The sequence below is a fragment of the Hathewaya proteolytica DSM 3090 genome (genome assembly GCF_900142225.1).
In the GTDB taxonomy this organism is placed as follows: Bacteria; Bacillota; Clostridia; order Clostridiales; family Clostridiaceae; genus Hathewaya; species Hathewaya proteolytica.
In genome coordinates this window covers 1-57671 of record NZ_FRAD01000016.1, presented here as the reverse complement: position 1 = coordinate 57671, position 57671 = coordinate 1, and the positions used below count along the sequence as shown (strand labels likewise).

Sequence of the window (57671 nt, the reverse complement as noted above, 5' to 3'; positions counted from 1 at the left end):
GAATAGGCGATTATTATTTATAATTGGAGCACCTATGACCACAAACATATCTAAATCTTTGCAGTAAGTAGCTATTTTATGCAATGCTTCATTGGAGTCATTGATAAGTTTCCTGTTAAAAAATAGGTCAGCACAGGTATATGAGGTGGTACACAGTTCAGGGAAAACTAGAAGTTTTATTTCCTTTTTGTGGGCTTCATCTATGCAATGTATTATTTGTTCTAAATTATAATTTACGTTGGATACTTTTGATTTTGGACAGCCAGCTCCTGTACGTAAAAATGGGATGTTCATATAAAGGTCACACCTTTCAGATTAAACTAAATAATTTTGTAGATATTATAGCATAAAAGAAAATTATTGTACACGAGGGTTGTCCTATGATTTATATAGCTTATGTGGTATAATTATAAAAAAGTTTAAACATTATTAATATTGTAATATATATTAAATTAATGAGAAATGGTGAGAAACTAAGAGAAATATATATAATATCATTTAAAAATAGCTAAGAGGTATTAAATAACCTTTAAAGGGTTAAAACAAACCTTTAAAAATAGGATGAAATATAATATTATATATACATACTAATTATACAAAAATTCAATAACATCATGAATTATGTGTGATTAATTTAAATAATAATAAAGGGGGGAAACATTGTGGAACAGTACATTATGTATATTTGGATTGCCGTAATTGTCCTTGGCGTTGTAGCAGATATAATGTCCAGCCTTATGATCTTTATATGGTTTTCTTTAGGTGCACTAGTTGCTACTGTGGCCAACATTCTAGGAGCATCCATGGGAGTTCAAATAATCCTGTTTTTTGCAGTTAGTGTGTTGGGAATAGTGATAGGATATCCAATGGCGAGAAAGATGATAAAAAAATCTGTAAAACCAAAGGATACTATGGAGAATAGCTATATTGGAGAAGTTTTTGTAGCTGAAAATGACATTAAAGATAGTGGACAGCTGAAAGTCAATGGCATCTATTGGACAGTTATTAACACTGGAAACATTATAAGAAAGGATGAAAAGCTTAAGGTTACAGGTATTAAGGGAACAAAGTTAATGGTAACAAAATTTAATGAAAATATAAATAAGCAGGAGGGGTAAAAATGAACGGTTATATTATTGGAGCAATTGTTTTAGTTGTATGTATTATAGTTATTTCATCGGCAATAAAGGTGGTAAACACAGGGTATGTGTATATCATTGAGAGATTAGGACAGTATAAAAAGACCCTTGAACCAGGATGGCATTTGACTATACCTTTTGCTGACTTTGTAAGAAAAAAGATATCTACAAAGCAGCAAATATTAGACATAGAGCCACAGAATGTTATCACAAAAGATAACGTTAAGATATCTATTGACAACGTTATATTCTACAAAGTTTTAAATCCAGAAGATGCAGTTTACAATATTGAAAACTATAAATCAGGTATAGTGTATTCCACTATAACTAACATGAGAAATATTGTTGGTGAAATGACTCTTGATGAAGTTTTATCTGGAAGAGACAGGATCAACTCAAAACTTTTACAGATTATAGATGAAATCACAGATGCCTATGGGATCAAAATACTTTCTGTAGAAATTAAAAACATTATTCCACCAGCTGAAATTCAGCAGGCCATGGAAAAACAGATGAGGGCAGAAAGAGATAAAAGAGCATTTATTCTTCAAGCAGAAGGTCAAAGACAAAGTGAAATTGAAAAAGCTGAGGGTGCTAAAACAGCTAAAATTCTTCAGGCAGAGGCTGATAAGGAAGCCAATATAAGAAGAGCAGAAGGTCTTAAGGAATCTCAGCTCCTTGAAGCAGAAGGTAAAGCTAAGGCTATAGAAGCCATAGCGGTTGCACAGGCTAGTGCTATCGAGAAAGTAAACAGGGCAATCATTGAGTCCGGTACTAACGAAACTGTTATAGCATTAAAGCAGGTGGAGGCGTTAAAAGAATTAGCTACATGCCCAGCTAACAAGCTTATACTCCCAAATGAAACTTTATCTTCCCTTGGAAATATAGCTGCTATAGCTGATATTTTAAAGGGCAATAAAAATGAAAATGTTGAGGATAAACAGTAAGTAAATTTAAAGAAAAGTTATGTAGGTATAAACTCTTGCATAACTTTTCTTATAGGTAAATATTCATATTTATAGCTGCCTATGATATACTATAGGATATAATAATGGTTTTAAAGGGTGATATGTTTTATGAAAAAGGCTAATGAAGGTAAGTTGCATATAAATAGTAGAAACCTGGATTTAAGCGATAAGGTTTGGCAGGATTTAAAAACTGATGTACGAATAAGAAAGGGCTTTGCATTATCTTCATCTACGGTTACAGTACCAACTTATTTTTATAGATTTATAGGTATAAAAGAGAATAATGAAGAGTATTTCGACGATATACTTAGAATAGATAGAGAACTAAGAGTTTTAGGGACACTTTACCTTAAAGTAACCAAAGGTTTTTCAAGGGATGTATCTATAAAAATTCAAAGCTCTGTGCAAAACTTGACAAAATACAAAGGTGATATTTTATTTCTTATACAAAAATGCAAGGACAATGGACTTTTCTCAGAGAGTCTGGGGCCTATTATATTGGATCAAATAACCAATACTTTGAGGGTGGTGCTGGACTACTTTGTAAGGGTTAAAGGTGACCATGTAGACGTAATAAAAGCCTTATCATTAATGGTTCATTGGATAAACATCTATATACCTCAGTTATTTATTAATTATGATTTTGATGGAAAAAACCCTAAGGTGCTTTTCTATGGTGAAATTTCCGAAGAAGAGGCGCTGTTCTTATTCTTGCTTTGGATGCTAGGAGTGGATGTGGTGTTTTTTAACACTGAAGATGATAAGATTTTTGATGCTTTGGATCCTCAATGCAGTTTTTCAAGAGTGGTTACTTACTCCAACCGCTGTCTTTTGAAAGATTTACCTGCTAGCTTCAATGAGAGGGTTAATACCACTGCCTATGGTGCTAAAGAGGAAATGGATAAAATCCTCTTTAATGAAGACACTAATTTTTATAGACCATGGCAGTTTACAGAATACAGTGTTAAAAATGTTACATTAAAAACCACCTTTGAGGAAATTCAAATATGGATGAGAGAAAAAGCTAGCCTAAGAGAAGGATGGAAGATAAAGAACGGCACGGTATACATACCCAATGTATTTGCAAAGATAAGAGGTGTAACTGAAGATATAGAAGAGTATTTTCAGTATATAAAGAACATAAAAAAATATGAGAAGAACACATTTATAAATAAGTTGCCTATGGTGAACTTTGTAACCTTAGAATACCAAAAATTTAATGAGGTATATCCAACTAGGGGTAATTATTTTGATGTAGATAGAATGATAAATAGCAGTTGGTGGCCTTATAGTGAGCTTAGGACTGGACTTCAACGTGCTTTAGGTGAAAATATTCGGGAATTGTGTTTAAATCCCGTGGTATACAATAAGCAAAATGAGGAATTAAGAGATTTACAGGTGGAAATTTTTTCGGTGCTTATCAATAGCATGGACACAAAATTTATGCAATTACTCCAGAACTTCGATTATCCTGATGAGGTGCCGAGAATAATAATATATAACAATGAACAAAATGGAAATCTTTCTTTGGAGGATTGTATTTTGTTGACTCTTATGAATTATATGGGAGTAGACATTGTTATTTTTAATCCATCGGGATATAATGATATTGAAAATTATGTATATAATGAGCTATACGATGTACACACATTAGACAAGATGAGTTTTAATTTGAAGCTTAGAGAACCTAAGGAAAAGAAAGGTTTGTTTAAGAGGCTCTTTGGAGTATAGTCCTGTTCTTATTTTGTTAAAAGTATGAATCTAAAATTGAGAGGTGTAAAATATGGAAAATGAAAACATTCAAGATGCAATTGTAATACCAGAAAACAGTGAAAATGAGATAGTTGAGATCACCAATGCCTATGAGCAGGAGCTTAAGTCTTCACCAGAAGTGGTTGAACTTACTACGAAAATGGACATTAACAATAGCAATTCTATACTAGAATTTGGAAGTGAACCAGCACAGAAAATATCTCAGTATGCTGATAAAATTTTAAACAGCATTAAAAGTTCCAGTGTGGAAAGTTCTGGGGACATGATAAAGCAGCTAACTGTCATAATGAAGAAGTTTGATAGAAACGATTTTGTAAAGGAAGAAAAGCCGGGATTTTTCGATAAGCTATTCGGAAAAGCGTCAAAGAGTGTGGATAAAATCATGGGTAAATACCGCACCATAGGCGGAGAAATCGACAATATTTACACTGAATTAGTTGCATACAAAAAAGATATAAACCAGACCAACGCAATTTTAGATAATCTTTATGAAGAAAACATACATTACTACAAGGAACTTGAAAAGTATATCATGGCTGGAGAAATCATTGAAAATGAAGTAGTTACAAAAATCATCCCATCACTAGAGCAGACGGCCAATACCTCTGGAGATCAGATGGATGTTGTAAAACTTCAAAATGCAAAGGATTCTCTAGAGCTTTTAAGACAGAGGATATACGACCTTCAGATGGCTAGGATGGTGTCAGTACAGACAGCACCTCAGATTAGAATGATTCAAAAGGGGAATTATAAATTAATTTCAAAAATACACTCTGCTTTTGTTGTGACAATACCAGTATTTAAGAACGGTATTGTTCAAGCTGTAGCCCTTAAGAGACAAAGCAACGTGGTTCAATCTTTAAATGAATTAGATAGGACTACTAATGAGCTTCTTATAAAGAATGCTGAAAACTTGAGACAGCAGAGTACAGATATAGCAAGGCTATCAGGCTCTTCTACGGTAAAGATAGATACCATAGAGCGCACATGGAATACCATAATGCAAGGTATAGAGGAAACTAGAAATATTGAAGAAGAGAACAAGAACCAAAGACAAGAGAGTATGAAGAGACTTAAAGAAATACAAGATCAGATGAAACAAAAAAGGCTTGTATAACATAGAAAAAACACTGTACTAGGATAGTTACAGTGTTTTTTTGTATCAGAAATTTCAATAGTTAAATTATTAACCATATAACTATTCTATAATAATTGAAATAATTTTTAGATTTGATATACTAACAATGGTTATTAAATGCAAAAAAACATTTTATACAGGAAAAACCTAAAAAGCTTTAAACAAATCATTATGATAAATTATATACATAAATGAATATTCCCCAAGAAAGTTTATAGAATAATATAAAATGGAATAATGGTTGTTTAGTTGGAAAAGAGCTGATGATGTGATCATCGGCTCTTTTTGTATATCCATGGATAGTTCATGGATTTCTGCTGAGTTTAAGATTTATGTAATACAAGACTATAAGAGACTTAAATCGGATGAAAACTCAAGATTATCATTAAGTTGGAATTTGAATAGAGAAATCTCTAAGATTAACTATAAGATCCATACGGATGCAATCAAAGAATATCTATTAAAAGATCCTACCAAATAAATTCTATAAGTATAATTTAAAATTTAAAGCATATTTTATTTTTAAATTATGCACTGTAATTTTTATGGGATTATGGTGCATTTTTGCTAGATTTAAAATAATAAAAAATAGTGTATAATAGATAATGTGAAGTAAAGGATACATATTTTACGAAAGGAAACTAGCAATATGGAAGAATATTCACTTAGTAGAACAGAGCTACTTATTGGTAGCGAGAATATAGATAAACTAAAAAATGCTAGGGTAGTGGTACTTGGCATAGGAGGAGTAGGCGGCTTTGTGGTGGAAGCATTAGTGCGAAGTGGCATTGGACACATAGCTATTGTGGATAAGGACACCATATCCATAAGCAATTTAAATAGGCAGATCATAGCTACTCATGAGACCATAGGTAAAGATAAGGTGGAAGTTATGAAAGAAAGGGTGCTCAGTATAAATCCACAGTGCTTAATAGAATGCCATAAGTGTTTTATTGATAAAGATAATATAGGTGAAATAATTGGAGAAAAATGTGACTATGTGGTGGATGCCATCGATACGGTGACGTCAAAATTACAGGTCATAGAATACTGTAGCGCAAATAATATACCAGTTATAAGTTCCATGGGTACTGGAAATAAGCTAAATCCATTGGAATTTAAAATTACAACTATAGATAAGACCAAAGTATGTCCTTTGGCAAAGGTCATGAGGACAGAGTTAAAGAAAAGAGGAATCACCAAAACCAAGGTGTTGTATTCTGAAGAAATTCCTGTGAAAACTGGATTAAGAACTCCGGGAAGTATGTCCTTTGTTCCACCGGTGGCAGGCATGGCCATAGGGGGGCAGGTAATAAAGGACATTATAGAGTTACTAAAGGATTCGAGCAAATAATTAAGAAACTGCGGGGGAACTAGCTGAAAATGAAAAAGACCATAGGAATATTTGCCCATGTAGATGCGGGAAAAACTACCTTTTCAGAGCAAATTTTATATCATACAGAGAGCATACGAAAAAGGGGAAGGGTAGACAACAAAGAGGCCTTTCTCGATGACAATGAAATAGAAAGAAGAAGAGGGATTACTATTTTTTCCGGTGTGGGAAGTTTTAATTATAACAATGACCAATATTTTCTTCTGGACACTCCAGGTCATATAGATTTTTCTCCAGAAATGGAGAGGACCATAAGCATCTTAGATTACGCTATAATAATTATCAGTGCTGTAGAGGGTATTCAAGGACATACGGATACCATATGGAGATTGCTTTCAAAGCATAGTGTGCCTACCTTCCTGTTTATCAATAAAATAGATAGGACAGGGGCAGATGTGGGAAATGTCATAGAAGATATAAAGAAAAAATTCTCAAAGGATCTGTGTGTGTTTTCTACAAATGATACTTTGGGTAATCTTTCAGAAAGAAATGTGGAGATCATAGCAGAAAAAGACGATGAATTGCTAGAGCGCTATTTTAATGGAGATTATGATGAAACTTTGTGGATAGATACTTTGAAAAAACTCATAAGCAAGAGAAAAATTTTTATTATTGGCAGTGGCTCAGCTTTGCAGGATCAGGGCATAGAAGAATTTTTCAACATTTTTGCAGAACTTACTTTCACAAAATACAATGAGTCACTGGACAAGGAGCTTAAAGCCAGAGTACTGAAGATAAAGTACGATGACAAGGGAAGTAGGGTTACTTTTGCAAAGGTTCTTAGTGGAAGTATAGCTGTAAAGCAAGATATTGATTATGAAGTTATGGATGAGAATTTTACAGAAAAAATAAATGAGATAAGGCAGTACCATGGAAACGGCTATACTAGGATGAACAAGGCAGAAGCTGGTGATGTGGTTTCCATTGTTGGAATATCCTCTTTAAAAGCTGGTATGGGGATTAATATGGAAAATGAAGAGTACAAAGATATGGTACCTACCTTAAAAGCCAAAGTCATATTTGATGAAAAGTTAAATCCCAAAGATGTGTTGCAATATTTCAAGATCTTAGAGGCTGAAGAAGATAGTTTAAATGTGGCCTGGAGTGAGGAGTTACAGCAACTTAGTGTTAGTATCATGGGAAAGGTACAAATAGAAGTTTTAAAGGAGATTTTACATAGTAGGTTCAATCTTCCAGTGGAATTTGCAACTCCGGAGATTTTATATAAGGAAACCATAAAGGGTGTTACTTATGGTTATGGCCACTTTGAACCTTTAAGGCATTATTCGGAGGTAAATTTGAAAATAGAAGCAGCACCTGTGGGTTCTGGTATAATTTTCGAAAATCAGTGTACCAATGATATGCTGCCACCGGGATATCAAAATTTAGTGCGCACTCATATTTTTGAGAGAGAACATCATGGAATTCTAACGGGATCAGCACTTACTGATCTTAAAATTACATTGATTAACGCAAGGGCTCATATAAAGCACACTTGTGGAGGAGACTTTAGGCAGGCTACTAAAAGGGCTTTGAGACAGGGATTGGAAAGTGGAGATAATGTGCTTTTAGAACCTTTTTACAAGTTTAATATAGAGGTAAATTTGGATTACATGGGCAGAATCATCAGTGATATTCAAAGGCTATATGGAAGCTTTGAGGAGCCTGTTATAAATGGAGATAGAGTGTCCATAAGGGGTATAGGTCCAGTATCCACATTTATGGACTATGCCTTGGAGTTTCAAGACTTTACTAGAGGTACGGGAAGTCTGTCCTTTATATTCCATGGCTATGATGTTTGCCACAATAGTGAAGAGGTTATAGAGAAGATAGCTTACGATAAGGATGCTGATGCAGAGTATCCATCTTCCTCAGTATTTTGTACCAAGGGTGCAGGCTATTCCGTGCCATGGTATGAGGCAAAGGAACATATGCATTGTCTTAAGTAATGAATGAAGAAATGGAGGTATAAGAAGCTGTATGGAGAAATTATTTTATGAAGATCAGTATATAAAAGAGTTTGTGGCTGATATAAAAGATATTAAAGAAAAAGAAGGAAAATATCATGTGTCTTTAAATAGAACAGCCTTTTTCCCTGGTGGCGGTGGTCAACAATGTGATACTGGACTTATAGGAGACATAGAGGTAAGTGAAGTTTACGAAGAAAATGGAGTCATATATCATGTGTTAGATAAAATGCCAGTAAAAACTCATGAAGTCCATTGTAAGCTCAATTGGGAGAGGCGAAAGGATGGCATGGACCAACATTTTGCACAACACGTTTTGTCAGGCTGCTTTTTTAACACTTATAATGCTAACACCCTAGGGATACATATAGGAGACGATTATTCTACTGTGGATATACAGGGGGTTCTCACAGAGGAACAAATAAGTCATGTGGAGAAATTAGCAAATGAAGCTATTTATAGAGAGTTGAAAGTTGAATTTCTTTTTCCAGATGAAGATGAACTTCAAAATATAGATCTTCGCAGAGCTAAACCTAACACTGATGAAAAAATTAGAGTAGTTAAAATAGAGGACCTTGATATAAATGCTTGTTGTGGCATACATCCCTCCAATACAAGGGAACTTAGACTAATTAAAATATTGAAGTTTGAGAAATACAAGGGCAACACTAGAATTGAGTATATTGCTGGGGAACGTGCTGTGAAGGATTGTATTAAAAAGGACTTTATATTGTCTAACATTTGTAGAGAACTGAGCTGCAATGTGGATGAAGTTTATAGCAATATAATAAAGTTGGAAGAAAAGTATCAGCAAAGCTGCGAAGAAAATAAACAATTAAACAATACTTTAATGGAGTATGAAATAAAGGAATTCATTAAAGAGGCTGATATTATTGGAAACACAAAGCTCATTGTAAGGTCAATGGAGAATTATGATGTGAAAAAAGCTAATAAACTCATAGAAAAAATAGTAGAACATCATGGTGTTGTTGCTGTTTTGGGTATCAGTTCTTATGACACATGTAATCTTATTATGGCCTCTTCAAAAGATGTGAATAATATATCTATGAGCCATGTATTAAAGGAATCCATAAAGCTTATAGATGGAAGAGGCGGCGGAAAAGACCATTTGGCTCAAGGTGCAGGAAAAAATCCAGAGAACATAAAGGCAGCTTTGAATTTGGCGGAAAATATTATTAAAAAATCTTTTATTTAAAATAAGAAAGCTTGTATCCCATAATAAACTATGGGATACAAGCTTCTTTAAATTATGTTTTAATTTTTTCCCTTTGCATGATGCAAAGTAGGCTTATTATATCTTCTGTGATTTTCGGATTGTTGTTTTCCCATTGCAAGCGGTATTCAAATAAATTGGTAACTGGCGTTTTTACAGAGCTTAGAACTCTTCCGTCTAGACAATATATGGAGTTTTTATATTTAAATGAAATATTTATGGTGTAGTTTGGATTTACTTTGTGTTTTGAAGTAAAGGCACATCCTCCACCACTGATGTTAAACATGGTGCCGTCATGCAAAGTTATATCATTAACTGGCTTATTATTGAACTTCACTATGGAAAAGCATAATGGCAGACAAACAGGTTGCCTGAAAAATTCTCTCTTTTGAGTTTTAACAGGGGGAGCTATGGCCTTAAACTCACACCCTAGGATGTTGTCTATTTTTTTATTGCCAAGAAAAATAGATTTCCATGAAAAAATACCCTTTGGAGTTTTACACATTAACATATATTCCAAATTAGATTTGTCGCTAATCATGGAACTATTAAAGCCTGCAATGTATCCCGTGTAAAAAATATTGTCACTATTTTTTTCAATTATATTTGTCTTGTAATAAGTTCTTTTATCATTTATATTATCCAATACGCAAATATCAACATTGTCTAAAATATTCAGATCTTCAATCATAGCAATCCTCCAAAAATAACATAATTCACAATTATTATACTATAAATTTAAAAGATAATAAACATATCTATATGTAATTTAATAATAATTGTAATAATTTTTAGGTATTGAAATATATATATATGTATTATATAATAAGAATGATCGAGATCGAAATTAAAATTTAATATTGTTATAAGTTTTTCGAAAGAAAATTAAAAGAGAATTTGGTGAGAATCCAGAACGAACCCGTCACTGTATTAGGGAGTTATTTGTGAAATACCATTGGAGGTTTTTCCGAGAAGGTACAATTAACTATGAACTTAAGTCAGGAGAACTGCTTATAGCTACATTTTTAAACCGCTGCGGTGCTCAGTTAGTTTACATTATTAATTTTGCAACAAGGTGTCTTTATGTCACCTTTATTTTTTTTTATGGAGGTAACTTATGAAATATACTAAATTACAAAAATCGTTTATTTTAATTTCAGTATTTATGGCGACAATCATGGCTTTTCCGATTGTTGCAAATGCAATGCATATTATGGAAGGGTATCTTCCAGCCACTCATTGCGTGTTGTGGGGGGTACTATGTATACCATTTGTGGTTGTTGGCCTTATGAGAATAAACTGGATATCAAAAAACCACAGAAAGACCATCCTTCTACTTGCCATGGTGGGAGCATATGCTTTTGTATTGTCGGCTTTAAAGATGCCAAGTGTTACGGGATCTTCAAGCCATCCAACTGGTACAGGCCTTGGAGCTGTTTTGTTTGGACCTAATGTAATTGCCGTTGTTGGTGTTATTGTTCTTTTATTCCAAGCTATATTATTAGCTCATGGCGGACTTACTACCCTTGGTGCTAATACTTTTTCTATGGCTATTGCTGGACCATTTGTGTCCTATGGAATATTTAAGCTTTTAAGAAAGTTTAAAGTTAACGATATAGTTTCTGTAGGAATAGCTTGTGCACTAGGCGATTTGTTTACATATTGTATAACATCTGTGCAGCTTGGTATTTCACACCATGGAAGTGTTGGAGTTATGAAGTCTATAGGAGAATTCATGATGGTATTTGCTGTGACACAAATTCCACTTGCCATCGTAGAAGGTATTTTATCTGCAGTAGTAATGAGTCTTTTGAAAAATTTTGCAAGGCCAGAACTTGAAGAAATAGGATATATGTAGTATTCGAGTTTCTATTTTGTATTTGTGGAGGATGAATATGAGCAAAAAGAATGTAATTGGGATAATATTGGCACTGCTAATATGTGCAGTTATTCTTGTAGTGCCACTGATGACTATAAAGGATAGCGATTTTGGTGGTGCAGACGATAAAGCTGAGGATGTAATAGCTAAAGTTAATCCAGGCTACGAGCCATGGCAGGAAAGTGTAATTGAATTGCCAGGTGGAGAAACAGAGAGCCTTTTATTCTGTCTTCAGGCTGCCTTAGGTGCAGGTGTAGTTGGATACGGATTTGGATATTATGTATCAAGAAAAAAGTACTCTTCAAAAGGAAAGAATGAAAATAAAAATGAAAAATAAAATACACAAGAAGCACACTCATGGCATTATTTTTATGGATATGTATGCTCAAAAATCTAATATGAGAGATGTAAATTCTCAATTAAAGCTTGTAAGTTCCATGTTATTGTTGATATACTGCGTTTCAGTGGATATTACCTTAATTCATGTGATTATTGGAATAAGTATGGTATTTTTAACTGTGGGATTGGCGAAAATTCCTAGGGGCTATTATTTTAACTTAATTAAATTACCCATTGCCTTTATACTAATTAGCTGCATCACAATAATAATAGACTTTAGTAAAACTCCATTAGGGATTTATAACTTTAAGATAGGTACAGTATTTTTATGTGTGACAAAAACAGGATTATTAGAGTCTTTGAAACTATTTTTTAAGGCTTATGGGGCTGTAACATGTTTGTATTTTCTAAGCCTAACTACGCCAATGCAGGATATAATAGAATCCTTAAAAAAAATCCACCTTCCCACGGTAGTAATAGAGCTTATGTATCTAATTTATAGATATATTTTTCTATTACAGGATGTGCAGAATGCCATGACCACTTCTGCTATGTGCAGATTAGGGTATGATGGTGGTAAAAATGCATGGTATACTTTTACTCATATAAGTGGCAACGTGTTAGTAAACTCTTTTAAAAGAAGTCGTGATAGTTTCAATGCCATGGAAGCTAGATGCTATGAGGGAGATTTGTGCTTTCTTAGCGAAGAGCATAAAGTGAAAAATAAACATTTGCTTTTCGTGTTGGTGTATGCTATATGTATTATATTATGTACAATATTTTTAAGCAAAAAGGGGATAGATTTATTCTAATGGACAGTACAATCTTGAAACTGCAAAATATAAATTTTTCGTATTTTCAACACAAAAAAGCTCTTAATAATATATCAATTGACATTCATAGAGGAGAGAAAATAGCCATATTAGGCAATAATGGGGCTGGAAAATCTACCTTTTTCCTTGTATGCAATGGTATTTTACGACCTGAAAGTGGACACTTAGAATATGAAGGTAAAGAAGTTCTTTACAAGAAAAGTGATCTCACAAATTTAAGAAAAAATGTTGGTATAGTATTTCAAGACGCAGAAAATCAAATTATTGCTTCCACAGTGGAAAGTGAAGTTTCTTTTGGACCTATGAATCTTAAGTTGGACAAAAATCAGGTTAAAAGAAGGGTGGAAAATGCTCTAGAGCTTATGAATCTAACCGAGTATAGGCAAAGAGCGCCACAATATCTCAGTGGAGGCGAAAAAAAAAGAATAACCATTGCAGATATATTGGCCATGGATTCTAGAGTGATTTTGCTAGACGAACCTACAGCTTCTCTAGATCCTAAAAATGTGAAGTTGCTTTACAACACACTAGATAAGTTGTCTCAAAAAGGTATAACATTAGTGGTTTCCACCCATGATGTGGACTTCGCCTATGAATTTGCAGAACGAGCAGTTATATTTAATGACGGAGAAATAATAGCAGATATGCCTATGGAAGATATTTTTAATGAGGATAGCATTATCGAAAAGGCTGGTATAAGGAAACCTATTTTATATGAGGTTACAAGAGCTTTGAATAGAAAATTTCATGAAATAAGTCAGGATTCAGATGTGTACCCAAGGAATATAGAGAAGTTTATTTCCTGGATAGATAAGAGATAATGTAATATGGTTATAAGTTAATAGTAAAAATGAAGAACCACCGAAAGCCATTAGTGTTTAAGGTGGTTCTTTTGTATAATTAGATTTTTTCTTTAAAAGCCATGTCTAACTTTGCTATTTCACCTAAAAGCTTTGAAAAATCTTTATCCACATATATAAGCTGTGATATGTGGATAAAGGAACTGTTTAGTTCTTCAATAATACAACATAACTTCATATCTATCTTATCTAAGGTAGATGAATGTTCGGATAGCTTACTGCTTAAAAAAGAAATTTTCATGGCATCATCCATATTTTCAGCGTTCTTTTTTATAGCCTTATTGAGGAAATTTAAACCTGTTATGGCCATGCCAGCAGGCCCAAGCATACCCAAAAATAATTTTCCCATAATTTTTCCTCCTATAAAAGTGAATGAAGTGCCATTGAAGTTAGAAGTATTTTTTGATTTGCCTAAAATACCATTGTCCACAAGGTAAGCTAAAGCAACACAGTTGTATGGTACAGGGGGGATGCTTGTTAAAGTTCTATGATCTACGGTGCTCTTTAGTGCAAGAGTTTTTATAGGTGGAGATGAAACATCCTTAAAATAATCCTCACACTTTGATTGAGTTTCTTCCAATCTAAAGGTTTGACACAGGGTGTCTATGCTATCCATGATATTTTGAATATTATAATCTTTACTTTGCGAGCTTTCTAACATATTTCTAGTTTCCTTCATGATGTCCAAGCATTTACATTTTAAATTGTATAAATCTTCTATATGTTGAAGTACGATATCGTATTTTAATTGATATTTTTTACCCTCTTCTTTGAAATTTTCTATGGCCATGTACTTATAATCTGGTGTTGGCATGATGGTATTCCCCTAATTATTGATTATTATTATTATATGATACTGGCTATTTAGAGTTGAATAAAAGTTGTAATCAAGTTTAACATAATGTTAAAAGGAATACCTTATTGACATGGGATACGGATTATAGATATACTGATACGTGGCGGTAGTTATCGCAAAATATTATACATATATACAAAAGAAAGGAAAATAAATGGAGAACGTTAACAGTTTTACAGAAGGTGGAATAGTAAAACCACTTATCAAATTTTCTATTCCTTTGATGATGGCATTATTGCTTCAGGCCTTATATGGTGGGGTAGACCTTATAATAGTAGGTCAGTTTGGAAACACTGCTAGTGTAGCGGCAGTTGCCATTGGAAGTCAGATAATGCAGGCTATAACAGGGATTATAACGGGTCTTACCATGGGAGTGACAGTATTGATTGCACAATACATGGGAGCAAAAAAGAAAGAAAAAATTTCAGATGTTGTTGCTGCGTTGATTAAGCTATTTTCAATAATCAGCATAGTAGTAACTTTAATTATGGTGATTTTTGCAAAGCAAATAGGTTTTTTGATGAAAGTACCAGCAGAAGCCTTTCAGCAAACAGTAAATTACATAAGAATATGCTCTATGGGAACTATATTTATTGTGGCGTATAACGCTATAAGTGGGATTTTTCGAGGCATGGGAAATTCAAAATTGCCACTGCTATTTGTTTTTATTGCGTGTATTGTGAACATAGTATGCGATTTTATCTTTGTAGGGGTATTCAAACTAGACTCATCTGGAGCAGCTTTGGCTACAGTGCTTGCCCAGGCAGTAAGTGTTGTATGCTCAGTAATTTTTCTTAGAAAAAATAAGTCCATAGTAAATGTAAAAAAACATAATTTCAAAAATAATGGGGCATATATAAAACAAATACTAAAGATAGGTGGACCTATTGCACTTCAAGACAGTCTGACTACAGTATCTTTCCTTATAATAACTAGTATAATGAATTCTATAGGTTTAGTGGCATCGGCTTGTGCAGGTATAAGTGGGAAAATTTTTATATTCCTTGCCATTATCCCCATGGCATTTATGTCCGCACTTGGCGCTATTGTAGCTCAAAACGTGGGAGCTGGGAAAGAAAAAAGGGCAATAGCTATATTTAAAACTACCACATTGATATCTATGGCTTGTGGTGTAGTTATGTTTCTTTTAACATACTTTAAAGGAGCCATGCTAGCGTCTATATTTGAAAAGAACACAGAAGTTATAAAGGCTACGGCAGAATACCTAAAAAGTTGTTCTGTAGAGTACATTCTTGTTTCCACCTATTTCTGCTGTCTTGGATATTTTAATGGAATAGGAAAAACAACATTTGTAATGCTTCAAGGTCTTGCTTCAGCATTTTTAGTTAGGATACCTTTATCTTATTACTTGAGCAGAATCCCTAATGTGGATTTTTTTACCCTAGGGTTGTCAGTACCTATTTCTGCACTTTTTAGTGTAATTGCGTGTTTCATATATTTCTTTATGATAAAGAAAAAGAGAGTCAAGTCAGAAAAATTGATTTAATTTTAATTTGTATTTAATGTCTTTTTACTAAAAAATAATTTACTAAATAAAGACATTGGGTATATAATATATACTGTTGTAGATTATAGATTGTGTTCACGTATTGAATAGTTAAATAAATTAGGAGTGGTGAAGTTTATGAGATCATTTATAGTTCTCGGTGCACAGTGGGGCGATGAGGGAAAAGGAAAAATAACGGATTATCTTGCAGAAGAAGCTGATATGGTTGTTAGGTTTCAGGGAGGAAACAATGCAGGTCATACTGTAATAGTTGGAGACAAGGAATACAAGTTACACCTTGTTCCATCAGGTATACTGTACGAAAATGAGATAAATGTATTGGGCAACGGTGTAGTAATAGATCCAAAGGCATTGTTTGAGGAAATCGAATATCTTAATAAGCTAGGTGTGCAAGTAACACCTGATAGATTGTATATTAGTGATAGGGCTCAGGTAATAATGCCATACCACAAGCTCATGGATAGCCTTAAGGAAAAGAGCAGAGGAAATGATAAAATAGGCACTACAGGAAAGGGCATTGGCCCATGCTACACTGATAAGGCAGAGAGAAGTGGCATAAGAATATACGACCTTATAGATGAAGAGGTTTTAAAAGAAAAGTTATGTAATAGCTTAGCTTCAAAAAATGAAATCATTGAAAAGGTTTTTAATGCTGAAAAACTTGATATTGATGCATTGTACAATGAATATGTTGAAATTGGAAGAAAAATAAAGCCTTACGTAAAAGAAACTTCCGTTGAGATATTCAATGGTATAAAAAGTGGTAAAAGAGTATTATTCGAAGGCGCTCAGGGAATGCTTTTAGACGTGGATTATGGAACATACCCTTATGTTACATCATCAAACACCATTGCCGGTGGAGTTTGTACAGGTGCAGGCATAGGTCCAACTATGATATCTAATGTAGTTGGTATAGGTAAAGCTTATACCACTAGAGTTGGAGAGGGGCCTTTCCCAACGGAGCTTCTTGACAGCATGGGAGATCACATCAGAAATGTAGGTGGTGAATTTGGTGTCACTACAGGAAGAGCGCGAAGATGTGGATGGTTAGATCTTGTTATACTTAAAACTACTGTAAGAGTAAGTGGGTTAACAAGCTTTGCTATAACAAAAATGGATACTTTAGCTAATATAGACAGGATAAAAGTTTGCGTTGCCTATGAGTTAGATGGTAAGATAATCGATTATTTCCCAGCAAGTTTAAAGGAGTTGTCAAAGTGTAAGCCTGTATATGAGGAATTTGAAGGATGGGGCTCACAAATTGCGGAAGCTCGTACTTTTGAAGAACTTCCTGAGAATGCAAAGAAATACATTAAGAGAATTGAAGAATTTACAGATACAAAGGTATCTATAGTATCTGTGGGACCAAAAAGGGATCAAACCATAAGAGTAAGTGACATTTAACCAAAATTCTTAGCTCAATATGAAGGAAATGAAATTGGATTTCTTAATAATATATAAAAGGTGAATAAGGTTTGCTTATTCACCTTTTATATATGAAATATTGTAAACATGTAAGGCACAAATGCAATGGCAAAGCAGCAAGTAGCAAAATATTTTAAATAAATAAGTATAAGATATGAGGGGAATGTATAATCTAGTGCAAGGTAAAATAAAAAAAGACTTAGTATACCTAACAACCCTCGCATAATTTTATCTTTCAAGGGGACCTTTGTAGAAAATTTTACGAACTTACTCTCAAGGATATAGCCTAAAATAAGGCCACCGTAAAGTCCAGCAACTTTTATATAGGAACCATCCTTTAGAATAAAGCAAATAATAAGGAATGGAATGTAGATATAGATTAATATACTGTTTTTCTTTGTATTCAGGATGTAATTAAAAGCTTTGTGACATAAAAGTGTACACATGGTTCCAGTAACTATAGCACCAATAACATCTGTTGGCCAATGAACTCCTAGGTATATTCTAGAAAACCCTATGCAGATGATAAAAATTGTTCCTATAATATACATGTATGAATGTTTAAAATGCAACATCATACTTTCCCAAAAAGTTGTGGCTATTTGTGTATGACCGCTTGGAAAGGAATACCCTGTGGCAGTGGGTAAGTGGAGTGAAGTAAGATTTTTTGAGCCAATGGGCCTTGGGAACCTAATTAAATCTTTCAATCCAGAATTAAGAGTTATATTGGTTGAAAGATTAAATAGTAACTCCATGCCGAAAACTTTGTCCACGGTCCAATAAAGTATAGAAGAAAAAAGTATTACTACTGGAGTTTCTATACTCATGGTAAAAGTAAGAAATATATATGTTAACAAAGGCGACCTAATACTTTGTAGGTATAATAGCAGTTTTAATTGTGTGAACATGCGGTACTCTCCCGTCGTAAAATTATTGAAGTGAATATATGATTAATATAATATCACAATAATAATCATATTACACTATTATTATAAAATTAATACTATAAAATTAGTATTAATATAGATAAAAATTTACTATTTGTTAATGGTTACTTATGTACAATTGTAATTAAAAGTTATAATATAAAAAGATAATATTAAATGGAGGAGACTATGTTATGTTTAAACTAATTAAGCACTTGAAAAAATATTACGTTTTTATCCTATGTATAGTTGGTTTTCTTGTGCTTCAGGCTACTTGTGATTTATCCTTGCCTGAATTCACATCTAAAATTATAGACGTAGGAATACAACAGGGTGGTATAGAAAATCTAGCCATAGAAGAGATAAGAGAAAGCCAATTTAATAAGTTAAAACTGTTTTTAAAGGATGATGACATAAAATTAGTAGAGGAAAATTACAAGGTTATAGACAATGGAGAGACCTCTAAAAGTAAAAAATATGTATTAAACACTAAAGACAAGGAAAAGAAAGAAAAAATAAGCAATGTTATGGCAAAGCCCATGGTAATAACACAAATTTTAGAAAGTGACAGCGAAGAGGGCAAAAATATTAAAAATAATATTTTTAAGTCTTTGCCAAAGGAATTAATCTCATCAAATGATGGAGATATATTTAAGGTTCTACTATCTATGCCTAAAAGTTCTCTTTCACAGATGACCAATAAGATGGAAAAAAACTTAGAAAAAATCCCAGATAAAATAATACAACAATCTGCTGTAAAATTTGTTGTAGCAGAGTATACAGCTCTTGGTAAAAATGTGGATAAAATTAAATCAAATTATATTATTTTAGCAGGGCTTAAGATGCTGGGAATAGCTTTGGTGAGTCTTATAGCCACTGTAATTGTGGGATTGTTGGCGGCTAGGGTAGCAGCATCCCTTGGAAGAGATCTTAGAAAAAAAGTGTTCTCTAAGGTTATGGGCTTTTCCAATGCCGAAATGGATAAGTTTTCTACCGCCACATTGATAACTAGAAGTACAAATGATATTCAACAAATTCAGATGCTAATGGCAATATTATTGAGAGTAGTATTTTATGCCCCTATTCTTGGAGTTGGAGGAGTGATAAAAGTTTTCAATACTAACACCTCCATGGAATGGATCATTGGCGTGGCTGTATTATCTATATCTATACTAGTCATTTTTATGTTTAGTTTTGTTATGCCAAAGTTTAAAAAAGTTCAAAAATTAGTAGATAAAGTAAATCTAGTCATGAGAGAGCACCTTACTGGTATGATGGTAATAAGGGCCTTTAGTACAGAAAAGCATGAGGAAAAAAGATTTGACAAGGCCAATAGGGAACTTACAAAAACCAACCTTTTTGTAACTAGATTCATGTCAGCTATGATGCCTATGATGATGCTAATAATGAATGGTATTTCTATACTAATTGTGTGGAAAGGCGCTCATGGTATAGATTCAGGAGTAATGCAGGTGGGGGACATGATGGCATTTATTCAGTATACTATGCAAATAATAATGTCCTTTGTCATGATTTCTATGGTATCCATAATGCTCCCAAGAGCAACTGTTGCAGCTGTTCGTGTAGACGAAATACTTACTACTGAAAATTCAATTATAAGCAGCAGTAATCCAGAAGATTTTATGGTTGAAAAAAAAGGCCAGGTTGAGTTCAAAAATGTTTCATTTAAATATCCTGACGGAGACGAAAATGTATTAAGTGACATTTCATTTTTGGCGAAACCAGGTGAAACTACTGCCTTCATAGGTAGTACTGGTAGTGGTAAATCCACATTGATAAATCTTATTCCCCGTTTTTATGATGTAACTGAAGGTGAAATATTGGTGGATGGAGTAAATATAAAAAAGGTGGATGAGAAAAAGCTTAGAGATAAAATAGGGTATGTACCACAAAAGGGTGTGCTTTTTTCAGGAACTATAGCTTCAAATTTGAGGTATGGCAATGTAAATGCCAGTGATGATGAAATTGAGAAAGCGGCTGCTATTGCACAAGCCAGTGATTTTATAGAGGAAAAGGTGGAAAAATACGACTACCCTATGGCACAGGGTGGAACAAATGTTTCCGGAGGTCAAAAGCAAAGGCTTTCCATAGGTCGTGCCATAGCAAAAAATCCTGATATATATATTTTTGACGATAGTTTTTCAGCTTTAGATTATAAAACGGATAAAAGATTAAGGCAGGCATTGAAAAGGGAAATCAATGAAAGTACCGTGTTAATAGTAGCTCAGAGAATTAGCACTATCATAGATGCTGAACAAATTGTAGTTCTTGATGAAGGTAAGGTAGTAGGAATAGGAAATCATAAACAATTGTTAAGCAATTGTGAGGTGTATAAGCAAATTGCCATGTCACAGCTTTCAAAGGAGGAACTGGAAAATGAATAATAATATGGACAATGAACAAAAGAACCAGAAGACATCATTGAAAAAAGGAGCTCCCCTTGGTGGTGGTGGTCATGGACCGAAGTTCGCTTTGGAAAAACCAAAAAATTTTAAAAAGACCATGGGACAGCTATTTTCCTATTTAGGCAAGTATAAGTTTGGTCTTATATTGGTAGTTGTTTTTGCTATAGGAAGTGCTATATTTAGCATAGTTGGTCCCAAAATTTTGGGAAACGCCACTGAAGAGATTTTCCAAGGGCTTATGAGAAAAGTATCAGGTAATGGTGCTTTGGGCATCGATTTTTCAAAGATAGGTAAAATACTACTATTCTTATTGGGAATATATTTAATAAGCTCTATTTTTGCGTTCATACAGGGCTTTATAATGACTGGTATAGCACAGAAGATTTCTTATAATTTTAGAAGAGATATAGAAGAAAAGATAAATAAAATGCCACTAAAATACTTTGATACGAAAACTCACGGAGAGGTGTTATCTAGAGTTACCAACGATGTAGACACCGTAAGTCAGAATTTAAACCAAAGTATGACACAAGTTATAACAGCCATAGTAACGGTAATAGGTGTTCTTGTCATGATGCTCACCATAAGTATACCTATGACTGTGGTGGCTGTCATAATACTTCCAATCTCCATGGGATTTATATCTCTCATTGTGAAAAAGTCGCAGAAATATTTTAAGTCTCAACAGGAATACCTCGGTCACGTAAATGGTCAAGTGGAAGAGATGTACGGTGGACACAATGTAGTAAAAGCTTTCAATGGAGAAAGAGAAGCTATTAAAGAGTTTGAAGAATTTAATGATACACTGTATAACTCTGCTTGGAAATCGCAGTTTCTTTCAGGTATGATGATGCCTGTTATGACTTTTATAGGAAATTTGGGTTACGTAATAGTGTCAATAATGGGTGGTTATCTTGCCATAAGGGGACGGATAAGTGTTGGTGAAATTCAATCATTCATACAGTACGTAAGGAGTTTTTCACAACCTATTGCCCAGGCAGCACAAGTTGCCAACCTTATGCAATCTACAGCTGCTGCAGCTGAAAGAGTATTTGAATTCCTCAATGAAGAGGAGGAAGAACAGTTTGCAGAAAACCCTGTAAAGGTAGATAACTTAAAGGGCAATGTGGAGTTTAGAAATGTGAAATTTGGATACTACAGCAATAAGATTATAATAAATGATTTTTCAGCTAAGATAAAAGAAGGTGCAAAAATCGCTATAGTAGGTCCTACTGGTGCAGGAAAAACTACCATTGTAAAACTTTTAATGAGGTTTTACGATGTAAATAGTGGAAATATATTTATAGATGGCCACGATATAAAAGATTTCAATAGGAGTGAACTTCGAGAGCTTTTTGGTATGGTACTTCAAGATACTTGGCTTTTTAATGGAACCATTGAGGAAAACATACGATATGGAAAGTTAACTGCTACAGATGAAAAAGTTAGAGAAGCAGCCAAGGCAGCCCATGTAGACCATTTTATAAGAACGTTGCCGGGTGGCTATAATATGGTTTTAAATGAGGAAGCCAATAATGTTTCCCAAGGACAGAAACAGCTTTTAACTATTGCCAGGGCAATATTGGCGGATCCTAAAATATTAATTTTGGATGAAGCCACAAGCTCTGTAGATACTAGAACCGAGGTGTTAATACAAAAGGCCATGGACACCCTTATGAAAGGAAGAACAAGCTTTGTCATAGCACATAGGTTGTCAACTATAAGGGATGCAGATCTTATTCTTGTCATGAATAATGGAGACATCATCGAACAGGGCAATCACGAAGAATTGCTGTCACATAACGGATTTTACGCAAATTTATATAATTCACAATTTGAAAAAGCTAATTAAAAAAGTCATGGTGCCTTGGAATACAAAAATATTCTAGGGCACCATTTTGTTTATCTAATTTAATTTAATTTCTTCTACATTGTCCTTAGATATCTCTTCTAAGTAGAAGTAATGTGTTTTGTGAGAAATATCTTTTGTTATGGTTTTTTCTTTTGTTTTTATTTTCAAGTTTTTAAAATTCAACCCTATATTTTTGCCATAAATAAGAGAAGCCGAGCTTCCTTTAACGGAATCGATGTATTGAATGAATAAATCATCATCAGTAGAGGAACTATCTAATTTGCATAACCATCCAAGAAAGTTTTTCTGGAATTGAAGTAGTCCTATGGATTCAGCATCAGGATTATTTGCATTAGGCTTCATACAACTATAAAATACATAAAGTCTATTATTGTATGTAATTTTTTCTTCAACAGTAATTGTATCCTTGTTGGCAGAATTGCTTACGTATTTCCAAGTTTTATTTAGTATATACTTTTGAGAAATTTTTTCGTTTATACTGTAGAGACAGAAGAAAGAAAGCACTGCCACGGTGAAAATGACTACAATTTCCAATCGCTTATTTATAACCATGATATCATCCCCAGATTTATTTGATATAACTTAATATGTATATAATACTCTCATATTGTATAATATTCAAACAATTTTTACACAGTGATATAAAGTTAAAAAAGTGCTATAATATTACGTACAAACAACTATATAACATAATGATGGGAGAATAACTATGAAGATGAAAAATAAAAAAATAGCAATAGGAGTTGCAGGAATTCTTTGTGCAATTATAGTCATAATTGTGTTTGTGTTTATTACAAGGGAACAGCCTAAGACCAATGAAACTCCAAATAAAAATAGTAAAGTGGAAGATAAGGTAGAGAATAAAGTAGAAAATAAAGCGGAAGATAAAGTAGAAGATAAAAATGAAATTAATTCTAACAATTCTATTTCACAGGAATCAGTTCAGGGAGAAATCACTGAGGAAAAGGCCATAAAATTGATAAAAAAAATAGTAGTACCATCTATGACTAACGGTTCTGATGGTATAAAAGTTAGCAAAACGGGTATGGAGAAAGTAAATAGTGAGCAGTGCTATGTTTTTGAGCTGAGCCTAATAAAGAGTGCCAATAAAACTCAGAAATTTGGGACATACGCTGTCAGTGTAAATGGAAAAAATATATATAGTAAAGATTCAAAAACAAAAGAATTCAATAAATTTGTTCCAAGCAAATAAAATATAAAAAATGTTTAGGGGTGGGTAAATGTGGATGGTGAGGATTCAACAAAAAATAAGATTATAGGAAAATGTAGCAATCCGCTAAGTGTAATTATGCTGATTCTTAGCTGTATAGCTTTAGTTGTTTTTTTAATGTTTTACTTTTTATTGTATAATAAACCTATTGATGTGAAAGATATGGAGATTAAGGAGCTAGAAAAAATCTATGTGGATGAGTACAATGTAAAGGTGAAGGTGGAAGAAGATAAGCGTGTCCATGTAGAAGAACAAATAAATGTGGACTTTAAAGGAAAAAAACAGGAACTGTTTAGAAGTATTTATTTGCAAAACATAAGGATGTACGGCATTGATGAAAAAGTATATAAAGATAAAATAAAAATATACAATCTATCTGTAAATGGAATCAATGGTGTGAATTATGAAGGTGACAGAAAGAAAATTGATTTTAGGCTAAATGACCCTTTTCAGTTGAAAGATGGGAAGGATTCATACACAGTAAAATATGATATTGAATTTCCTAAGAACTATGAAAATTGTGAAGGGAAATTTTTTATGGAGCTTTTGCCTCTATCTTGGCCTTCTCCTGTGGGAAAATACAGTATAGAAATAAAAATGCCTAAAAGCTTTGATAAAAGTAAATTACAACTGAGAAGTCAAAAACTTGGTGATAAAGATTATAAAAATTTAAATTACAAAGTAGAGGACAATACTATTTTGTATGAATCCCAAGAGCCAAAAGTAGTCAAGCAGGGTATAGCATTAAATGCAGATTTGGGAAAGGACTACTTTGAAGTGGAAAAGCGAAAAATCAATGTGGTGATTTTTTATACTTTGGCAATAGTAGCTTTGCTAATGAATATCATTACAATTATCATAATATTACTTAGGCGACGTGAAGTAAAAGAAAGGGAAAAAATTGAGGAAGAAACTTCTTGTGAAAACCATGAATTCCTCAAGGAAGACCTCTGTATATTAGAAGTTGCCCGTATTTTAAAATCCTATATAGACAAGGAAGCTTCTAGAACTTTTGTGGCTGAACTTATAAAACATGGATATATAGATATCAAAGAATGTGATGGAAAGTACTTTGCGGTAAAGCTTAAGGAGACAGGGGAGTTTTACCCCTTTAATGGTGAGAAATTTGAAGGTAGTACTAGGGAAATGGCCTATGCTGCTTGTTTTCAAAAATATGAAGTTGGGCAAGAAATACCTTTAAAAAAGATATTAAAAAGAATAAACCGTCAATCATCAAGTATATACAATATATTAAATAGAAAAACCTATTTACAAGATAAGAAAAAACAGAGCTATAAAAAATTTAGTAAAATGTATTTAGTTTTAATAATTAGTTTTGCCCTATTTATGATGTTATTTATAATTACAGAGGAGATTTTTGCGAGTGGTAGCTTTATGAATCTACTTCCCGTAATGCTTTGGTTGAATGTTATAAATACTTTCATCTACGATGAAAAGTATCTTACTATATTTTTAGGTGGAATTCTAATCGCGGTTTCCATTATAATATTTTTTGAAGCAGGATTGTTAATAGGCACTACCATATTTCTTCTGGGGATAGTCAATATTTATATTGTTATGACATATCAATATCTTAATGAAAAAGATAAAATTATGAAAAGTAGGATCAAAGCCTATAAAAAGTATATTATGAGCATGGATACACAGAGTGCTGAAAAAGCTGTGGAATATTGTAAGAGCTTTTATTATGATAATATAATTTACGCCAGGTATTTTGAAGCAGAAGATAATTACGAACAAGCTTTCAAAAACATAAAGGGCATAGCACCTTCATGGTATAGAGAAAATTTAATTTAATAATTGCAGAGAGGGAAAAATTTATGACAGGACGAAAAAAAATAGTAAAAACATTGGCATACTTCATTATTTGCACAACCTTATTGTTTACAGGTTGCAGCAATGGAAAAAGTGTGATAAACAGTGGAGAAATTCAAAGCAGCGGAAGCAAAGAGGTGGATGGACAAGGTATAAAAGTTCATTTTATTGATGTAGGACAAGCGGACAGCATTCTTATACAAGAAGGAGAGCAGAGCATGCTAATAGATGCAGGTAACAATGATGATGGCAAGCTAGTGTGCGATTATATAAAAGCTCAAGGTATAGATACCTTAGAATATGTAGTTGGAACTCATCCTCACGAGGACCACATCGGAGGCCTGGATGATGTGATAAAAGCTTTTAATGTGAAAAATGTATATATGCCTAGAAAATCTGCTACAACTAAAACTTATAGAGATGTACTTCAAGCTATAAAAAATAAAAAGCTTACTATTAAATCTCCAGAGGTTGGTTATGGTTTTCAACTTGGGAAGGCAGATTTTAAAGTATTGGCTCCCCACGAAATTTATGAGGATGCTAACAATTGTTCCATAGTGTTAAAAATGAAATATGGAAATAATTCTGCTTTATTTACGGGGGATGCGGAAAAAGAATCTGAACAAGCTATGATGAAGGGCAACCTTGATTTAAAATGTGACGTTCTAAAAGTAGCTCACCACGGTTCTAGAACATCATCGTCCCAGAAGTTCATTGAGGCTGTAAAACCTTCATTTGCAGTGATTTCAGTGGGAAAGGACAATGAATACGATCATCCTAAAAAAGCTACTATGGAAAGATTACAGAATAATAATATACCAGTTTACAGGACTGATGAGGCTGGTACCATTGTAATGACTTCAGACGGAAATAATATAAAATTTAGCAGTAAACCTGGAAGTTATAGAGGTATGATTAGCACGAATAGTAAATAAAATAATGGCTTTGGCATTGAGAAAATTGTCTATCATATGTATAATGGTACATGGTATTGAAATTATACATAAGGAGGAAGTTTTTATGAATATGCCAAAGCTATTGTATCTTTTAAAGAATAATAGAGGCGAGTTTACAAAGGAAAACATTTTTAAAAACATAATAGCGGGTATTGTTGTTGCTATTATTGCGTTGCCACTTTCGGTGGCTCTAGGTATATCTTCTGGAGTTTCTCCGGAAAAAGGTCTTATAACAGCAGTGGTTGCTGGATTTGTAATATCCTTATTAGGAGGAAGCAGGGTTCAGATAGGGGGTCCTACAGGGGCTTTTGTAGTAATAATATATGGAATCATATCGGAACACGGTATTGATGGACTAATATTAGCTACTATTATGGCAGGTGTAATACTTATCGTATTTGGTGCCTTAAAATTAGGAACACTTATAAAATACATTTCATATCCAATAACAGTAGGATTTACAGCTGGTATAGCAGTAACTCTGTTTTCAACTCAAGTCAAGGACTTTCTAGGTCTTACCATAGAAAAGGTGCCTTCAGAATTTATTCCCAAGTGGGGAAGTTATCTAGAAAATATGGGAACTATAAATTGGACATCCACTATTTTAGGTTTATTTTCACTAATGGTGATAATATTATGGCCCAAGATCAACAAAAAAATACCGGGCTCTCTTATTGCTTTAATTTTAGCTACTATAATTGCTTATTTTTTCAAGCTACCAGTTTCAACCATAGGAAGCACATTTGGAGAAATTAGCTCTAGTATTTCTATGCCAGGTCTTCCAGCAATTCAATTAGATACCCTAATCACTCTAATGAAACCAGCCATTGTAATAGCATTTTTGGCTGCCATAGAATCACTTTTGTCTGCAGTAGTAGCTGACGGAATGATACAGGACAAACACGACTCTAATATGGAGCTTATAGCTCAGGGTGTTGCTAACGTGGCATCTGGATTGTTTGGTGGAATACCTGCTACAGGAGCCATAGCTAGAACTGCTGCTAACGTGAAGAACGGTGGAACCATGCCTATTGCTGGTATTGTCCACGCCATAACTTTATTTTTAATCATGAAACTTTTAATGCCTCTGGCAAAATATATACCACTTACATGTCTTTCAGCTATTTTGATGGTGGTATCATACAATATGAGTGAATGGAGAACATTTAAGAAGTTATTAAAGGCTCCAAAGAGCGATGTTATCACACTTATTGCCACCTTTTCTCTTACAGTAATTTTCGATTTAGTAGTTGCCATTGAAATTGGAATTGTAGTTTCTGTGTTCTTGTTTATGAGAAAAATGGCTGTGAATATGGAGATAAACGAATTAAAAGAAGAGCATTATGAAAAGCAGAGAACTCTTATTGAAAATATTGATACGGATTTATACAATAATAATAGCATAAAAATCTTTGAAATCAAGGGAGCTTTCTTTTTTGGGGCTGCGGAAAAACTTATGGAATCAGTAGCTAGCGTGGGTGATGAAGCCAAGGTTATAATTCTTAGAATGCACCACATAAGTCACATGGATATAACTGCCTATGATATGATAAAAAAAGTAGAATCTTTGTGCAAAGAAAGAAATCTTCAACTTATTATTTCAGAGCTGAGGGAACAACCAAGAGAGTTAATAGAAAAAATGGAAAACAAGGAAGGCGTACGATATAGAGATATAGCTAAAGATTTAAATTCCGCTTTAAAACTTGCAGAGGATTCCCTAGCATACAATTAGTTTTTGCCTAGGAATTGCAAAAAATATCTTAAAATGATATAATTTATAGAAAATATCTTGGAGGTATTGCTATGGAGGAAAATATAAACAGCGGTTTAAATGGTGACAAAGGAAATGATGAATGTAATAATCGAAATAAATTAAAAGGATTTTTCTTTGATTGGATACTACCAGTAGTTGTTGCGGTAGGAGTGGCATTACTTATAATTAATTTTTGGTTTTTCTTTATTGAAGTTCCCACAGGATCAATGGAGCCTACTATTATGCCAAATGATAGGATACTTGTTACTTGTGTGTACAATAAATCCAAATTAAAAACTGGTGATATAGTAGTATTTTATTCTAAGGAATTGTCAAAGGAAAACAATAAGGAGACAAATCTTGTAAAAAGACTTATTGGAAAACCAGGAGATCACGTTATCATAGAAGAAAACGGAAGCGTGTATGTAAACAACAAGCTTTTGGATGAGAAATATGTAAAATATCAATTGGGTATAGAGAAGGAATTTACAGTTCCAGAAGGCAAATACTTGTTTTTGGGAGATAATAGAGCTAGTTCTAGGGACTCTAGAATGTGGGCAAACCCATATATAGATGAAGAAGATATCATGGGAAAAGCGCAGTTCGTTGTATTGCCATTTAAAAGAATAGGAAAACTAAAGTAATCATGTACACTGCCTAGTTTATATTACATACTTGTAGTATAATTTAGGTAGTGTATTTATTGTGTGAAAAAAATGTTGTATAATGAAATTAACTATTATGTAACACATAAGACCCCCATAATGGGATATAATTTAGGAAAATGGGTGTAAATTATATTTTACATTAATTGATATGATATGCTAAACTTAGTATGGTAAAAATATGTTACCATTTAATGTACTGAAAATACTGAAAAATATCATAACATTAAATTTAGGTGGGGTGTAGAGTGCACATAAAAAAGACATTTATTATAGGGTCAATGCTTTTAGTTTTTGCTGCCTTTACTAGCTTTACGGCATGCTCTAATGGACAAAGCAATGATAATGTAATTTCCAATGAAAAAATACAAGATAACATAGATAATAGTAACAAAAAAGATGAGATAAAATACAATAAACCTAGAAGTGAAATAAATGCAGATATGTCTGTTGATTTAGACAATAATGAAGAAATAAAAAAAATTGCATGTCAGTTATTTTATAAATACTACGGTTTAAAAATTCCCAGTGACAAAACTTCAAAGTTTGAGATTAACAGGATAGTAGACCATGGTATAAGCATAATAAACCTATCTTTTATGGGAGCTATTGACGAGGAAGATCACTATTTAAGTATGGTCATAAATAAAGATAAAAAGCTTATGGAACGTATAGATGCTACAAATTACAATAAAGCTGAGAGAGAAGAGAAAATAGATAGCAGTAAAGCAGAGAAAATAGCGGAGGAATACCTTCTTCTAGTGGAAAAAGATAAATTCCATGAAGTTGGTACAATTAAGATTGTAGAAAACACAAGAGATGGTTATAAAATCATTTTTATGAAAAAAGATCATGAGGAAGATGCCATAAGTGTTTCTGTAAACCCTTATACTGCTGAGGTTACATCCTTTTTAACCCATTGGATAAATGAATAATAATTGTAAAGGAGATTACCATGGAAAGTGAGATAATCTTAAAAAAACAAAAGGAATTTTTCTTGAGTGGAAAAACTAAAGATATAAATTTTAGAATACAATATCTTAAAAAGCTAAAAGATGTGATTGCATTTTATGAACACGACATACTGGATGCTTTAAAAAAAGATTTAAATAAAAGTAACTTTGAGGCCTATGAAACGGAACTAGGTATGGTTTTGGAAGAAATCACACTTATGATTAAAAAGGCTAGATATTGGTGCAAAAGTGAAAGAAAAAGGACTTCTATTGTGCATTTTAAGACTAGTAGCAAAATATATAAGGAGCCTTATGGAGTTGTTTTAAATATATCGCCATGGAACTATCCATTTCAATTGTCTATGATTCCTCTAATTGGAGCCGTTGCTGCGGGAAATTGTGTAATGCTTAAGCCTTCTAAGTACTCAATTCACACTTCGGATGTGATAGAAAAGATAATTTGTGAAACTTTCCCTGAAGAATATGTCTCTGTCGTTGAAAAAAATGGTGGAAGGAGCGAGCTATCTAATCTTTTAGATTTGAAGTTCGATTTTATATTTTTCACTGGGGGGGCTGCTATGGGATCTATAGTAATGGAAAAGGCTTCCCGCTACCTTACTCCTGTGACTTTAGAGTTAGGGGGAAAAAGCCCCTGTATTGTTCACAAGGATGCAGATCTCAGAAAGGCATCTAAAAGAATTGTGTGGGGAAAGTTCCTTAATGCAGGACAAACCTGTGTTGCCCCTGATTATTTAATGGTTCACGAAGCAGTAAAGGAAGAGTTGATTTCCTATATGATTCAAGATATAAAATCCTTTTTTGGGGAAGAACCCTTTGTAAGTGAGGATTATGGGAGAATAATAAATGAAATTCAGTTTAATAGACTAACAGAATATCTGAGAGAGGGAAACATTATTTTTGGAGGCGACTACGATACAGCACAAAGGTATATAAGCCCAACTTTAATAGATGAGGTGTCGTTTACCAATAAAATAATGAGGGATGAGATATTTGGACCCATAATGCCCATCATTGAGTACAAGGATATTAATACCATGATAAAACGCCTTCAGAACAGCCATAAATCTCTTGCTCTTTATCTTTTTACAGAGGATAATAATGTAGAAAAGAATATAATAGACAATGTATCTTTCGGTGGGGGATGCGTAAATGACACCATAATTCACGTGTCATCTTCTTATGTGCCTTTTGGCGGAGTTGGGAACAGTGGAATTGGCTCCTACCATGGAAAATGGAGTTGTGATCTGTTCACCCACAAGAAAACTGTCTTAAAAAAAACCACCATGTTCGACATAGATTTTAGGTACCCTCCTTACAGCGACAATAAGCTAAAGTGGCTTAAAAAATTGCTGAAGTAAAAATTTCATAGTATATATTTGGATAAAATACGCAAAATAGGGTTACAACAAAACAAAAAAGGAGTCTTACAATGAACAACAAAAGAATTAGTTGTGGACTTACAACCCTAGTGCTTATTTTATCTTTATTTTTTTTCACGGAAAAAAGCTACGTCAATTATGCATATGGAGAAAAAATAGGATATGGCATTGAACAAGAATCAAAGTCTACAAATAAAAATGCAAAACAAGAATCTAAGAGCAACACGGAAGAAGTGGAGTTTTCAAGTACTAAAGATGAAAACTTTACAGTAGGGAATCTGTACAATGGCTTTGAATTACTAGAGAAAAATGAAAACCATGGAGAGATGCTTTTAAGCTTCCAACACAAAAAAAGTGGTGCAAAGTTGTTTGCTGTGAAAAACAATGATGTAAATAAACACTTTTCTATAGCCTTTAGAACCCCTGTTTATGACAATAAAGGTGTAGCACATATTTTAGAGCACTGCGTTCTTGTGGGTGGCTCAGAGAAATACCCTGTAAAGCAGCTTTTAAAAGAAGTTATGGAATCCTCTCTTAGTAAGGATATGAATGGAATTACCACCTCAGACACCACCATATATCCTTTCAGCACTACAAACGAAAAAGAGTTTACTAACATAATGGATATTTATATGGATATGGTTTTTAATCCTTTATTTTATAAAGAAAAACGAATATTCAGAGAAGAAGGATGGTATTATGAAAATACTCCCAATGGACTAAAATACAATGGGGTGGTTTACAATGAGATGAAGGGTGCATTGTCCACTATGGATGGAAGGCTATACAATAGTATCTGCAAAAGTCTATATCCTGATACTACCTATGCCTTTATCTCTGGGGGGGATCCATACTATATAACAGACCTTACCTTTGATGAGTTGAAAAAGTTCCATGAAAAATATTATCATCCTTCAAATTCATATATATACTTATATGGAGATATGAACATAAGCTCAAAATTAAAGGATTTGAACAATAATTATTTAAAAAAGTACCAACTAAAGGGTATAGACTCCAATATAGAAAAATCTTCTCATTTTCAGGAAAGGGCGGTGCAGGAATACACTTATGCCAGTGATGAAAATAATGATTCATCAAATAAATCTGTGCTGACGTACAATTTTTCCATTGACGAAAAGAACCCTTCTACAGACATGGCTTTGGAGATGCTGGATTCTCTTATAATAAGCAATCCAAACTCCGTTGTATACAAGAATTTACACAGAGAAGGCTTCAACAATGTGTCGGGAACTTATGTAAAAAACCTTAGGGAAAATTTCTATTCTATTATTGCATATAATTGTCAGAAGGATGAAGGGGAAAGGTTTGCCCAAGTTGTGGAGGACACATTGCTAGGAGTTTTTATTAATGGTATAGATAGAGACATCATAGAAGCGGAATTAAATAAGCTAGAGCTTAGCACGCGTTGGTATGGAGCATCTTCCAATGGAAGGGGTACTGAAATAAATAGGCGAATTTTAGATTATTGCGTTTACGGACTCAACCCCATGGGTGCCTTTGCCAAGGAAGAAGAAATTTCAACTATAATGAAAGCCAAAGAGAACTACTTTTTTGAGGAAGTTCTACACAAGCATTTTATTAAAAATGACCACAAAAGCATAGTTATATTAAGCCCTGAGAAGGGATTGTCTCAAGCCCTTGCAAAAAAAGAGATGAATAAGCTGCAGAACTTCGTAGGTGGTCTCAAAAGTGGCGAATATGAAACTATTATGGACAATATTTCCCAACTTAGAGTTTGGCAGAGCTCTAAGAGCGATGAGGAGTACATTGATAGAATACCAAAGCTTAAGATGGAGGATGTAAACCCTATTCTAGACTTGCTACCATCTTGTAGAAGGAAAAAAGATGATGTGGAGATATTGTATCATCCATGGGCAACCAATGGAACTAGCAAAATGAACATATATTTTAATTTACAAAACTTAAAGAAAGAGGATCTGTGTTACGCAAAACTTTTAGCTAGTTTAATGGGAAAGGTGAATACAAATGAGTTGGATACAGGCGAACTCGAGAAAAAAGTAAATTCCATGAGCAATGGCATAAATTACAGCATTGAAGTGTTTACAGATGAAAAAGATATGGATAAGACTAGTGCGTATCTTAAGGCTTCTTTCCTTACAAAAAATGAAAATTTGAAGGATATGATGTGCATACTAAATGACGAGATGCTATGCAGCGATTTTGACCACAAAAGTGTGCTAAAATCTTACCTTAACAACATTATAAGTCAAAATGAAAACCTTGTGAATAGGTATCCTGAAGTTTTGGGTATGAATAAAAATATGTCTTGCTACTATGAGGAAAAAGCCATAGGCGAATATTTTTACGGGTTAAAATACTTTGATTTTATAAAGGAAGTATACAAGAATATAGAAAATCAGCATCAAGAAGTTGCGAAGAAACTATGCGAACTTTCTAAGTTGATATTTAACAAAAACAACATAACAATAAGCATAACAACAGATAATGAAGGCTACAATTCCTTTCAAAATGCTCTGGGAACTTTAACTAAAAATATGACAAGTGATAAAGGGAAATTAAGTTCATGGGATATTCCTTTAGAAAATACTTGTGAAGCAATACTGTGTGAAAGCGAAGTCCTGTACAACACTGAAGGTTTTAATTATAAAAAACTTGGATACAAGTACAATGGAAATATGAAAATAATGAAAAATATATTAGAGATGGATTATCTTTGGGATAAAATACGTGTAGAGGGCGGCGCTTATGGGGCAAATATTTTATTGAATTCTAAGGGTGCTATAGCAATGGCATCTTACAGAGACCCCAAGCTTGTAGATACTCTTAAAGTATTTGAAGAGGTCCCTCTATACTTAGATAAGTTAAATATGAGCTCAAAGGAATTGGAAAGTTACAAAATTAGCACATTGGCGGAGTACTGCAATACAAAAACTCTAGATGAAAAGGTGAATCATGCCGATTATATTTACTTTAGCAATATAACGAGAAGTGACCTTGAAAGAGAACTGTGGGAGATAAAGACAGCCACATTAAAGGATATAAAGAAGTATAAGAAAATGTTTAAAAAAGGGTTGGATGAAAAAACCATTACTGTGGTTGGAAACAAAAGAGAGATTGTGAAGAACAAGAAGATATTTAATAAGATTAATTCATTTTATTAAAAAAAAGTGTTGACAGATGAAAAAACTTATAATATAATAAAATAAATTATTAATAAACCAAAGCTACGACGGAGAGAAAGATACAATATTTATCTTAAGAGAGCTAATGTATGGTGCGAATTAGCGATAGTATGTATGTAATAATCACTCCCGAGCTTCTGTCCGAAATGCAAAAAGTAGGTGCAGACGTGTGTCGACGTTATACGACTAGAGTTCAGGCATAGCCTCGACTTGACTAAGATACAATTTTTAAATTGTAAAGTAGGGTGGTACCGCGAATATACTTTCGCCTCTACAGATGTTATATACATTTGTGAGGCGGAAGTTTTTTTTATTTTTATAGCTGGCCAGCGTAAAATTAAAACCTTATGTTCATTTAAATGAACGAAAGTTTATCATAATAATAAGCTAAAAATTGTTAATATTCTTTAAATAATACTGGAGGGAAAATTATGGAACAAAAGAAAAGAGAGCGATTCGGAACAAAACTAGGTCTTTTTACAGCAGCGGTGGGTTCTGCTATTGGTCTAGGTAATATATGGAAATTCCCTTACTTAGTTGGGGAAAATGGAGGAGCAGCATTTTTACTTGTATACCTTGTTTGCGTGTTTTTAATAGGAATGCCTATAATGTTAGGCGAATTTGCCATTGGCAGAAGAGGTCAAGGTAGTGCCGTTAAATCTTTTGAAAATGTATCACCGAAAAAAGCATGGAAGTACAATGGTTTGCTTAACACTGTAGCTGCCTTTATCATATTATCATTTTATTCTGTTATAACTGGATGGGTTTTTTCATACATAACTAGATCTTTTTCAGGAAAATTTAATTCTATTCCTATAGGGGAGTTGAGCAATTATTTTGGTCACGTATCGGGAAGCCTTGACCCACTGCTTTGGACAGCTGTAGTACTAGCTTTAACATGTTTCGTAGTGATGATGGGTGTTAAAAAAGGTATAGAAAGATGTAGCAAGATATTAATGCCATTTTTGTTTGTATTACTTGTAGTTCTAATGGTTAGATCTCTTACTTTAGATGGAGCCAGTGCTGGAGTTAGTTTTTTGTTTAAACCAGATTTCTCAAAGCTTACTATGAATAGTTTTCTTGAGGCGCTAGGACATTCCTTTTACACTTTAAGCCTTGCCATGGGAATAACTATTACTTTCGGAAGTTATACTAAAAAAGAAGAAAATCTAATGTCCATGTCAGCCAAAATTACTGTAACAGATACAGCTATAGCACTGATGGCTGGTATGGTAATATTTCCAGCGGTGTTTGCTTATGGACTAGAACCTTCAGCAGGAGCGAAACTTTTATTTGTGACAATACCGGCGGTTTTCAAAGGTATGCCTATGGGAAATGCATTTCAGACTTTGTTCTTCATACTTGTGGCCATAGCAGCTGTGACATCCACTATTGCCTTGATGGAAGTAATAGTATCAGCCATATCAGAACAGTATGGAATGAGCAGAAAAAAAACTTCTTTTCTTGTAACAATGGGACTGTATATGCTAGCTATACCAAGTGTTTTATCTTTTGGAGCATGGAGTGGTGTGAAAATATTTGGACTTACCTTCTTCGATTTATTTGATTTTATTGCCTCCAATATAATGCTTCCTGTAGGTGGGTTCTTAACCTGTGTATTTATAGGATGGGTCTGGAAAACTGAAGAATTTGAGGATGAAGTTACATCAGGTGGGATGTTTAAGTTTACAGTTAAGAAAGTGTACAATTTTATCATGAAGTATCTAGCTCCCGTTATAATCATAGTAATATTCCTTAATACAACTGGCTTGTTGAAAATCATTTTTAAGTAGTATAAAACCACTTGACACAGTAAGTTAATGAGTATAATATATATAAATATATGAGTTTAATAAATAAAAGCAATGAAGAGGAATAGTAGGTGGTAGCGTTCTTTCAAGAGAGAAGCTGGTTTGGTGAAAAGCTTTATGAATGTACTGTTGAACCAGCCTTGGAGCTCTGTACCGAAACTTTAGTAGGCTACAGCGGAAGCAATCCGTTAACTGATTGAGAGAGAATATAATGCGTAAGTTTTAGCATTGTATTAACTAGGGTGGTAACGCCGGAACTTATACCTCGGTCCCTTTTACAGGGATCGGGGTTTATTTTTTATTCTTATGGTAAAAATAAATACAGGAGGAGATAAGATGGCAAAGGAAAAATTAGTGAAAGATATTACATCTAGGGATGTGGATTTTGCAAAGTGGTATACTGATATTGTTAAAAAAGCTGAATTAGTAGACTATAGCAGTGTGAGAGGATGTATGATCATAAGGCCTTATGGCTATGCCATATGGGAGCTTATTCAAAAAGACATAGATAGCAGACTTAAGTCTGTTGGACATGAAAATGTATACATGCCAATGTTTATCCCAGAGGGACTACTTCAAAAAGAAAAAGACCATGTGGAGGGATTCGCTCCAGAGGTAGCTTGGGTTACTCACGGAGGAACTGAAGAATTGCAGGAAAGGCTTTGTGTAAGGCCAACATCCGAGACTTTATTTTGTGAACACTATGCAAAGATAATTCAGTCCCACAAGGACTTACCAAAATTATACAATCAGTGGTGTTCTGTAGTAAGATGGGAGAAAACAACTCGTCCATTTTTAAGAACTACGGAATTTTTATGGCAGGAAGGTCACACTATTCATGCCACAGAGGAAGATGCTCAGAGAGAAACTTTAAATATACTGGATATATACGCAGATTTCTGTGAGCAAGTACTAGCTATTCCAGTAATAAAGGGTCAGAAAACTGAAAAGGAAAAATTTGCAGGTGCTAACTCAACGTACACTATAGAAAGTCTTATGCACGATGGAAAGGCACTTCAAACTGGCACAAGTCATAATTTTGGAGACAATTTTGCCAAGGCCTTTAACATTCAATACAGTGACAAAGAAGGAAAACTTCAGTATGGGCATCAAACTTCTTGGGGTGTTACTACAAGATTAATTGGAGCTATAATCATGGTTCATGGAGACGATGATGGATTAATTCTTCCACCAAGAGTTGCACCAACACAGGTGATGATAATTCCGGTAGCACAGCACAAAGAAGGTGTTCTTGAAAAAGCAGGGCAGCTAAAATCAAGACTTATGGCAAAGGATATAAGAGTTAAGCTAGATGATAGCGATAAAATGCCAGGATGGAAATTCAGCGAATGTGAGATGAAAGGTATACCACTTCGTGTAGAAATAGGTCCAAAGGATATAGAGAGTAATCAAGCTGTACTTGTAAGAAGAGATACTAGAGAGAAAACTGTGGTTTGCCTTGATGAACTAGAAAAGGCAGTGGTAGAAATGTTAGAAAATATACAAAGAGATATGTTAGAGAGAGCAAGACAACGCAGAGATGAAAATACTTCCGAAGCTTTTTCAGTGGAGGAAATGGTAAATATAGCAGATAATAAACCAGGATTTATAAAAGCTATGTGGTGCGGAGATAGGGCTTGTGAAGACAAGATAAAAGAAGAAACAGGCATCACATCTAGATGTATACCATTTGGCCAAGAACCAATAGGCGACACTTGCGTTTGTTGCGGCAAAAAAGCTACTAAGCTTTTATATTGGGGAAGAGCATATTAATTTCATAAGATAATAAAATAAGGTGTGATGACAGAGGGGTCATCATACCTTATTTTATAAAAATATAATGATTCATTTTAAGTTTTGGTGAAGAAAAAGACAAAAAAAAGAGGGAGATTTATTATCTCCCTAAAAATATTTGAAATGAGACTTCAAGGTGTATTCTTATTATATTACTAATCTAATAACATTTCAACGATTTAGTTAATAATTTTTTAAAATTATTCAAGAATTATTTTTAAAGTAAATATTGACAATGAAAAGTCTGTGTATTATTATAATAATAATAGATTTAAAAATATAAATGCTTTGAAGGGAAAAAGTAGGGTTTACTGAATTTTACAGAGAGTTGCCGTTTAGTGAGAGGCGCATTATGAAGCTTATCTGAATACATCCCAGAGCTGCTCCTTGAAAGATAACAACCAGTAGGTGGAGAACGGATACTGCACACGTTATAGTGCTAGAGTATTACCCATGATATTTCGTGGAGTACTTGAAGAGGTTGATATTGCAAGGTATCGATGAATTAAGGTGGTAACACGGGAATTATGCTCTCGTCCTTTTATTAGGATGGGAGCTTTTGTTATATAAATTTTATATAAATATAATTCATTATGAATTAGGAGGAATAAAAATGATAGTCATATTAAATCCACAATCAAAAGAAGAGGATATAGAGTTGTTAAAGCAGAGAATTGAAGGACTTGGGTGCAAAATTCATGAATCAGATGGGGAGAATACAAGGCTTTTAGGGCTGGTAGGTGACACAAGTAAAGTGGACACAGATGCTCTGCAGGCAAATAAATGCGTAAAAAAAGTTCTTAATGTACAAGAGCCTTACAAAAAAGCCAACAGGATGTTCCACCCTAACAATAGTGAGATTAGCGTATTGGATAGGATCATAGGTGGTAAGAAGCTAAGCATAGTAGCAGGACCTTGTTCTGTAGAAAGTGAAGCACAAATAGTGGGTATTGCGGAGGCTGTTAAAAGTTCAGGTGCATCTTTTTTAAGAGGGGGAGCATTTAAACCAAGAACTTCACCTTACAGTTTTCAAGGACTGGAGATGGAAGGATTGGAACTTCTAAAGAAGGCCAAGGCAAAAACCGGCTTACCTATTGTCACTGAAATTATGTCTCCAAAATACATTGAAAAATTTGTTGAGGATGTAGATGTAATACAGGTTGGAGCTAGAAATATGCAAAATTTCGATTTGCTAAAGGAGCTTGGAAAAACGAGAAAACCTATACTTTTAAAGAGAGGTCTTTGCGCAACTATAGAGGAATGGCTTATGGCAGCTGAATATATAATGTCTGAAGGCAATGAAAATGTAATTCTTTGCGAAAGGGGAATAAGAACTTTCGAAAATTACACAAGAAATACATTGGATTTAAGTGCTATACCTGCTGTTAAAAAGCTTAGTCATCTGCCAGTAATAGTGGATCCAAGCCATGCCACAGGTCTTAAATGGATGGTAGAACCATTGTCAAAGGCTGCCATAGCTGTGGGTGCAGATGGATTAATAATTGAAGTTCACAATGATCCTGAAAATGCTTTGTGTGATGGAGCTCAATCTATAACGCCAGACATGTTTACTAATCTCATGGGTAAATTAAAAATGTTGGCAGAAGTAGAGGGAAGAGAATTATAAAAGTATAGTAATGTTTAGCATGTAGTGCGTAGTATGGTAGGGAGTTACTTTTGTCTTGTGTTAAAGAAGATTAATTGTACAGGGAGTGTAGCAGATGAAAGATTTAAATATAAATGTAGCAATTGTAGGCCTTGGATTAATTGGAGGATGTTTTACTAAAAGTATTAAATCAAATTTGAATGTGGATAAAATTTGGGCTATAGATGTAAATAAGGATGTATTGGACTTGGCAAAAGAACAGGGATTTATCCATGAGGGGATTCTTGCCGGGTCTGAAGAAGAAAAATCAGCTATTAGAGAAGCTGACTTGATAATTTTATGCACCTACCCAAAAGAAACGGTACAGTTCGTTGAAGACAATATGAACTATTTTAAAAGTGGAGCCATAATAACTGATGCAGCTGGTATCAAAAGCAATATAATGAAGAAAATCAGTGATATATTGAGAGAGGATTTAAGCTTTATCGGTGGCCACCCAATGGCGGGAAGGGAAGTTACTGGGTTTCAGAATTCTAGTGAAAACATATTTAAGGGGGCACAGTACATTCTAGTTTCTGGAGATGGGGAGAAAGATGAAAGCAGTGATTTTATGAAACAGTTCCTTCTTCAAATTGGGTTTGGAAAAGTAATAGAACTCACTGCGGCACAGCATGATAATATGGTTGCCTTTACTAGCCAATTGCCACATATTATAGCTTGCACACTTATGAATAACAATATGGTGGAGGGAAATAACCTTTGTGTAGGTGGCAGTTTTATGGATGCAACACGAGTTGCAAAAATAAATTGTGAGCTGTGGATGCAGTTGTTTATGGAAAATAAAACTTACGTTGGAAAACAACTGAAGATTTTTATAGATGATATGAAGGAAATATACGATCTTATTGAAAATGAAAAGTGTGAGGAACTTAAAGAAAAGCTATGTAAGGGTTCTGATATGCGAAAGGAGATGGATTCGTGGAGAAGTTAACAGTAAACTTAAAAGAAAAGTCCTACGATATAATTGTAGACAATGGTAGTTTTGTTAATTTCGGAGTGGACATTAGAAGCATATACAAAGGTGAGAAACTTGTTGTGGTGACAGATGAAAATCTAAATGCAATTTATGGGGAAAAATTAAAAAATCTATTGGAAGCAACAGGCTTTAATGTAAAATTAATGGCTGTAGTTCCCGGAGAGGGCAGTAAATCCTTGCCGGTGCTCCAACAGCTTTATGAGGAGTTTATTAAATTTGGACTCACAAGAGGTGATATGATAGTAGCTTTTGGTGGGGGTGTGGTAGGTGATTTAGCTGGTTTTGCAGCAGCCACTTACTTGAGAGGAGTTCCTTTTATTCAGATACCCACATCACTATTAGCACAGGTAGATAGCAGTGTAGGCGGTAAGGTGGCTGTGGATTTACCTCAAGGGAAAAACCTTGTGGGATGTTTTTACCAACCTAAAATGGTGCTAATAGATCCTAACCTTCTACAAACCCTGCCTAAGAAGTATTTTATAGATGGCATGGGCGAAGTTATTAAGTATGCCTGCATAAAAGATGAGGCTTTGTTTGAAGAACTGATGATGATAAATGATGAAAATGATATAATGAATCATATATGTAAGATAATATTTAAGTGCTGTAATATAAAAAAACAAATAGTAGAAGTAGACGAATTGGATATGGGCCTTAGGATGATATTGAATTTTGGCCATACCATAGGACATGGCATCGAAAAGTATTATAATTATGGCAATTATAGTCATGGTGAAGCTGTGGCCATGGGCATGTATTATATAACAAAATGCAGCGAGAAATTAGGGCTTACAGAAGAAAATACATTGAATAAGCTAAAGTGTATATTGGAAAAATACGGTCTTCCATGGGAACTTCCACAGGTGGAATTAAGTGAAATAAGAAAAATAATTGAAGTGGACAAAAAGAATATTAGTGGAAGATTAAAGCTCATATTGTTAGACAAAATAGGAAGCTCTTTTGTAAAGGATATTGATATTAAGGAATTATATAAATATATTTTCTAGGGGGTTAAACATGGCTAGTATAAAAATTAATCCACATATTTTAAAGGGTTCAGTAAATATACCGGCATCAAAGAGTATAAGCCATAGAGCTATAATTGCAGCGGCTCTATGCTCCTGTGGCCACGAGTCTATGGTAAAAAATTTAGTGTTGTCAAAGGATATCAGGGCTACTATAGATGGTATGTGCGCTTTAGGTGCTAAAATACAGTTGAAGGAAGAAAAAAACACCTATACATGCCATATTGACGGAGCTTTATGTAGTGATGACAAAAATAATAATCAATTAAGGGAAAGTACAGTTTTGGAATGCTGTGAGTCAGGTTCTACTTTGAGGTTTCTTATTCCCATAGCCCTTGCTATAGGTGGTGATTTTAAATTCACAGGCAAAGGAAAACTAGTGGAACGACCTCTTGATACTTATTATAGAATTTTTAATCAGCAAGGCATAGAGTACAAAAATAATGAAGGAAAACTTCCTTTACAGGTTAGAGGAAAACTTAAATGTGGAACTTTTGAAGTGGAGGGCAACATTAGCTCACAATTTATATCAGGGCTATTATTTGCTTTGCCATTACTTAAGGGAAGATCTGTTATTAAAGTCAATGGTAATTTAGAGTCTAAGGATTATGTGGCCTTAACACTGGATGTACTAAAAGCTTATGGTGTAAGTGTGGAGAATAAAGAGTTTAAAGAGTTTATCATAGATGGAGAACAAGAATATATATGTAAAGATAATAAAGGGTATGTAGTAGAGGGGGATTATTCTCAGGCGGCATTTTTTATGGTGGCACAAAACATTGGAAATCAAGTGAGTTGTGAAGGGCTAAAAGAAATTTCTATCCAGGGTGATAGAAGAATCAAAGATATTGTAGAAAAATTTGCTTCTATTAATAGTGGAGATTTTATCATAGATGCATCACAAATTCCAGATCTTGTTCCAGTGCTCACCGTAATGGCGTCTTTAAAACAGGGTGTAAAAACTGAAATAATCAATGCAGGCAGGCTTAGAATAAAGGAATCAGATAGACTAAAGGCCATAGCTACTGAGATGAATAAGCTAGGTGCAAAGGTAAGGGAATTAAGTGAGGGCCTTATTATAGAAGGTGTTTCACAGCTTCAGGGTGGTGTTACTGTGAATAGTTGGAATGACCACAGGATAGCTATGTCACTTGCTGTGGCAGCCACTAGATGCAAGGAATTTATAATCCTTGAGGATTATATGTGCGTGGAGAAATCCTATCCTGATTTTTGGAGAGATTATATGTTATTAGGCGGTGATGTTCATGGGTTCCATGTGGGGGAATAAATTAAAACTTAGTATATTTGGAGAATCTCACGGCAAAGGCATAGGTATTGTGGTGGATGGTATACCAGGCGGCATAGAGTTAGATATGGATTATATAGAGAAAGAGATGAAAAGAAGAGCTCCTGGCAATAACAAAATGAGCACTCCTAGAAAAGAGGGGGATAGTTTTTCTGTTCTCAGCGGATTTTTTCAAGGAAAAACCACTGGAACCCCTCTCTGTGCTGTAATTTTCAATGAAAATACAAAATCAAAGGATTATGATATTTTAAAGGATTGCATGAGACCAGGTCATGCAGATTACACTGGACATATGAAGTATAATGGAAGCAACGATTATAGAGGTGGCGGCCATTTTTCTGGTAGAATAACTGCTCCACTGGTTTTTGCAGGTGCTGTGGCTATGCAAATTCTTGAAAGATATTTTAACATTGTGGTGGGAAGCCATGTAAAAAGCATTTACAATGTGACAGAGGATAAAAATCTTTTAGACATTGACCATAAATTCCACGGCAAGGGTAGTGCAGGCGAATTGCTGAAAACTCTTAGAAATATGACTTTACCTGTGCTTGAAGAAGAAAAAGGTGAGCATATGGAGAAAGCTATTATGGAAGCTAGGGCAGAAGGAGATTCTGTGGGTGGTGTGGTTGAAACGGCATTTATCAACATGATGACAGCCTTAGGAAATCCATTTTTTGATTCAGTGGAAAGCCGTATTTCACACATGATGTTTTCCATACCAGCTGTAAAGGGCATAGAATTTGGCAGTGGTTTTGAGATAAGCTCCATGAGGGGTTCAAAGGCTAATGACGAATTCACAGTGGAAAAACATGAGAATAATAAAGGAATAAAGACTACTAGCAATAACAATGGTGGTATTTTGGGCGGGATAACTAGTGGTATGCCTTTAGTGTTTAGAGTAGCTATAAAACCAACACCTTCCATTGCAAAGTTGCAACATACAGTGAATATAGAAACCATGGAGAATACGGAACTAGTAATAGAAGGAAGACATGATCCATGCATAGTTCCAAGGGCTATACCTGTTATTGAAAGTGCAGCTTCATTGACAATTCTTGATATGATACTTGAAAGAGAAGGGGAAATTACATGGAAGGACAGAGTTTAGATATCATAAGGAATGAAATTGATAATATAGATAAAACTATAGTTGAACTTATGGAAAAGAGATTTAAATTAGTTACTGAAGTGGGAGAGTATAAACTTTCTCATGATATGCCTGTCTTTGACGAAGAACGGGAGCAAAAAGTAATAGATAAGTATAAAGGTTATTTAAAGGATAGAAGCTATGATGAATATATAGAGGAAATTTGTATAGATATAATGGAGGTAAGCAAAAAAATACAAAAAAAAGAGGTTTTTAAAGAAAAGAGTCTAGGGTAAATAAATTAACACATTAGGGGGATGCTATATGGAAAATAAATATTTAAAAGATTACTATGACAACTACGATGAGGAAAATAGATTACTTTCGCAGCATGGAAAAGTTGAATTTCTCACAACTCTTAGGTATATAGATAAATATTTGAAAGAAGACATGAAAATATTAGAGATTGGGGCTGGAACTGGTAGGTATTCTCTTCATTATGCTGATAAAGGATTTAAAGTGGAAGCTGTGGAATTAATGCCACATAATATCAGTGTATTTCAAAGTAAAATAAAAGATGATATGACAGTTAATGTGCACCAGGGTAATGCATGCAATCTAAGTATGTATGAAGATAACATGTTTGATATGACGTTGGTGCTAGGTCCTATGTACCACTTATTTACTGAGGAAGATAAAAAAGCTGCCATAAGCGAGGCGTTGCGTGTTACTAAAAAAGGTGGGCTAATTTATGCGGCATTTACTATGAATGACTCTACTATATTTAATTGGGGATTTATGAAGGGCAATATTTTAGATGCCATGAAAGAGAAGGTAGTATCGGAGGATTTCCAATGTGCAAGCAATCCAGATCAAATTTTTGAAATGTGGACTATGGAGGATATAAAAAAATTATTCAGCCAGTATTCAGTGGAAAAACTTCATATGATAGCCACAGACGGACTTACTAATTATCGCCGTGACATGGTGGACGAGTGGTCAGAAGAAATGTTTAATGCATGGTTAAAATATCATTTTACAGTATGTGAAAGAGAAGATCTTATAGGATACAGTGATCATACATTATTCATAGGAAGAAAAAAATAATATAGATAAAAAGGGAAGTCATCATGTAAAGTGGTCTTCCCTTTAAATTTACGGTAATTTCCACTGGCTGCTGCATAGCCAAAATATGCACTTCGGAGTATAATTAAATAGATATTGTATGAATTGAGGAATATACATGAAAAAAGTAGAGAACTATATAAAGACGATGAAAATATTATCATATGAGCAGTGGATGAATACAACTAGCCAATATCCTTCTTTTCTAGAGGAGAGAAGTTACATTGGAAAAGCAAAAAATGGTTTTAGAATGGATAAGTACACCCGTGAGTTTTTTTCCATATTGGAGGGTATGTCTCAGAGCGAGGATGTCTTAAATTCTAAGCAAGAGGAGATTCAACAGCTCTTTGGAAAATGGTTTGTAGAAACTGTGCCACTTTGCAAAGTAAAAGAAGATAAAATGAAGATCTTTATAAGTGGTATGTACTTAGCTACAAAGGAATTTGTCCACAGAGCTAAAATTTTCATGGTAGATATCTCCAATGAAGCTATTTTTCAGGCTTTGAGAAATGTATGGGCAATGTTAGTGTATCAGTTTGTAACTTTTAATAAAATTCAGCTTACAAACTCTATTTTTGCCTATAGTATGTTATATCCCTGTACCGATAACTACCTTGACAACGCCAATATTTCAAAGGAAGACAAGAGGAATTTTAACCATGCTGTGTATAATAGGCTTAAAGGAGTAAACACGGAAGGTTGTATAAAAGAAATTCAGTATGTTTTCCATCTTATTAAACTTATTGAAGAGGAATACCCAAGAAATGAATTTCCCCATATTTATCATGCCATGATAAGTATGCAAATAGCCCAGCAAAACAGTCTCTTTCAACAGGAGGGAAGTCTAAATCTCAATGAAAAAGAATTGTTGGAGTTGTCTATTGAAAAGGGGGGTATATCTGTACTAATGCATGGTTACCTTGTAAGAGGTAATGTGGATATTGAAGAGGCCAAGTTTTTATATAATTTTGGAGTATTGCTTCAAATATGCGATGATATACAGGACATCCAGGAAGATGAAAAAAATGGGCATTATACTCTTGTTACAAAGGTTGCTAGCAATGGGTTTTTAGATGATTTCACCAATAATCTATTTAATTATACTAGAAACACCTTCCACAATATTTTAGCTATAACAGATGAAGAATATAAGTGGATTTATTATGTAATGGAAGAAAAAATATATGGACTAATAATTTTTGCGGCCTTTAAAAGCAAAATGAATTATTCTGAGCAGTATATGAAGAAAATTATGAGGTGTTTTACATACAATGTTCTTTATCTTAAAACCTTTAATGTAAAAATAAATCTCAACATTAGAAGATTAAGAAGAAAAATAGGAAAAAGAAAAATGGAGGAGTTGATATTTTGAACAATTTGTACGGGCTAATGGGTGGGAAACTTATCCATTCATATTCGCCTGAAATTCACAAAAAAATTTTTGAAATCATGAATATGCAGGGGAGTTATGAATTATTTGAGTTACAAGAAAACGAATTGGAGGATATGGTAAAAAAGCTGAAAAGTCTTAATTATAAAGGGTGTAATGTAACTATACCACATAAAATCAGTATCATGGATTTTCTTGATGAAATAAGCCATGAAGCAAAGAAAATAGGTGCTGTCAATGTGATAGCCTTCAATAATGGAAAAGCTTGCGGTTACAATACAGATTATTATGGTTTTGGTATGGCATTGCAGAAAAATCACATAAGGTGTAATAATGAAAAAGCTGTAGTACTTGGCACCGGTGGGGCATCTAGAGCTATTGTGCAGTATTTAGTGGATAATGGTGCAAAAGATATCACCTTAGTAAGTACAGACAAAGCTGTGGCAAAAGAAAAGTACCCTGATCTGCAGGTGGTAACTTATAAAGAACTTGAAGAAATTTCAGATAGTTCACTAATAATCAACTGTACACCAGTGGGTATGTACCCTAAAATAGGCAATTCTCCAGTGGAAAAATGTGTCTTAAAAAACTTTGGAAGCGCAGTTGACATTATATACAATCCTAGGGAAACAGTTTTTTTAAAAGATGCAAAGGAACTTGGACTTAATGTAGCTGATGGGATGTACATGCTAGTTGCCCAAGCAGTAAAGTCCCAGGAAATATGGAATAACATATCTATACCACAAAATGTTACTGAGAAAATAACTGACAGTTTAAGATAAGGAGAGTGCATATGAATTCACTATACAAACTTTTTTCAGTGGAATATCTTATGAGAAAAGTGAAGAAAAAAGGAGAATTACCCAGTACTGCTGAAGTATACAAAGAGGTGTTAAATATATCAGCACCCTCTGTTGCAGACGCGGTGTTAGTGGCATTAATATCTATGGTGGACACCATAATGGTTAGCAGTTTAGGTTCAGGTGCCATTGCCGCGGTTGGAATTACGGGCCAGCCCAGGATGATTATATTGTCAGTTTTTATGGCTTTAAACGTGGGATTAACATCAGTAATAGCCAGGCGAAAAGGGCAAAATAATCAGAAGGAAGCTAACAGCATTTTGAATCAAATCATAACTATATGTATACTTCTCTCCATAATTATAGCTACCCTAGGTGCAGTTTATGCAAGACCATTGCTTGTTTTTGCCGGTGCTAACAATGAAATAGTAGATAGTGCTGTAGCATATTTTGAAATATTAATGGTTGGTATTCCTTTCAATGTAATTACTTTCTGTATAAATGGTGCACAGCGTGGGTGTGGCAATACGAAGATATCCATGAAAATAAATGTTGTATCTAATCTTGTGAATATGTTATTGAACTACTTTCTCATTACTGGACATTTGGGTTTTCCCGCTCTGGGTATAAGAGGGGCTGCCATAGCTACTGTCATAGGAAATTTGGTAGGATTCATCATGGCCATAATTTCTCTCACTAGCAAAAAAGAAAATTTCCTTCGTATAAACATAAATCAGTTATTTAAATTTAAGTTAAAGTCTCTAAAATCTGTTTTTTCCATAGGAATCAGTGCTGGAGTAGAACAGATATTTTTTAGGATAGGATTCTTCCTGTACACAAAGGTAATTGCCTCTCTTGGTACTACAGCTCTTGCTACTAATATGATATGTAGTAACCTTACCAATCTTTCCTTTGCTTTTTATGATGGCTTATCCATGGCTACTGGTGCACTGTTCGGTCAAGCTATGGGTAAAGAAAGGCAAGATATTTCTCAGTTATACGTAAATGTTTCCATTAGAATAGGATTTATTATTTCTTGTGTCATAATATTTGTTTTTGTGGTGTTTGGAAGGTCTATCATTGGATTGTTTAGTGACGATAATATGGTTCTAAGTCTGGGGTACATAATACTTTTAGAAGTAGCTGTGACACAACCTATACAATCATCACAATATATATATTCTAGTGCACTTAGAAGTGCTGGAGATGCTAGATATACAGCTTTTACCACCATGATCAGCGTTGGTATATTAAGGCCCATAGAAGCGTATGTGTTGTGTTATCCATTGGGGCTAGGCTTAGCTGGTGTTTGGATGAGCTACTTTATGGATCAAGGCATTAGATATCTCTTATGCAAGCATAGATTCCAACTAGGTGGTTGGAAAAAAATAAGAGTTTAAATATAAGGAGTAGGAGAAAGAGAGATGAAAAAAGGGTTCAATATTGTCTTAATAGGTATGCCTGGCTGTGGTAAAAGTACCATAGGTGAAATAATTAGTTACAAATTGAAAATGAATCTATTGGATTTGGACAGGTATATAGAAAAATTTCAAGGGAATACTATTGCAGAAATATTTAAAATGGGTGAAGAATATTTTAGAAATATAGAAAGTAAATGTGCAGCTGAAGTTAGCAAAAAGAAAAATACGGTTATATGCACTGGTGGCGGCATTGTAAAAAAACAAGAAAATATAGAAAATTTAAAGGAAAATGGGGTTATAGTTTTTATAAACAGACCTCTTGAGAATATTATAGCTGATGTGGATACCAGTAGCAGACCACTATTAAAAGACAATAAAGATAATTTATACAGCTTGTATGATGAAAGACATGATTTATACAAGAAATATTGCGATATAGAAGTTGAAAACCTCAAGGATATAAGCAGTGTGGTAAATACAATAATTAAAAAAATCAATGAGGCATAAATTGGGAGGAGAACTTATTTTGAGAATACTTGTTATAAATGGTCCAAATTTAAATTTTCTTGGCATCCGAGAAAAAAGCATATACGGTGAGGGTAGTTATAAGGATTTATGTGATTTCATAAAGGAAGAGGCAGATAAAATTGGGGTAAATGTAGAAGTAAAACAAAGTAATATAGAAGGCGAAATCATAAATTATATTCAGGGGGCTTATGGTAAGGTAGATGGAATAATCATAAATCCTGGGGCGTATACACATTACAGCATAGCCATATACGATGCTTTAAAATCAGTGGAGATGCCTATTGTAGAGGTGCATTTAAGTAATATACACAAGAGAGAAGAATTTAGACACAAGTCGGTAACAGCGCCGGCTTGTATAGGTCAAATCTGTGGATTTGGATTTTTAGGATATAAACTAGCCATGGAAGCTTTATTAAGTTAGAATAAGTGAATACAAGAATAAAATATTATATAGATAAAACCATAACATCATAGTATAATAAGATGGTACGTATTTTTTATGCCGGGGGGAAAATATGATATATAATTTTGATGAAGTCTTAGATCGGGAAAAATATAATAGCACAAAATGGTCTTCAACCTTACTGGAGGGCAAGGATATTATACCTTTATGGATAGCAGATATGGATTTCCAAGTACCAGAATCATTGAAGAATGATATCACTAAGAGATTGGAACATCAGGTTTTTGGTTATTCGGCAGTGCAACCAGGGTATTTTTCGTCTATTAAGTCTTGGATGAAAAAAATACATAATTGGCATATAGATGAGAAATGGATTTTATATGTCCCAGGAGTTATTGCAGGCATAGGTCTTACTATAGATGCACTTACTGAAAAAGGTGATGAAATCATTGTTCAGACTCCTGTATACCACAGATTCTTTAGTTCTATTGAAAGCAATGACAGGGTTGTGGTAAAAAATCCTTTGAAAAATAATAATGGATATTACACTATGGATTATGAAGATTTGGAGGATAAAATAACAAGTAGGACAAAAATGATTTTGCTTTGCAGTCCTCATAATCCTGTGGGTAGGGTATGGAAAAAAGATGAGTTAGAGAAGGTTTTTGAAATTGCAAAAAAACACAACTTATATGTTATGTGCGATGAAGTTCACTCTGACATCTTGTTCAACGATGTTGAACACATTCCTTTTACAGAAGTAGATAAGGATGCAAAGGAATTGTGTGTTATATGTACTGCTCCGAATAAAACCTTTAACATTGCATCATTTAAAACTGCTAATTTAATTGTACCCAATGAAGAAATAAGGAATAAAATATTAAAGTATGAAGAAAAATACCATATAGAAGAACCTACATTAATGGGAGCTATAGCATTAGAATCTGTGTACTCCAAGGGTGAAGAGTGGTATAGACAAATGCTATCATATCTAGAAGGCAACGTGGATTATGTGGTAAACTATATCAATAATGAAATGCCAAAACTTAAGGTAAGAAAGCCAGAAGGCACTTATTTGTTGTGGGTTGACTTTTCAAGTCTCCATATGAACAACAATGAATTAGTGGCTGCACTGAAAGATGCAGGTGTACTTTGCAGCAGTGGAATACAATTTGGGGAAGAAGGGGAAAATTATTTAAGGATAAACGTGGCTACTAGAAGGGCTCTTCTCGAAGAAGCTATGGATAGAATAAAAAAATTTACTAATAAATTTTAAGCCAAGAGAATACATTTATTGAATTTAAATCATTATGATAGTATAATCAAATTATTGATAACATAGAAAATTTAGTCTGAGGTGAACAAAATGAACTTTGATGATGAAAACATGACCATGGAAGAAGCGATGAAGGACATTGAAAAATCCATGAGAGGTGTGAGAACTGGTGAAGTTTTACACGGTAAGGTATTATCAGTTTCTCAAAATGGAGTAATAGTTAATATTGGCTATATGAACGATGGTATTATTCCAGTAGATGATGTATGCTATGACGGAAGAAAATTAGAAGACATAGTAAAGGTTGATGATGAAATAAAGGTTATGGTAGTAAAAAGAGATGATGGTGAGGGAAATGTGTTGCTATCTAAGAAAAGAGCGGATGCTTTAAAGATCTGGGAAGAACTCATAGGTCTTAAAGAAAAAGGCCAAGTGGTTTCATTTAAGGTAAAAGAGGCAGTAAAGGGTGGTCTTAGGGGCACTGTTAAAGGTTTGAATGCCTTTATGCCAGCATCGCTTGTCTCAACTGTATACATAGATAATTTAAAAACATATGAAGGAAGAGAACTCCAGTGCCTACTTACAGATGTGGACAAAAGGGAACAAAAAATAATTGCGTCTGCAAAAGAAATAGAGAAAAGAGAGTTTGCAAAGAAAAAAGAAGAATTCTGGAGCAATATTTCAACAGGGCAGGTAGTTAAGGGTATAGTTAGAAAGATAACTACTTTTGGTGCTTTTGTTGATTTAGGGGGACAGGATGGATTAATACATTTATCTGAAATGTCTTGGAGAAAGATAAAAAACCCTTCTGAAGTTGTACGTGAGGGACAGTCCATTGACGTATATGTTTTAGACGTAGATGCTGAGAAAAAGAAAATTTCACTTAGTTTAAAACAATTAGGTGAGAATCCATGGGATAATATCGAAAAGAAATTTAAAGTTGGAGATGTGTTAGAAGGTACTGTTGCAAAAGTTTTAGATTTTGGTGCTTTTGTAGAATTAGAACAGGGTATAGAAGGTTTAGTTCACGTAAGTCAGATTAGTCATGAAAATGTATCAAAACCATCTCAAGTTCTAAAGGCTAATGACAAAGTAAAGGTAAAAGTAATCGATATCAATGTTGAAGGTCATAAGATTTCTCTTAGCATGAAAGATGTGGATGAAAAACCTGTAGAGGATTTTTCTTCTTATGTTGACAAAGAAGAAAATGCTACATCTATTGGAGATGTTTTAAAAAATATAGAAATTGATAAATAATAAAACTAAAGGAAAAGGCATACTTGTCTTTTCTTTTTTTAAAATAAAAAGGTGATAATATGGAATTTTGCAATGAAAAAATAAAAGGAGAATTGGAAAAACAGCTTATAGGCTTGAGAAGAGAATTTCATAAATATCCTGAAGAAGGGTGGATGGAATATAAAACTACCATAGATATAGTTGAATACTTAAAAAGATTAGGTCTAGCGGTATGGTACGGCAAATCTATTCACAGTCATAGAATGGGCATGCCTAAGGACAGTATAATAGAAAAAAATAAAAAAGCTTTTATTGATGAATATAAGGAATATGATTGTAAAAAGTATGATGAAGTTTTAGATGGTTATACAGGTGCAGTGGCGGTGTTAGATACTAAACGTGAAGGGAATACTACGGTATTAAGGTTTGATATAGATGGGCTCCCTATAGAAGAGAGTAAGTGTGAAGATCACAAACCATATATAGAAGGTTTTGCTTCAAAGCACCAGGGATATATGCATGCCTGCGGACATGATTGTCACATTGCCATGGGGCTAACTATTGCAAAATATCTATGTGAAAATGTGGATAAACTTGCTGGGAAAATTATATTTATATTCCAGCCAGCAGAAGAGGGAGTGAGAGGAGCGTACAGCCTTTGTAATAGCAAAATTGTTTCAGATATATTAAAGCATTGCCATTATTTTTTGTCCTCTCATATTGGCTTTTGTGCAGAAAATATGGAGATAGGATGTTCCACCACAGGCTTTCTTGGCACTGAAAAAATGAATGTGGAATTTTCAGGTGTGTCTTCTCATGCAGGTGTAGCCCCAGAGGATGGCAGGAATGCTTTAATGGCTGCCTGCGCTTTAACTAGCAATGTTTACAATTTAACACAAAATGGCAAAGGTATAAGTAGGGCAAATGTGGGGAAATTAATATCAGGATCCTCTAGGAATACAATACCCGACAAAGCTGAATTGGAGATGGAAATAAGAGCTAGTAAAAAAATCATCTTGGATGATTTAAAGGAAAAGGTTGAAAACATGATAAAGGGCGCTTCTCTAATGTATGGCGTGAATTATGATAAAATAGTAGTAGGTTCTGCTGATTCTTTTGAATACCTAAATAAAGATTTTACACTTAAGGTTGAAGAAGTGGTAAAGGAAATGAATTTAAAGCCAATATATAATTGTGACTTTGGAGCATCGGAAGATGTAACGTATTTTATGAATAAAGTAAGTGAGAGTGGCGGTATAGCCTCATACTTTGTTATTGGAACAAAAAGAAAATTTTCACACCATAGTCCAAAATTCGACATAGACGAATCCAATTTAATAAATGGTGTCATGCTTTATGTAAATATATTGCATAGCATTACTAATAAAAAGCAAGCAATATAATATAAATAAAATATTTAAAATGAAAGGTGGTGTAATCTGGTAAAATTATTTACCAGAGCTATTATGAGTACACATATCAATGCTAAAGCAGGAGCAATTGCAGAAACAGTTTTAATGCCAGGAGATCCTCTTAGGGCAAAATTTATAGCAGAAAATTTTCTAAAGGATGTGGAATGTTACAATGAAGTAAGGGGTATGTATGGATTTACTGGAACCTACAATGGTAAGAGAGTGTCAGTGCAAGGAACTGGTATGGGAATACCTTCTATATCCATATATGCAACAGAGTTGATACAAAGTTATGGTGCGAAAAATCTTATTAGAATCGGTACTTGTGGATGCATACAGGAACACGTAAAAATGAAAGACGTTATTATAGCTATGAGTGCATCTACGGATTCCAATATTAACACTTTGAGATTTAACGGTATGAATTTTGCACCAACAGCTTCTTTTGACCTTCTATACAAAGCTTATAATTCGGCAAAGGAAAAGAACATGGATGTTCATGTTGGAAATGTGCTTACATCAGATACTTTTTATCATGATGATCCTAAGAGTTATGAGATATGGGCGAAATTTGGAGCACTTGCTTTAGAAATGGAAGTAGCTGGTCTATACACTATAGCAGCAAAATACAAGGTAAATGCACTGGGAATTTTGACGGTCAGTGACAACATACTAACCCATGAGGAAACAACAGCAGAAGAAAGACAAACAACCTTTACCAACATGATTGAACTTGCTCTTTCTTTAGCATAAGTATTAGATGTTTTGTTTTAGTTCTTAATATTATACATGTAAAAAGTATAAAAAAACGTTCAAATCATATTCCTATGATTGAACGTTTTTTTTATGGTGCCGGAGGCGGGAATCGAACCCGCACGGTATTGCTACCACTGGATTTTGAGTCCAGCGCGTCTGCCAGTTCCACCACTTCGGCATAAGCACAACCTACTTTGCTAGTATACCACAATAAAAAACACAATGCAATATAAAAAAAGCAAAAAATCCAACTTTTCTTTTGGCACATATTTGAAACAATATTCCATTTACCTATATTATATGATATAATATTTACGTAAAGGAAGCAAAAATTATTTAAATTTATGGGCAGGAAAATAAACATGAATATATTAGCTTTAAAAAGCAAAATAAAATATAATTCACCAGTAATATTGGGGTTTACAGCAATTAGTTTTATAGTTTATTTACTAGGGCTTGCAACAAAAGATATAACTACATATAGAGTTTTTATGTTGAAGAAAACTAGTTTTGTGGATGTAATGCAATATACACGGCTTGTAACTTATATATTTGCCCACGCATCATGGCAACATTTCATGGGGAATTTTACAATTATACTGGCTATAGGTCCCATGATTGAAGAAAAATACGGTTCAAAGTGTATCTTTGAGATGATATTAATCACCACTTTAGTTACCGGCATTTTAAATATTATATTTTTCCCAAGTATAGCTGTGCTTGGAGCAAGTGGCATTGCATTTATGTTTATAATTATCGGGTCTTTTACCAATACTGAAAACGGCAAAATTCCTGTCACTTTTATAATTATTGTCATGCTATTCATAGTGCCTGAGTTGATAAGAGGAATCACTGGAAATGACAATATTTCACAATTTGGTCACATAGTAGGTGGTATATGTGGAAGTGTATTCGGATATTTTAAAAATAAGTAACAAGATTAAGACATATAATGTGAAGAACAATAGAGTGTAAACTGCATATAAATGGCATATAACATATTAATTGTATATAAAAGGAGAGATAACATGAAGAGTTACGGTGCATTTGATATTTTAGGACCTATAATGATTGGCCCATCAAGCTCTCATACAGCAGGTGCTGCAAGACTTGGGAAAGTTGCAAGGGAAATTGTAAATAAAAAATTTGATAAAGTGGAATTTTACCTTCATGGGTCTTTTGCACACACTTACAGGGGTCACGGTACAGACAAAGCTCTTGTTGCAGGAATATTGGGCATGGGACCGGATGATGAAAACTTAAGAACATCTATGGATATTGCGGCTAAGAAAAACATAGAAATAGAATTTAAAACAGTGGAACTTGAAGGCCAGCATCCCAATACTGCCAAAATAGTATTTTACGAAAAAGGAGACGTTATAGGAAACATTATAGGATCTTCTATTGGTGGGGGAAGCATTAAAATTACATCAGTAGACGGTTACAGTGTAGACTTAACAGGGGACTACCCAGCTGTAATAGTAGAACAACACGATAGAAGGGGTGTTATAAGCAGCATTACTACAGTTTTGGCGGAATACGGATGCAATATAGCTACTATGAATGTGACAAGAAATTCAAAGGGAAAAGACGCTTTTACAATCATCCAGATGGATCACGGAATATCTGAAGATGTGGTAGATAAAATTATGGAACTAGAGAATGTGATTTCAGTTAGGGCGTTAAATCCAGGACATTAGATAAATGATTTCAAAATTAATCGGGGGACATTATGTGTAACGATATAAGGAGTATGAGCGATGAAGAATTAATTCAGTATATCGAGGATACGGAAAAGAAGATAGCGGATCTTACAAATGAATATTTGAATGAATTCAGAGCAGCAGTTAAAAATAGTAGCAAATGTTGTAGTCTTGTGGAGCAGGCGAGAAAGATCCACAGCTTGTTTAAGTACATAGAGTGGGTTAAGAAAAAGATGGAGATGAGTAGCAAGTCCGCAGATGATAAAAACATAAATCCTAGGAGAGGTGAAATTTGGACCTGTGAACTTGGACAAAATGTAGGGTCTGAAGAAAATAAAATTCGTCCAGTTATTATTATACAGAATAATACGGGAAATTTAAAAGGACCTACAACTATAGTTGTTCCTATATCTAACAGGCAAAAGAAAATTAAAGTACATATTCAGTTAAGGGAAACAGACTATAATCTTGTGGTGGGTGAAGCTCAAAAAATAACGGGTACAGTTTTATGTGAACAGATAAAGGTAGTATCCAAGGTTAGATTGGGAAGAAAAATAGCCACATTAAAAGATGATTTTATCAAAATTTTAGATTCAAAGCTAAGAAATTCTCTTGAACTTCAAAACAAATAAAGTATTATTCCATGTTTTTTTAAATAAAACACAGAAAATCGACAAAAAAGTACATAATGTCACAAAAATATATAAAAAAAATAAAAAAACTCTTGCATAATTTTTGAGTACATAGTATAATATTTTTTGTTGAGCGAGTAAGACTCGCATTTATAATTGTTAACATACTTGATAAAGATCAAGAGACTATATATCATAGAAAAAGAGAAGGCATGTCCTTCTCTTTTTTATATGTAAAAAAAGAGAAAAACAGTACCTAGTGTATCTTAATATAAAAATTAGCGAAAAAAAGAGAAATATGTAGTATCTTAAATTAAACTTTAAATTTAGATGGGTTTATGTATTTATAATTAAAAATGAATGTGATAAGATTATCCATGTCGTCGCGAGAGACAAGCCTTTAAAAGGTAAGCTCAAGCAAACAACTTAACTTCAAAAAAAATTGAAAAAAGTTGTTGACAAGAAAGTTTAGGTTTGATATACTAAACAAGTCGCTTAACGGCGACGAAGATAAATGGTCTTTGAAAATTAAACAGAATAAAAGAAATAAACAAACTCGTATTCTTTTGAATAACAAGTAAGTAAAATGCTTAGCAAGTAATGCTTCGAGCAAGAGATAATATCTCAATAAAAGAGCAGATACAAGTTAGGGTAGCAAGGAACTCCTCAGCGCAGCTGATGAGTAAGATGCTGCACGAAACAAGTTTCTAGCATCATCTTAAATTGAGAGTTTGATCCTGGCTCAGGACGAACGCTGGCGGCGTGCTTAACACATGCAAGTCGAG

General features: G+C 33.9%; 50 protein-coding genes, 1 tRNA gene, 1 rRNA gene, 1 riboswitch and 3 other annotated features (1 of these 56 running past the window's edge). Of the genes, 46 read left to right on the top strand and 6 right to left on the bottom strand.

Features of this window, described 5'->3' with window-relative positions:
• Nucleotides 1-288, bottom strand: the start of a protein-coding gene (locus BUA73_RS09760; RefSeq protein ID WP_072903958.1) for an NAD(+) synthase. It extends 1617 nt beyond the left edge of the window; only the first 288 of its 1905 coding nucleotides appear in the window; the start codon lies at nt 286-288; its stop codon lies beyond the left edge, outside the window.
• Between the two features lie 374 nt (nt 289-662).
• Here BUA73_RS09760 and BUA73_RS09755 point away from each other — a divergent pair, with 374 nt between their 5' ends.
• The 8 genes from BUA73_RS09755 to BUA73_RS09720 all read left to right on the top strand — a co-directional run bounded on the left by BUA73_RS09755 (nt 663) and on the right by BUA73_RS09720 (nt 9594).
• The gene (locus BUA73_RS09755) at nt 663-1118 is read left to right on the top strand and encodes an NfeD family protein (RefSeq protein ID WP_084672199.1); all 456 of its coding nucleotides are present in this window, start codon (nt 663-665) and stop codon (nt 1116-1118) included.
• Nucleotides 1119-1120: 2 nt separating this feature from the next.
• A complete protein-coding gene (locus tag BUA73_RS09750) occupies nt 1121-2086 on the top strand; it encodes an SPFH domain-containing protein (protein ID WP_072903944.1) in 966 nt (321 codons plus the stop codon).
• A gap of 129 nt (nt 2087-2215) precedes the next feature.
• On the top strand, nt 2216-3838 hold the full coding sequence (locus tag BUA73_RS09745; RefSeq protein WP_072903943.1) for a YceG family protein: 1623 nt from the start codon (nt 2216-2218) through the stop codon (nt 3836-3838).
• A gap of 52 nt (nt 3839-3890) precedes the next feature.
• On the top strand, nt 3891-4997 hold the full coding sequence (locus BUA73_RS09740) for a toxic anion resistance protein (RefSeq protein WP_072903942.1): 1107 nt from the start codon (nt 3891-3893) through the stop codon (nt 4995-4997).
• Between the two features lie 262 nt (nt 4998-5259).
• Complete coding sequence (locus tag BUA73_RS09735; RefSeq protein ID WP_479723828.1) at nt 5260-5499, top strand: hypothetical protein; 240 nt, start codon at nt 5260-5262, stop codon at nt 5497-5499.
• Between the two features lie 168 nt (nt 5500-5667).
• Nucleotides 5668-6372: a tRNA threonylcarbamoyladenosine dehydratase gene (locus tag BUA73_RS09730; RefSeq protein ID WP_072903941.1), complete on the top strand. Its 705-nt coding sequence runs from the start codon at nt 5668-5670 to the stop codon at nt 6370-6372.
• Between the two features lie 29 nt (nt 6373-6401).
• Nucleotides 6402-8360 (top strand): elongation factor G, encoded by a 1959-nt coding sequence (locus tag BUA73_RS09725; protein ID WP_072903940.1) that lies wholly within the window; start codon nt 6402-6404, stop codon nt 8358-8360.
• A gap of 31 nt (nt 8361-8391) precedes the next feature.
• Nucleotides 8392-9594 carry an alanyl-tRNA editing protein gene (locus BUA73_RS09720; RefSeq protein ID WP_072903939.1) on the top strand — a complete coding sequence of 401 codons (1203 nt, stop codon included), beginning with the start codon at nt 8392-8394 and terminating at the stop codon, nt 9592-9594.
• Between the two features lie 52 nt (nt 9595-9646).
• Here BUA73_RS09720 and BUA73_RS09715 read toward each other — a convergent pair whose 3' ends face one another.
• Nucleotides 9647-10303 (bottom strand): PilZ domain-containing protein, encoded by a 657-nt coding sequence (locus BUA73_RS09715; protein WP_072903938.1) that lies wholly within the window; start codon nt 10301-10303, stop codon nt 9647-9649.
• A gap of 159 nt (nt 10304-10462) precedes the next feature.
• A riboswitch (cobalamin riboswitch) is annotated at nt 10463-10641 on the top strand.
• An 88-nt stretch (nt 10642-10729) separates the two neighbouring features.
• Between BUA73_RS09715 and BUA73_RS09710 the strand changes: the two genes are divergently transcribed.
• The 4 genes from BUA73_RS09710 to BUA73_RS09695 are packed head-to-tail and all read left to right on the top strand — an operon-like array spanning nt 10730 to nt 13484.
• On the top strand, nt 10730-11470 hold the full coding sequence (locus BUA73_RS09710) for an energy-coupling factor ABC transporter permease (RefSeq protein ID WP_072903937.1): 741 nt from the start codon (nt 10730-10732) through the stop codon (nt 11468-11470).
• 37 nt (nt 11471-11507) lie between these two features.
• Nucleotides 11508-11828 (top strand): energy-coupling factor ABC transporter substrate-binding protein, encoded by a 321-nt coding sequence (locus BUA73_RS09705; RefSeq protein WP_072903936.1) that lies wholly within the window; start codon nt 11508-11510, stop codon nt 11826-11828.
• Complete coding sequence (gene cbiQ, locus BUA73_RS09700; RefSeq protein WP_178139249.1) at nt 11818-12642, top strand: cobalt ECF transporter T component CbiQ; 825 nt, start codon at nt 11818-11820, stop codon at nt 12640-12642. Before BUA73_RS09705 ends, cbiQ begins: the two co-directional genes overlap by 11 nt.
• Nucleotides 12642-13484 carry an energy-coupling factor ABC transporter ATP-binding protein gene (locus BUA73_RS09695; protein WP_072903956.1) on the top strand — a complete coding sequence of 281 codons (843 nt, stop codon included), beginning with the start codon at nt 12642-12644 and terminating at the stop codon, nt 13482-13484. Before cbiQ ends, BUA73_RS09695 begins: the two co-directional genes overlap by 1 nt.
• A gap of 79 nt (nt 13485-13563) precedes the next feature.
• Here BUA73_RS09695 and BUA73_RS09690 read toward each other — a convergent pair whose 3' ends face one another.
• Nucleotides 13564-14337, bottom strand: coding sequence for a hypothetical protein (locus BUA73_RS09690; protein WP_072903934.1), 774 nt, complete (start codon nt 14335-14337; stop codon nt 13564-13566).
• A gap of 196 nt (nt 14338-14533) precedes the next feature.
• On the opposite strand from BUA73_RS09690, the gene BUA73_RS09685 reads away from it, so the two are divergent.
• Both BUA73_RS09685 and BUA73_RS09680 read left to right on the top strand, forming a co-directional pair.
• Nucleotides 14534-15886, top strand: a complete 1353-nt coding sequence (locus tag BUA73_RS09685; RefSeq protein ID WP_072903933.1) for an MATE family efflux transporter — start codon at nt 14534-14536, stop codon at nt 15884-15886.
• A 138-nt stretch (nt 15887-16024) separates the two neighbouring features.
• Complete coding sequence (locus BUA73_RS09680) at nt 16025-17311, top strand: adenylosuccinate synthase (protein WP_072903932.1); 1287 nt, start codon at nt 16025-16027, stop codon at nt 17309-17311.
• Nucleotides 17312-17397: 86 nt separating this feature from the next.
• On the opposite strand, the gene BUA73_RS09675 is transcribed toward BUA73_RS09680, so the two are convergent.
• Nucleotides 17398-18240 (bottom strand): phosphatase PAP2 family protein, encoded by an 843-nt coding sequence (locus BUA73_RS09675; protein ID WP_072903931.1) that lies wholly within the window; start codon nt 18238-18240, stop codon nt 17398-17400.
• A gap of 212 nt (nt 18241-18452) precedes the next feature.
• On the opposite strand from BUA73_RS09675, the gene BUA73_RS09670 reads away from it, so the two are divergent.
• Together BUA73_RS09670 and BUA73_RS09665 are read left to right on the top strand one after the other, a co-directional pair.
• Complete coding sequence (locus tag BUA73_RS09670; protein ID WP_072903930.1) at nt 18453-20663, top strand: ABC transporter ATP-binding protein; 2211 nt, start codon at nt 18453-18455, stop codon at nt 20661-20663.
• Entirely contained in the window at nt 20656-22536 is a 1881-nt protein-coding gene (locus BUA73_RS09665) for an ABC transporter ATP-binding protein (protein WP_084672195.1), read from the top strand. The genes BUA73_RS09670 and BUA73_RS09665 overlap by 8 nt, the downstream gene beginning before the upstream one ends.
• A gap of 54 nt (nt 22537-22590) precedes the next feature.
• Here the strand turns inward: BUA73_RS09665 and BUA73_RS09660 are convergent, their stop codons facing one another.
• Nucleotides 22591-23109 carry a hypothetical protein gene (locus BUA73_RS09660; protein ID WP_072903929.1) on the bottom strand — a complete coding sequence of 173 codons (519 nt, stop codon included), beginning with the start codon at nt 23107-23109 and terminating at the stop codon, nt 22591-22593.
• A gap of 157 nt (nt 23110-23266) precedes the next feature.
• Here BUA73_RS09660 and BUA73_RS09655 point away from each other — a divergent pair, with 157 nt between their 5' ends.
• The 26 genes from BUA73_RS09655 (at nt 23267) to deoD (ending at nt 54548) form a co-directional block, all read left to right on the top strand.
• The gene (locus tag BUA73_RS09655; RefSeq protein ID WP_072903928.1) at nt 23267-23770 is read left to right on the top strand and encodes a hypothetical protein; all 504 of its coding nucleotides are present in this window, start codon (nt 23267-23269) and stop codon (nt 23768-23770) included.
• A gap of 30 nt (nt 23771-23800) precedes the next feature.
• A complete protein-coding gene (locus BUA73_RS09650; RefSeq protein WP_072903927.1) occupies nt 23801-25606 on the top strand; it encodes a DUF2207 domain-containing protein in 1806 nt (601 codons plus the stop codon).
• Between the two features lie 23 nt (nt 25607-25629).
• On the top strand, nt 25630-26559 hold the full coding sequence (locus BUA73_RS09645) for a ComEC/Rec2 family competence protein (protein ID WP_072903926.1): 930 nt from the start codon (nt 25630-25632) through the stop codon (nt 26557-26559).
• Between the two features lie 85 nt (nt 26560-26644).
• A complete protein-coding gene (locus BUA73_RS09640; protein ID WP_072903925.1) occupies nt 26645-28312 on the top strand; it encodes a SulP family inorganic anion transporter in 1668 nt (555 codons plus the stop codon).
• 71 nt (nt 28313-28383) lie between these two features.
• Nucleotides 28384-28977: a signal peptidase I gene (lepB, locus tag BUA73_RS09635; protein WP_072903924.1), complete on the top strand. Its 594-nt coding sequence runs from the start codon at nt 28384-28386 to the stop codon at nt 28975-28977.
• Nucleotides 28978-29246: 269 nt separating this feature from the next.
• The gene (locus BUA73_RS09630; RefSeq protein ID WP_072903923.1) at nt 29247-29933 is read left to right on the top strand and encodes a hypothetical protein; all 687 of its coding nucleotides are present in this window, start codon (nt 29247-29249) and stop codon (nt 29931-29933) included.
• Nucleotides 29934-29953: 20 nt separating this feature from the next.
• Nucleotides 29954-31330, top strand: a complete 1377-nt coding sequence (locus BUA73_RS09625; protein ID WP_072903922.1) for an aldehyde dehydrogenase — start codon at nt 29954-29956, stop codon at nt 31328-31330.
• Nucleotides 31331-31401: 71 nt separating this feature from the next.
• On the top strand, nt 31402-34518 hold the full coding sequence (locus tag BUA73_RS09620) for an insulinase family protein (protein WP_072903921.1): 3117 nt from the start codon (nt 31402-31404) through the stop codon (nt 34516-34518).
• Nucleotides 34519-34574: 56 nt separating this feature from the next.
• Nucleotides 34575-34815, top strand: a binding site (T-box leader).
• Between the two features lie 155 nt (nt 34816-34970).
• Nucleotides 34971-36332, top strand: a complete 1362-nt coding sequence (locus BUA73_RS09615) for a sodium-dependent transporter (RefSeq protein WP_072903920.1) — start codon at nt 34971-34973, stop codon at nt 36330-36332.
• A 63-nt stretch (nt 36333-36395) separates the two neighbouring features.
• Nucleotides 36396-36627: a binding site (T-box leader), on the top strand.
• A gap of 59 nt (nt 36628-36686) precedes the next feature.
• Nucleotides 36687-38123 (top strand): proline--tRNA ligase, encoded by a 1437-nt coding sequence (gene proS / locus BUA73_RS09610; protein ID WP_072903919.1) that lies wholly within the window; start codon nt 36687-36689, stop codon nt 38121-38123.
• A gap of 300 nt (nt 38124-38423) precedes the next feature.
• Nucleotides 38424-38688: a binding site (T-box leader), on the top strand.
• Nucleotides 38689-38757: 69 nt separating this feature from the next.
• Nucleotides 38758-39771, top strand: coding sequence for a 3-deoxy-7-phosphoheptulonate synthase (gene aroF / locus BUA73_RS09605; protein WP_072903918.1), 1014 nt, complete (start codon nt 38758-38760; stop codon nt 39769-39771).
• A gap of 94 nt (nt 39772-39865) precedes the next feature.
• Entirely contained in the window at nt 39866-40741 is an 876-nt protein-coding gene (locus BUA73_RS09600) for a prephenate dehydrogenase (protein ID WP_072903917.1), read from the top strand.
• Nucleotides 40729-41793, top strand: coding sequence for a 3-dehydroquinate synthase (gene aroB / locus BUA73_RS09595; RefSeq protein WP_072903916.1), 1065 nt, complete (start codon nt 40729-40731; stop codon nt 41791-41793). Before BUA73_RS09600 ends, aroB begins: the two co-directional genes overlap by 13 nt.
• Before the next feature lie 10 nt (nt 41794-41803).
• Nucleotides 41804-43099, top strand: a complete 1296-nt coding sequence (aroA, locus tag BUA73_RS09590; RefSeq protein ID WP_072903915.1) for a 3-phosphoshikimate 1-carboxyvinyltransferase — start codon at nt 41804-41806, stop codon at nt 43097-43099.
• Nucleotides 43077-44225, top strand: a complete 1149-nt coding sequence (aroC, locus tag BUA73_RS09585) for a chorismate synthase (protein ID WP_072903914.1) — start codon at nt 43077-43079, stop codon at nt 44223-44225. Before aroA ends, aroC begins: the two co-directional genes overlap by 23 nt.
• The gene (locus BUA73_RS09580; protein WP_072903913.1) at nt 44207-44500 is read left to right on the top strand and encodes a chorismate mutase; all 294 of its coding nucleotides are present in this window, start codon (nt 44207-44209) and stop codon (nt 44498-44500) included. Before aroC ends, BUA73_RS09580 begins: the two co-directional genes overlap by 19 nt.
• A gap of 28 nt (nt 44501-44528) precedes the next feature.
• Entirely contained in the window at nt 44529-45311 is a 783-nt protein-coding gene (locus BUA73_RS09575) for a class I SAM-dependent methyltransferase (RefSeq protein ID WP_072903912.1), read from the top strand.
• Between the two features lie 136 nt (nt 45312-45447).
• A complete protein-coding gene (locus BUA73_RS09570) occupies nt 45448-46701 on the top strand; it encodes a class 1 isoprenoid biosynthesis enzyme (RefSeq protein WP_072903911.1) in 1254 nt (417 codons plus the stop codon).
• A complete protein-coding gene (gene aroE, locus BUA73_RS09565; RefSeq protein WP_072903910.1) occupies nt 46698-47501 on the top strand; it encodes a shikimate dehydrogenase in 804 nt (267 codons plus the stop codon). The genes BUA73_RS09570 and aroE overlap by 4 nt, the downstream gene beginning before the upstream one ends.
• 11 nt (nt 47502-47512) lie before the next feature.
• Nucleotides 47513-48919, top strand: a complete 1407-nt coding sequence (locus tag BUA73_RS09560) for an MATE family efflux transporter (RefSeq protein ID WP_072903909.1) — start codon at nt 47513-47515, stop codon at nt 48917-48919.
• Between the two features lie 24 nt (nt 48920-48943).
• On the top strand, nt 48944-49447 hold the full coding sequence (locus BUA73_RS09555) for a shikimate kinase (RefSeq protein WP_072903908.1): 504 nt from the start codon (nt 48944-48946) through the stop codon (nt 49445-49447).
• Nucleotides 49448-49466: 19 nt separating this feature from the next.
• Nucleotides 49467-49889, top strand: coding sequence for a type II 3-dehydroquinate dehydratase (gene aroQ / locus BUA73_RS09550; protein WP_072903954.1), 423 nt, complete (start codon nt 49467-49469; stop codon nt 49887-49889).
• A gap of 94 nt (nt 49890-49983) precedes the next feature.
• Nucleotides 49984-51147, top strand: coding sequence for a MalY/PatB family protein (locus tag BUA73_RS09545; RefSeq protein ID WP_072903907.1), 1164 nt, complete (start codon nt 49984-49986; stop codon nt 51145-51147).
• Between the two features lie 90 nt (nt 51148-51237).
• On the top strand, nt 51238-52404 hold the full coding sequence (gene rpsA / locus BUA73_RS09540) for a 30S ribosomal protein S1 (protein ID WP_072903906.1): 1167 nt from the start codon (nt 51238-51240) through the stop codon (nt 52402-52404).
• 59 nt (nt 52405-52463) lie between these two features.
• Nucleotides 52464-53786 (top strand): amidohydrolase, encoded by a 1323-nt coding sequence (locus BUA73_RS09535; RefSeq protein ID WP_072903905.1) that lies wholly within the window; start codon nt 52464-52466, stop codon nt 53784-53786.
• Nucleotides 53787-53849: 63 nt separating this feature from the next.
• Nucleotides 53850-54548, top strand: coding sequence for a purine-nucleoside phosphorylase (gene deoD / locus BUA73_RS09530; RefSeq protein ID WP_072903904.1), 699 nt, complete (start codon nt 53850-53852; stop codon nt 54546-54548).
• A 94-nt stretch (nt 54549-54642) separates the two neighbouring features.
• On the opposite strand, the gene BUA73_RS09525 is transcribed toward deoD, so the two are convergent.
• Nucleotides 54643-54729 (bottom strand) — tRNA-Leu (locus BUA73_RS09525).
• A 184-nt stretch (nt 54730-54913) separates the two neighbouring features.
• Between BUA73_RS09525 and BUA73_RS09520 the strand changes: the two genes are divergently transcribed.
• From BUA73_RS09520 to BUA73_RS09505, 4 genes are all read left to right on the top strand, one after another.
• Nucleotides 54914-55486: a rhomboid family intramembrane serine protease gene (locus BUA73_RS09520; RefSeq protein ID WP_072903903.1), complete on the top strand. Its 573-nt coding sequence runs from the start codon at nt 54914-54916 to the stop codon at nt 55484-55486.
• A 93-nt stretch (nt 55487-55579) separates the two neighbouring features.
• A complete protein-coding gene (gene sdaAB, locus BUA73_RS09515) occupies nt 55580-56251 on the top strand; it encodes an L-serine ammonia-lyase, iron-sulfur-dependent subunit beta (protein WP_072903902.1) in 672 nt (223 codons plus the stop codon).
• Between the two features lie 32 nt (nt 56252-56283).
• Nucleotides 56284-56886, top strand: a complete 603-nt coding sequence (locus BUA73_RS09510) for a type II toxin-antitoxin system PemK/MazF family toxin (protein WP_072903901.1) — start codon at nt 56284-56286, stop codon at nt 56884-56886.
• A gap of 719 nt (nt 56887-57605) precedes the next feature.
• Nucleotides 57606-57671: ribosomal RNA gene (locus BUA73_RS09505) — 16S ribosomal RNA — on the top strand; the annotation flags it as partial.

Bases quoted from the DNA above. Each gene is read 5' to 3' on its own strand.
- BUA73_RS09750 (WP_072903944.1), top strand. From the start codon at position 1,121: ATGAACGGTTATATTATTGGAGCAATTGTTTTAGTTGTATGTATTATA.
- BUA73_RS09745 (WP_072903943.1), top strand. From the start codon at position 2,216: ATGAAAAAGGCTAATGAAGGTAAGTTGCATATAAATAGTAGAAACCTG.
- BUA73_RS09740 (WP_072903942.1), top strand. From the start codon at position 3,891: ATGGAAAATGAAAACATTCAAGATGCAATTGTAATACCAGAAAACAGT.
- BUA73_RS09730 (WP_072903941.1), top strand. From the start codon at position 5,668: ATGGAAGAATATTCACTTAGTAGAACAGAGCTACTTATTGGTAGCGAG.
- BUA73_RS09725 (WP_072903940.1), top strand. From the start codon at position 6,402: ATGAAAAAGACCATAGGAATATTTGCCCATGTAGATGCGGGAAAAACT.
- BUA73_RS09720 (WP_072903939.1), top strand. From the start codon at position 8,392: ATGGAGAAATTATTTTATGAAGATCAGTATATAAAAGAGTTTGTGGCT.
- BUA73_RS09715 (WP_072903938.1), bottom strand. From the start codon at position 10,303: ATGATTGAAGATCTGAATATTTTAGACAATGTTGATATTTGCGTATTG.
- BUA73_RS09710 (WP_072903937.1), top strand. From the start codon at position 10,730: ATGAAATATACTAAATTACAAAAATCGTTTATTTTAATTTCAGTATTT.
- BUA73_RS09705 (WP_072903936.1), top strand. From the start codon at position 11,508: ATGAGCAAAAAGAATGTAATTGGGATAATATTGGCACTGCTAATATGT.
- cbiQ (WP_178139249.1), top strand. From the start codon at position 11,818: ATGAAAAATAAAATACACAAGAAGCACACTCATGGCATTATTTTTATG.
- BUA73_RS09695 (WP_072903956.1), top strand. From the start codon at position 12,642: ATGGACAGTACAATCTTGAAACTGCAAAATATAAATTTTTCGTATTTT.
- BUA73_RS09690 (WP_072903934.1), bottom strand. From the start codon at position 14,337: ATGCCAACACCAGATTATAAGTACATGGCCATAGAAAATTTCAAAGAA.
- BUA73_RS09685 (WP_072903933.1), top strand. From the start codon at position 14,534: ATGGAGAACGTTAACAGTTTTACAGAAGGTGGAATAGTAAAACCACTT.
- BUA73_RS09680 (WP_072903932.1), top strand. From the start codon at position 16,025: ATGAGATCATTTATAGTTCTCGGTGCACAGTGGGGCGATGAGGGAAAA.
- BUA73_RS09675 (WP_072903931.1), bottom strand. From the start codon at position 18,240: ATGTTCACACAATTAAAACTGCTATTATACCTACAAAGTATTAGGTCG.
- BUA73_RS09670 (WP_072903930.1), top strand. From the start codon at position 18,453: ATGTTTAAACTAATTAAGCACTTGAAAAAATATTACGTTTTTATCCTA.
- BUA73_RS09665 (WP_084672195.1), top strand. From the start codon at position 20,656: ATGAATAATAATATGGACAATGAACAAAAGAACCAGAAGACATCATTG.
- BUA73_RS09660 (WP_072903929.1), bottom strand. From the start codon at position 23,109: ATGGTTATAAATAAGCGATTGGAAATTGTAGTCATTTTCACCGTGGCA.
- BUA73_RS09655 (WP_072903928.1), top strand. From the start codon at position 23,267: ATGAAGATGAAAAATAAAAAAATAGCAATAGGAGTTGCAGGAATTCTT.
- BUA73_RS09645 (WP_072903926.1), top strand. From the start codon at position 25,630: ATGACAGGACGAAAAAAAATAGTAAAAACATTGGCATACTTCATTATT.
- BUA73_RS09640 (WP_072903925.1), top strand. From the start codon at position 26,645: ATGAATATGCCAAAGCTATTGTATCTTTTAAAGAATAATAGAGGCGAG.
- lepB (WP_072903924.1), top strand. From the start codon at position 28,384: ATGGAGGAAAATATAAACAGCGGTTTAAATGGTGACAAAGGAAATGAT.
- BUA73_RS09625 (WP_072903922.1), top strand. From the start codon at position 29,954: ATGGAAAGTGAGATAATCTTAAAAAAACAAAAGGAATTTTTCTTGAGT.
- BUA73_RS09620 (WP_072903921.1), top strand. From the start codon at position 31,402: ATGAACAACAAAAGAATTAGTTGTGGACTTACAACCCTAGTGCTTATT.
- BUA73_RS09615 (WP_072903920.1), top strand. From the start codon at position 34,971: ATGGAACAAAAGAAAAGAGAGCGATTCGGAACAAAACTAGGTCTTTTT.
- proS (WP_072903919.1), top strand. From the start codon at position 36,687: ATGGCAAAGGAAAAATTAGTGAAAGATATTACATCTAGGGATGTGGAT.
- aroF (WP_072903918.1), top strand. From the start codon at position 38,758: ATGATAGTCATATTAAATCCACAATCAAAAGAAGAGGATATAGAGTTG.
- BUA73_RS09600 (WP_072903917.1), top strand. From the start codon at position 39,866: ATGAAAGATTTAAATATAAATGTAGCAATTGTAGGCCTTGGATTAATT.
- aroA (WP_072903915.1), top strand. From the start codon at position 41,804: ATGGCTAGTATAAAAATTAATCCACATATTTTAAAGGGTTCAGTAAAT.
- aroC (WP_072903914.1), top strand. From the start codon at position 43,077: ATGGGTTCCATGTGGGGGAATAAATTAAAACTTAGTATATTTGGAGAA.
- BUA73_RS09580 (WP_072903913.1), top strand. From the start codon at position 44,207: ATGGAAGGACAGAGTTTAGATATCATAAGGAATGAAATTGATAATATA.
- BUA73_RS09575 (WP_072903912.1), top strand. From the start codon at position 44,529: ATGGAAAATAAATATTTAAAAGATTACTATGACAACTACGATGAGGAA.
- BUA73_RS09570 (WP_072903911.1), top strand. From the start codon at position 45,448: ATGAAAAAAGTAGAGAACTATATAAAGACGATGAAAATATTATCATAT.
- BUA73_RS09560 (WP_072903909.1), top strand. From the start codon at position 47,513: ATGAATTCACTATACAAACTTTTTTCAGTGGAATATCTTATGAGAAAA.
- BUA73_RS09555 (WP_072903908.1), top strand. From the start codon at position 48,944: ATGAAAAAAGGGTTCAATATTGTCTTAATAGGTATGCCTGGCTGTGGT.
- BUA73_RS09545 (WP_072903907.1), top strand. From the start codon at position 49,984: ATGATATATAATTTTGATGAAGTCTTAGATCGGGAAAAATATAATAGC.
- rpsA (WP_072903906.1), top strand. From the start codon at position 51,238: ATGAACTTTGATGATGAAAACATGACCATGGAAGAAGCGATGAAGGAC.
- BUA73_RS09535 (WP_072903905.1), top strand. From the start codon at position 52,464: ATGGAATTTTGCAATGAAAAAATAAAAGGAGAATTGGAAAAACAGCTT.
- deoD (WP_072903904.1), top strand. From the start codon at position 53,850: ATGAGTACACATATCAATGCTAAAGCAGGAGCAATTGCAGAAACAGTT.
- BUA73_RS09520 (WP_072903903.1), top strand. From the start codon at position 54,914: ATGAATATATTAGCTTTAAAAAGCAAAATAAAATATAATTCACCAGTA.
- sdaAB (WP_072903902.1), top strand. From the start codon at position 55,580: ATGAAGAGTTACGGTGCATTTGATATTTTAGGACCTATAATGATTGGC.
- BUA73_RS09510 (WP_072903901.1), top strand. From the start codon at position 56,284: ATGTGTAACGATATAAGGAGTATGAGCGATGAAGAATTAATTCAGTAT.